General features: G+C 31.8%; 54 protein-coding genes and 1 pseudogene. 17 read left to right on the top strand and 38 right to left on the bottom strand.

What is annotated here, in order from left to right:
• Positions 1 to 764: pseudogene (locus ACI9TV_RS05505) on the bottom strand (hypothetical protein); the annotation flags it as partial.
• A 108-nt stretch (positions 765 to 872) separates the two neighbouring features.
• Between ACI9TV_RS05505 and ACI9TV_RS05500 the strand changes: the two are divergent.
• Positions 873 to 1,106 carry a hypothetical protein gene (locus tag ACI9TV_RS05500; RefSeq protein ID WP_415249763.1) on the top strand — a complete coding sequence of 78 codons (234 nt, stop codon included), beginning with the start codon at positions 873 to 875 and terminating at the stop codon, positions 1,104 to 1,106.
• Here ACI9TV_RS05500 and ACI9TV_RS05495 read toward each other — a convergent pair.
• From ACI9TV_RS05495 to ACI9TV_RS05485, 3 genes are all read right to left on the bottom strand, one after another.
• A complete protein-coding gene (locus ACI9TV_RS05495) occupies positions 1,099 to 1,518 on the bottom strand; it encodes a hypothetical protein (protein ID WP_415249762.1) in 420 nt (139 codons plus the stop codon). The genes ACI9TV_RS05500 and ACI9TV_RS05495 overlap by 8 nt on opposite strands.
• 255 nt (positions 1,519 to 1,773) lie before the next feature.
• On the bottom strand, positions 1,774 to 3,435 hold the full coding sequence (dnaG, locus tag ACI9TV_RS05490) for a DNA primase (RefSeq protein ID WP_415249761.1): 1,662 nt from the start codon (positions 3,433 to 3,435) through the stop codon (positions 1,774 to 1,776).
• A 31-nt stretch (positions 3,436 to 3,466) separates the two neighbouring features.
• Entirely contained in the window at positions 3,467 to 4,039 is a 573-nt protein-coding gene (locus ACI9TV_RS05485; RefSeq protein WP_415249760.1) for a cytochrome b/b6 domain-containing protein, read from the bottom strand.
• A gap of 109 nt (positions 4,040 to 4,148) precedes the next feature.
• On the opposite strand from ACI9TV_RS05485, the gene ACI9TV_RS05480 reads away from it, so the two are divergent.
• The 5 genes from ACI9TV_RS05480 (at position 4,149) to rpsU (ending at position 7,534) form a co-directional block, all read left to right on the top strand.
• Positions 4,149 to 4,340: a DUF2892 domain-containing protein gene (locus ACI9TV_RS05480; protein WP_415249759.1), complete on the top strand. Its 192-nt coding sequence runs from the start codon at positions 4,149 to 4,151 to the stop codon at positions 4,338 to 4,340.
• A 130-nt stretch (positions 4,341 to 4,470) separates the two neighbouring features.
• Entirely contained in the window at positions 4,471 to 5,952 is a 1,482-nt protein-coding gene (locus tag ACI9TV_RS05475; protein WP_415249758.1) for a diguanylate cyclase, read from the top strand.
• Positions 5,953 to 6,011: 59 nt separating this feature from the next.
• Positions 6,012 to 6,623 carry a Crp/Fnr family transcriptional regulator gene (locus ACI9TV_RS05470; protein ID WP_415249757.1) on the top strand — a complete coding sequence of 204 codons (612 nt, stop codon included), beginning with the start codon at positions 6,012 to 6,014 and terminating at the stop codon, positions 6,621 to 6,623.
• Positions 6,624 to 6,689: 66 nt separating this feature from the next.
• Positions 6,690 to 7,247, top strand: a complete 558-nt coding sequence (locus ACI9TV_RS05465) for a hypothetical protein (RefSeq protein ID WP_415249756.1) — start codon at positions 6,690 to 6,692, stop codon at positions 7,245 to 7,247.
• 74 nt (positions 7,248 to 7,321) lie between these two features.
• Positions 7,322 to 7,534, top strand: coding sequence for a 30S ribosomal protein S21 (rpsU, locus tag ACI9TV_RS05460; RefSeq protein WP_008340937.1), 213 nt, complete (start codon positions 7,322 to 7,324; stop codon positions 7,532 to 7,534).
• A gap of 112 nt (positions 7,535 to 7,646) precedes the next feature.
• Here rpsU and ACI9TV_RS05455 read toward each other — a convergent pair whose 3' ends face one another.
• The 7 genes from ACI9TV_RS05455 to ACI9TV_RS05425 all read right to left on the bottom strand — a co-directional run bounded on the left by ACI9TV_RS05455 (position 7,647) and on the right by ACI9TV_RS05425 (position 15,234).
• Positions 7,647 to 7,982, bottom strand: a complete 336-nt coding sequence (locus ACI9TV_RS05455) for a hypothetical protein (protein WP_415249755.1) — start codon at positions 7,980 to 7,982, stop codon at positions 7,647 to 7,649.
• Positions 7,983 to 8,242: 260 nt separating this feature from the next.
• Positions 8,243 to 9,259 carry a DUF4214 domain-containing protein gene (locus ACI9TV_RS05450; protein WP_415249754.1) on the bottom strand — a complete coding sequence of 339 codons (1,017 nt, stop codon included), beginning with the start codon at positions 9,257 to 9,259 and terminating at the stop codon, positions 8,243 to 8,245.
• A 218-nt stretch (positions 9,260 to 9,477) separates the two neighbouring features.
• Positions 9,478 to 10,575, bottom strand: coding sequence for a deoxyguanosinetriphosphate triphosphohydrolase family protein (locus ACI9TV_RS05445; protein WP_415249765.1), 1,098 nt, complete (start codon positions 10,573 to 10,575; stop codon positions 9,478 to 9,480).
• Between the two features lie 28 nt (positions 10,576 to 10,603).
• A complete protein-coding gene (locus ACI9TV_RS05440; protein WP_415249753.1) occupies positions 10,604 to 11,458 on the bottom strand; it encodes a GGDEF domain-containing protein in 855 nt (284 codons plus the stop codon).
• A gap of 319 nt (positions 11,459 to 11,777) precedes the next feature.
• Complete coding sequence (locus ACI9TV_RS05435; RefSeq protein WP_415249752.1) at positions 11,778 to 12,305, bottom strand: PhnA domain-containing protein; 528 nt, start codon at positions 12,303 to 12,305, stop codon at positions 11,778 to 11,780.
• Between the two features lie 64 nt (positions 12,306 to 12,369).
• Complete coding sequence (locus tag ACI9TV_RS05430) at positions 12,370 to 14,358, bottom strand: putative bifunctional diguanylate cyclase/phosphodiesterase (RefSeq protein ID WP_415249751.1); 1,989 nt, start codon at positions 14,356 to 14,358, stop codon at positions 12,370 to 12,372.
• The gene (locus ACI9TV_RS05425; protein ID WP_415249750.1) at positions 14,359 to 15,234 is read right to left on the bottom strand and encodes an ABC transporter substrate-binding protein; all 876 of its coding nucleotides are present in this window, start codon (positions 15,232 to 15,234) and stop codon (positions 14,359 to 14,361) included.
• Between the two features lie 166 nt (positions 15,235 to 15,400).
• On the opposite strand from ACI9TV_RS05425, the gene ACI9TV_RS05420 reads away from it, so the two are divergent.
• Positions 15,401 to 16,273: a delta-class carbonic anhydrase gene (locus ACI9TV_RS05420; protein WP_415249749.1), complete on the top strand. Its 873-nt coding sequence runs from the start codon at positions 15,401 to 15,403 to the stop codon at positions 16,271 to 16,273.
• A 40-nt stretch (positions 16,274 to 16,313) separates the two neighbouring features.
• Here ACI9TV_RS05420 and ACI9TV_RS05415 read toward each other — a convergent pair whose 3' ends face one another.
• Positions 16,314 to 17,600, bottom strand: coding sequence for a DEAD/DEAH box helicase (locus ACI9TV_RS05415; RefSeq protein WP_415249748.1), 1,287 nt, complete (start codon positions 17,598 to 17,600; stop codon positions 16,314 to 16,316).
• A 108-nt stretch (positions 17,601 to 17,708) separates the two neighbouring features.
• Here ACI9TV_RS05415 and ACI9TV_RS05410 point away from each other — a divergent pair, with 108 nt between their 5' ends.
• Positions 17,709 to 18,533, top strand: a complete 825-nt coding sequence (locus tag ACI9TV_RS05410) for a hypothetical protein (RefSeq protein ID WP_415249747.1) — start codon at positions 17,709 to 17,711, stop codon at positions 18,531 to 18,533.
• Positions 18,534 to 18,560: 27 nt separating this feature from the next.
• Here the strand turns inward: ACI9TV_RS05410 and ACI9TV_RS05405 are convergent, their stop codons facing one another.
• The 6 genes from ACI9TV_RS05405 to ACI9TV_RS05380 form a co-directional block, all read right to left on the bottom strand.
• Positions 18,561 to 18,782, bottom strand: a complete 222-nt coding sequence (locus ACI9TV_RS05405; RefSeq protein WP_415249746.1) for a lipoprotein — start codon at positions 18,780 to 18,782, stop codon at positions 18,561 to 18,563.
• Between the two features lie 11 nt (positions 18,783 to 18,793).
• Positions 18,794 to 19,630: an FAD-dependent thymidylate synthase gene (locus tag ACI9TV_RS05400; RefSeq protein WP_415249745.1), complete on the bottom strand. Its 837-nt coding sequence runs from the start codon at positions 19,628 to 19,630 to the stop codon at positions 18,794 to 18,796.
• A 94-nt stretch (positions 19,631 to 19,724) separates the two neighbouring features.
• Positions 19,725 to 20,363, bottom strand: a complete 639-nt coding sequence (locus tag ACI9TV_RS05395) for a protein-L-isoaspartate(D-aspartate) O-methyltransferase (protein ID WP_415249744.1) — start codon at positions 20,361 to 20,363, stop codon at positions 19,725 to 19,727.
• Positions 20,356 to 21,090 carry a carbon-nitrogen hydrolase family protein gene (locus tag ACI9TV_RS05390; RefSeq protein WP_415249743.1) on the bottom strand — a complete coding sequence of 245 codons (735 nt, stop codon included), beginning with the start codon at positions 21,088 to 21,090 and terminating at the stop codon, positions 20,356 to 20,358. Before ACI9TV_RS05390 ends, ACI9TV_RS05395 begins: the two co-directional genes overlap by 8 nt.
• 9 nt (positions 21,091 to 21,099) lie before the next feature.
• Positions 21,100 to 21,678 (bottom strand): thiol peroxidase, encoded by a 579-nt coding sequence (gene tpx, locus ACI9TV_RS05385; protein WP_415249742.1) that lies wholly within the window; start codon positions 21,676 to 21,678, stop codon positions 21,100 to 21,102.
• A 20-nt stretch (positions 21,679 to 21,698) separates the two neighbouring features.
• Positions 21,699 to 22,718, bottom strand: coding sequence for a ribonucleotide-diphosphate reductase subunit beta (locus ACI9TV_RS05380; protein WP_415249741.1), 1,020 nt, complete (start codon positions 22,716 to 22,718; stop codon positions 21,699 to 21,701).
• A 103-nt stretch (positions 22,719 to 22,821) separates the two neighbouring features.
• Here ACI9TV_RS05380 and ACI9TV_RS05375 point away from each other — a divergent pair, with 103 nt between their 5' ends.
• Positions 22,822 to 23,808, top strand: a complete 987-nt coding sequence (locus ACI9TV_RS05375) for a hydrolase (protein WP_415249740.1) — start codon at positions 22,822 to 22,824, stop codon at positions 23,806 to 23,808.
• A 29-nt stretch (positions 23,809 to 23,837) separates the two neighbouring features.
• Here ACI9TV_RS05375 and typA read toward each other — a convergent pair whose 3' ends face one another.
• A complete protein-coding gene (typA, locus tag ACI9TV_RS05370; protein WP_415249739.1) occupies positions 23,838 to 25,640 on the bottom strand; it encodes a translational GTPase TypA in 1,803 nt (600 codons plus the stop codon).
• A 201-nt stretch (positions 25,641 to 25,841) separates the two neighbouring features.
• Here typA and ACI9TV_RS05365 point away from each other — a divergent pair, with 201 nt between their 5' ends.
• Positions 25,842 to 27,101, top strand: a complete 1,260-nt coding sequence (locus ACI9TV_RS05365) for a CCA tRNA nucleotidyltransferase (protein ID WP_415249738.1) — start codon at positions 25,842 to 25,844, stop codon at positions 27,099 to 27,101.
• On the opposite strand, the gene ACI9TV_RS05360 is transcribed toward ACI9TV_RS05365, so the two are convergent.
• The 7 genes from ACI9TV_RS05360 to ACI9TV_RS05330 all read right to left on the bottom strand — a co-directional run bounded on the left by ACI9TV_RS05360 (position 27,088) and on the right by ACI9TV_RS05330 (position 35,463).
• A complete protein-coding gene (locus ACI9TV_RS05360) occupies positions 27,088 to 27,555 on the bottom strand; it encodes a hypothetical protein (protein ID WP_415249737.1) in 468 nt (155 codons plus the stop codon). The two genes, ACI9TV_RS05365 and ACI9TV_RS05360, sit on opposite strands and share 14 nt — an antisense overlap.
• A 37-nt stretch (positions 27,556 to 27,592) precedes the next feature.
• The gene (queF, locus tag ACI9TV_RS05355; RefSeq protein ID WP_415249736.1) at positions 27,593 to 27,970 is read right to left on the bottom strand and encodes a preQ(1) synthase; all 378 of its coding nucleotides are present in this window, start codon (positions 27,968 to 27,970) and stop codon (positions 27,593 to 27,595) included.
• A gap of 2 nt (positions 27,971 to 27,972) precedes the next feature.
• Positions 27,973 to 29,379, bottom strand: coding sequence for an EAL domain-containing protein (locus ACI9TV_RS05350; RefSeq protein ID WP_415249735.1), 1,407 nt, complete (start codon positions 29,377 to 29,379; stop codon positions 27,973 to 27,975).
• 6 nt (positions 29,380 to 29,385) lie between these two features.
• Positions 29,386 to 31,701 (bottom strand): DNA topoisomerase (ATP-hydrolyzing) subunit B, encoded by a 2,316-nt coding sequence (gene gyrB / locus ACI9TV_RS05345; RefSeq protein ID WP_415249734.1) that lies wholly within the window; start codon positions 31,699 to 31,701, stop codon positions 29,386 to 29,388.
• A 10-nt stretch (positions 31,702 to 31,711) separates the two neighbouring features.
• Positions 31,712 to 32,779, bottom strand: a complete 1,068-nt coding sequence (gene dnaN / locus ACI9TV_RS05340) for a DNA polymerase III subunit beta (RefSeq protein WP_415249733.1) — start codon at positions 32,777 to 32,779, stop codon at positions 31,712 to 31,714.
• 166 nt (positions 32,780 to 32,945) lie between these two features.
• Positions 32,946 to 34,253: a chromosomal replication initiator protein DnaA gene (gene dnaA / locus ACI9TV_RS05335; protein WP_415249732.1), complete on the bottom strand. Its 1,308-nt coding sequence runs from the start codon at positions 34,251 to 34,253 to the stop codon at positions 32,946 to 32,948.
• 211 nt (positions 34,254 to 34,464) lie between these two features.
• Positions 34,465 to 35,463, bottom strand: coding sequence for a lipid A deacylase LpxR family protein (locus ACI9TV_RS05330; protein ID WP_415249731.1), 999 nt, complete (start codon positions 35,461 to 35,463; stop codon positions 34,465 to 34,467).
• Between the two features lie 82 nt (positions 35,464 to 35,545).
• Here ACI9TV_RS05330 and ruvC point away from each other — a divergent pair, with 82 nt between their 5' ends.
• The 3 genes from ruvC (at position 35,546) to ACI9TV_RS05315 (ending at position 37,815) form a co-directional block, all read left to right on the top strand.
• Positions 35,546 to 36,022, top strand: coding sequence for a crossover junction endodeoxyribonuclease RuvC (gene ruvC, locus ACI9TV_RS05325; RefSeq protein WP_415249730.1), 477 nt, complete (start codon positions 35,546 to 35,548; stop codon positions 36,020 to 36,022).
• Positions 36,023 to 36,049: 27 nt separating this feature from the next.
• Entirely contained in the window at positions 36,050 to 36,367 is a 318-nt protein-coding gene (locus ACI9TV_RS05320; RefSeq protein ID WP_415249729.1) for a pyrimidine/purine nucleoside phosphorylase, read from the top strand.
• 377 nt (positions 36,368 to 36,744) lie between these two features.
• Positions 36,745 to 37,815, top strand: coding sequence for a hypothetical protein (locus tag ACI9TV_RS05315; protein ID WP_415249728.1), 1,071 nt, complete (start codon positions 36,745 to 36,747; stop codon positions 37,813 to 37,815).
• A 12-nt stretch (positions 37,816 to 37,827) separates the two neighbouring features.
• On the opposite strand, the gene trxC is transcribed toward ACI9TV_RS05315, so the two are convergent.
• The 8 genes from trxC to purB all read right to left on the bottom strand — a co-directional run bounded on the left by trxC (position 37,828) and on the right by purB (position 45,694).
• Positions 37,828 to 38,250 carry a thioredoxin TrxC gene (gene trxC / locus ACI9TV_RS05310; RefSeq protein WP_415249727.1) on the bottom strand — a complete coding sequence of 141 codons (423 nt, stop codon included), beginning with the start codon at positions 38,248 to 38,250 and terminating at the stop codon, positions 37,828 to 37,830.
• Positions 38,250 to 39,803 (bottom strand): ATP-binding protein, encoded by a 1,554-nt coding sequence (locus tag ACI9TV_RS05305; protein WP_415249726.1) that lies wholly within the window; start codon positions 39,801 to 39,803, stop codon positions 38,250 to 38,252. Before ACI9TV_RS05305 ends, trxC begins: the two co-directional genes overlap by 1 nt.
• Entirely contained in the window at positions 39,758 to 40,357 is a 600-nt protein-coding gene (locus ACI9TV_RS05300; protein ID WP_415249725.1) for a chemotaxis protein CheX, read from the bottom strand. Before ACI9TV_RS05300 ends, ACI9TV_RS05305 begins: the two co-directional genes overlap by 46 nt.
• A complete protein-coding gene (locus ACI9TV_RS05295) occupies positions 40,357 to 40,710 on the bottom strand; it encodes a response regulator (RefSeq protein ID WP_415249724.1) in 354 nt (117 codons plus the stop codon). The genes ACI9TV_RS05300 and ACI9TV_RS05295 overlap by 1 nt, the downstream gene beginning before the upstream one ends.
• Before the next feature lie 2 nt (positions 40,711 to 40,712).
• Entirely contained in the window at positions 40,713 to 41,099 is a 387-nt protein-coding gene (fliW, locus tag ACI9TV_RS05290) for a flagellar assembly protein FliW (protein ID WP_415249723.1), read from the bottom strand.
• Between the two features lie 10 nt (positions 41,100 to 41,109).
• Positions 41,110 to 41,469 (bottom strand): hypothetical protein, encoded by a 360-nt coding sequence (locus ACI9TV_RS05285; protein ID WP_415249722.1) that lies wholly within the window; start codon positions 41,467 to 41,469, stop codon positions 41,110 to 41,112.
• A 1-nt stretch (position 41,470) separates the two neighbouring features.
• Positions 41,471 to 43,837 carry a ribonucleoside-diphosphate reductase subunit alpha gene (locus ACI9TV_RS05280; protein ID WP_415249721.1) on the bottom strand — a complete coding sequence of 789 codons (2,367 nt, stop codon included), beginning with the start codon at positions 43,835 to 43,837 and terminating at the stop codon, positions 41,471 to 41,473.
• 528 nt (positions 43,838 to 44,365) lie between these two features.
• Positions 44,366 to 45,694, bottom strand: a complete 1,329-nt coding sequence (gene purB, locus ACI9TV_RS05275) for an adenylosuccinate lyase (RefSeq protein ID WP_415249720.1) — start codon at positions 45,692 to 45,694, stop codon at positions 44,366 to 44,368.
• 136 nt (positions 45,695 to 45,830) lie between these two features.
• On the opposite strand from purB, the gene ACI9TV_RS05270 reads away from it, so the two are divergent.
• A complete protein-coding gene (locus tag ACI9TV_RS05270) occupies positions 45,831 to 46,751 on the top strand; it encodes an RluA family pseudouridine synthase (RefSeq protein WP_415249719.1) in 921 nt (306 codons plus the stop codon).
• A gap of 453 nt (positions 46,752 to 47,204) precedes the next feature.
• On the opposite strand, the gene ACI9TV_RS05265 is transcribed toward ACI9TV_RS05270, so the two are convergent.
• The 4 genes from ACI9TV_RS05265 to hisF form a co-directional block, all read right to left on the bottom strand.
• Entirely contained in the window at positions 47,205 to 47,444 is a 240-nt protein-coding gene (locus tag ACI9TV_RS05265) for a hypothetical protein (protein WP_415249718.1), read from the bottom strand.
• Between the two features lie 175 nt (positions 47,445 to 47,619).
• A complete protein-coding gene (gene rlmN / locus ACI9TV_RS05260) occupies positions 47,620 to 48,696 on the bottom strand; it encodes a 23S rRNA (adenine(2503)-C(2))-methyltransferase RlmN (RefSeq protein WP_415249764.1) in 1,077 nt (358 codons plus the stop codon).
• Positions 48,693 to 49,235, bottom strand: coding sequence for a purine-nucleoside phosphorylase (locus ACI9TV_RS05255; RefSeq protein WP_415249717.1), 543 nt, complete (start codon positions 49,233 to 49,235; stop codon positions 48,693 to 48,695). The genes rlmN and ACI9TV_RS05255 overlap by 4 nt, the downstream gene beginning before the upstream one ends.
• Before the next feature lie 91 nt (positions 49,236 to 49,326).
• Complete coding sequence (gene hisF / locus ACI9TV_RS05250) at positions 49,327 to 50,085, bottom strand: imidazole glycerol phosphate synthase subunit HisF (protein WP_415249716.1); 759 nt, start codon at positions 50,083 to 50,085, stop codon at positions 49,327 to 49,329.
• A 305-nt stretch (positions 50,086 to 50,390) separates the two neighbouring features.
• On the opposite strand from hisF, the gene ACI9TV_RS05245 reads away from it, so the two are divergent.
• The 3 genes from ACI9TV_RS05245 to ACI9TV_RS05235 form a co-directional block, all read left to right on the top strand.
• Complete coding sequence (locus ACI9TV_RS05245; protein ID WP_415249715.1) at positions 50,391 to 50,639, top strand: hypothetical protein; 249 nt, start codon at positions 50,391 to 50,393, stop codon at positions 50,637 to 50,639.
• Between the two features lie 318 nt (positions 50,640 to 50,957).
• The gene (rsmA, locus tag ACI9TV_RS05240) at positions 50,958 to 51,734 is read left to right on the top strand and encodes a 16S rRNA (adenine(1518)-N(6)/adenine(1519)-N(6))-dimethyltransferase RsmA (protein WP_415249714.1); all 777 of its coding nucleotides are present in this window, start codon (positions 50,958 to 50,960) and stop codon (positions 51,732 to 51,734) included.
• 15 nt (positions 51,735 to 51,749) lie between these two features.
• Positions 51,750 to 52,443, top strand: a 694-nt coding sequence (locus ACI9TV_RS05235) for an MBL fold metallo-hydrolase (RefSeq protein WP_415249713.1), incomplete at its 3' end; no start/stop codon positions are given.

The raw sequence follows: 52,443 nt of genomic DNA, 5'->3' as shown, positions 1-52,443 counted from the left end.
GCAGGAACAGCTTTCACATCTGTTTTCTCAGCAGAAACTGCTTTCACATCTGTTTTCTCAGCAGAAACTGCTTTCACATCTGTTTTCTCAGCAGGAACAGCTTTCACATCTGTTTTCTCAGCAGGAACTGCTTTCACATCTGTTTTCTCAGCATGCATTGGTTTTATATCTGTTTTCTCAGCATGTACTGGTTTCACATCTGTTTTTAGAATACTTTTATTCTCTTGCTTAACTGCTACTTCTAAGCCCTTAGTACTTCCTCTTACCTCTTCAAGTGTTATTTTACTCATATCTATCCCAAACGTTTTAGCCATTTGAGTTAAACCTTTAAGTGTTTTAGGTAAGTCTTTAACTTCAGATTTTTTATATTCTACACTTTGAAGAATTTTATCTTTTAAAAATTGTTTTGCATCAGCTATTAAAGTTTTTAATTCTACCACACTCAGATTCTGTGTTATTTTAGGGTTAAGTTCTAAGGGCTTTATATCTTCAGTAAGAACTGTCTTCTCATCAGAATTTTTTAGTAAAGAAGACAGAGTATCTTTTGAAGATATCAACTTCACATCTTTGAGAGTTTTTACATCTTTTTCTCCCCCTCCCAAAGCTACAACAAAGGATCCATTTTGAACACCCTGTTCATCCTTAGTAGTCTTTGCCCCACGTAATAGTTCAGAAAAAGAAAGAGTTGGTTTTTCATCTTTTAGATTAGCAGAACCTAGAAGCGATGGTGCTACTGATTCAGCTTTTATGTCTACTAAAATCATCTTGATCTCCTATATAATATCTCATATTTTAAATAATTAAAGCATTATGTATTCCAATAAAAAAATATTATATTTTGCATTTAGATATTTTATGCCATACTACGTTTCATGAAAAAGCTCTTTATTTTACTTACTCCTATCCTTGTCATTGCTATAAGCCCTTTTGAGACACCAAAAGAATACCATTTAGATTTATCAAAATTTGATACAAAAAGGACAGAAGAAAATATAAAAGCGATGGAAAATAAAACAGTTATATGTAGATATGTGTGTGATAAGAAGATATACAAAGAACAAAAGATAGCTGATGCTATCTTCTTTTATAAAAATACTGCTAAATAACTTTAGCAAACCTATCAAGACAAGGTAGGTCATACTTCCAGAAGACACTTACGCTATCTTGCATTGCGCCAAGTAAGTCTTCTGGTTTCTCGCCATCCGCTGGATAAGAAAGTAAAAAAGAATTTAGAAATTTAGCAAAAGCTTCATCAAACATTTTCTTGACTATTTCCGCTCCATACTTATCAGTATAAGGAAGAACAAAAAAGTAATTTTTCTCATGATTCACAATAGAGTCAGACGTTCTTAAAATATTTTCTAAGGCATAATCTATAACATCTTGATCTATCCCTTCTAAGTTGCAATACAAAATAGTAAAGCTCTCAGCACGATTTTCATCAAGTCTATCTGCTATGCCAATATTTAAAGCGAGGAGTTGTTTAAAATCTATAAATGAAAAATGTATACCAGCCATAATTGTCATTCCTTGATAAGTTGAAATTATATAAGCATAGTATAACAAAAAATATTTAGATAATTGTGAAAGGATGAATTGCATCATGTGATTGAAGTGCTAAAGCACGGACTTCATCATCATGATACAAAATAGTGTAACTATTCTCTACACTTGTATTACAATATGGAGTGCTACTTTAGTTAGCAGCCCTTCATCTTCATCACGTTCATGGAACTTCCTTCTTGTAACACAAGAATCTCATCTTAGGAAAAATCAATCCCCAAATGACACCAGTTCACCTCGTTTTAGTTTCGCAATTTTACCGCGAAATTTGCGAATATAGAAACTTTTCTCTTCGAAAGATATATCTGTTCTTAACTGTACTCTTTTATACTCACCACTATAGTAGTTCATCAAAAAAGTAAGGAGTTCAGCTTTAAGAGCATCTTCATCTTGAAGCACATGAATGCTTTCATCAACTAAAATCGCCATAAGTTCTGGTAAATCAGTCTGATTAGTAAGTGCTAAATTAAATTCATGTGAATGAAACATTAAAAGGGATGGATCTAAAACATCTAAAACCATGTCTACAAAATGTGGTTTTTCTATTACCGTTTTTATAAGTGAAAGTTCCCACATATCCTTATGTGTATTTTTCTGCATACGTGGTGTATTTTGCTGCGTATTAGTTGTGTTAGTAACTTTTAAAAGTGATGGATTCACACCTAAACCACCCAAACGCGAAGCGAGATATATTTTATATTCTTCTTGAAGAAGCGGAGAAAGTGTCTTAAGGTATGCTAAGCCTTCATTCATACACGATTCTTTTGCCTTAGGATCTCGTAAATCATACAAAGATAAAATTTCATCCAAAACAAACTCAATAAAAGGCTTAGGTAAACGGAACATATTTGCCAGTGCTTCCACTTCACCGTTATACACCATATCAGCAGGATCAAGTCCCGCGCCAAAAATAATCACACCACCAGTAAATCCACCAACACTTAATAGTCTTGATGCTTTAAGCGCCGCCGCACGACCAGCCTTATCTCCATCATAAGCCATAATAACTTTAGGTTCACCCTTTCTTAAAAGTGGAAGGTGTTCAGGTGTGAGTGCAGTACCTAAAGTTGCAACTGCATTTGTAAAACCAGCTTGATGAAGCATAATAACATCAAGGTAACCCTCTGTTATAATAATCTCTTTTTGTTTGTATAAGGTTTGTTTTGCATGATGGTACGCATATAAAAGACGAGATTTATTAAAAAATGGCGTTTCTGGTGAATTTACATACTTAGCTTGGTGTCCTGTTATGGTTCGCCCACCAAAACCAACTATAGAACCGTTAGCTGAATGAATAGGAAAAGTTACCCGCTCAACAAATCGTGCAAAATTACGTCCATCTGCAAATCCAACTACACCCATATCTACGGATTCAGGCATTGTAAAACCATTTGATTTTATAAAATTAATTGTACCGTTAGAATCAGGGGCATAACCAATACCAAACTTTTCAACACTGCCCTCATAAATCCCACGTTCTCTTACATAATCGTTTGCTGTTTGTTTTGAAGATAAAAGAGAACTATACCATTCTTGGAGTTTGTCCATAACTTGAGAGCGGGGTTTGTTATGTTTGTTATCTGTATAAGAAAGAGTAAAGTTATATGTATCAGCAAGTTTTTCTAAGGCTTCTGGGTAACTAAGTTTTTCGTACTCCATAACAAACTTTAGAGAATCACCACCAGCACCACATCCAAAACAATGATAAATCTGCTTTTGAGGGCTTACTACAAACGAAGGTGATTTTTCATCATGAAAAGGACAAGGAGACTTATAGTTCACCCCTGCCTTTTTTAACTCCACATAAGAGCCTACAACATCAACAACATCAAGTCGTGCCTTTAGGGCTTCTATAGAGTCTTGGGTAATCATAAAAGGATTATATCTTTGCTCCCATTAAAAACTACTTCTTACTACCACTAATTATACGAGAGATGATTCCTTCCTCCTCTCCTAGTTCAGCGATAATCACGCCAGCAATATGTACTACTGTAAAAAATAAAATAAAGTTAAATACAAGTTCATGTATCTCTTTAATATCATGAGTTAACTCTTTTGAAATTGCAATCTCCTCATGAAATGTAAGTACTAATCCACTTACAGCCATAAAAAATAGTGTAAAATAAAATAACCAATATAATACTTCAACAGCTTTTTTATGTAAGCTCAGCGATGCAAATTTTTCTTTAGTCATAGCCTTTGTGAAAAATAAGTAGATTCTATATACAAGTAACAATGTAAGTGCGTAGCCTAAAATAATATGCCACTCCCACATACCTGCACGTATAGCCTTAGCTAGAATTTTTGCTTGTTCTGCGCTAATCTCTATATCAAACTCTAAAAGTTTATTCATTAAAATCTCAGAATTGCTTCTCCAGCTTAAAAATGTTTTTCTTAAAAAAACAGTCCCAAGCAGTCCTAAAACAACAATCGCATTTAACCAATGCCATAATCTAAAAGATACAGAATACTTCATAATAATTTCCTTCTAGCTAAGTATATCAACCTTATGTAACTTAAGTAGCATACAAAAATATTTGAATACGTAATAATTACACTATCAATAACAAAACAAAGGATTTACAATGTGTTTTAACGCAGGACCACTCGACAGAGCATTAAGAATTTCAATAGGTATAGGTTTAATAGTGTATGGTTTAGGTACCAGTAACATACTTTTAGCAGTAGTTGGGTTAGTTCCATTACTTACGGGGGCTATAGGATTTTGTCCTTTTTATCCTCTTTTAAAGATTAATACTGGTTGTAAAAAAGATTAATTAAAGTTAAACTTATTCTAGTGTGCTACATTTTTCCTACACTAATTTTATTATATTTTTCAAGTACAATTCGAATATGAGTAATATATATAATAAATATCCCTGGGTGGTAGTCTTAATAATATTGTTAATGTCATCGGTAAGTATTGGGGTTATTCTCTATAGTTTTAACCTTGGTAATAAAATGACAGCAAAACATTCTGTCTTAGTAGATGCGACAATGGAAGCAAAACTTGAATTAACTAGAGCATATCTTTGGCATGAGAAACTAATGCGTGGAGATAAAAGTGTAAAAAAGTCTCAAATCAATGGTAATGTTATGCAAGCTAAGTGGTATTTAAATGCTATGATTAAAGGTGGAGCGAACAAAGAAGGAATCTTCCTGCCAATTGACGAGGATTTTCCTTCGATAAGAACACATATCAAAGAAGCTTTACTACTCACTAATCATTTCGAAAAACTAACTTACAAAAAAATTACAAATAAAAAAATTTTATCTGTAGGTTCTACTTCAAATATAGAGTACGATGAAGTTTTTAATAAGGCTATAGTTAAAATTGACACTGTAGAGGGTGAATTACAAAATATAATTGCTAAAGATTTGGTGTATTATCTTTTTATTAGAGATATCCTTATACTAGTAATCATAGCTATAAATATTTTTGTTCTTATTTCTTACCGGACAATTTTAAAATTTCAAAAGGATTGGTTCTTAAAATACTTCCGAGTTGAAGATGAAAAAAACACTTTAAAAAAACTATATAAAGAACTTCAAGAAGCTCAAGTAATCATCGATAAATATGTTCCCCTTTCCCGTACAGATATTGATGGTAATATTACCCATGTAAATACGGCCATGTGTGAGTTAACAGGATATAAAAAAGATAAACTCATCGGAAAAAACCATAGGATTCTTCGTTTTCCAACTGAAAAAAAAGAACTTTATCAAGATATGTGGAAGAAAATTACATCTGGTGACATATGGGAAAAAGAAATTAAAAATATAAACAAGCATGGAGAAGTATTCTGGACTAATCTTCATATTCATCCTCTGTCTAATTCTGATAATAATATTATAGGTTACCAATCACTCCGTGAGAATATTACAGAGAGAAAAGAGTTGGAATATTTATCGTCTCATGATAAGTTGACTTCTCTTTTTAATCGATATCACTTCGACGAAGTACTAAAATATGAGATTGAACAATATAAACGTTATTGCAATACTTTTTCTCTCTCTATGCTAGATCTAGATTATTTTAAAAAAGTAAATGACACTTATGGTCATCAAATTGGAGATGATGTTTTAGTCCAAAGTGTTAACATAATGAAAAATGCAATTCGAGAAAGTGATGTACTTGCAAGATGGGGTGGCGAAGAATTTGTTTTACTCCTTCCACATACAAATAAAGATGAAGCAAAAATAGTGCTTGAAAAAATACGCACATCACTTGAAAACTATACATTTGAAACTGTTGGTCACATTACTATAAGCGGTGGATTATCAGAAATAAGTAAGAATGACAATTCTATTTCATTATTGAAAAGAATTGATGATGCCCTTTATGAAGCTAAAGATAGTGGTAGAAACCAAATAATTGTATATTCATAATTTATAAAATATCTTAATTCTGATTCTTTCATGATATACTCCATATTGCGGAGAAACATATGAACTTAGAGAGCTATTCTTTTTATAATAAACTTGATTCTAATACTTTAGAATTTTTAAAAAAACACCTCACACCAATCAAAGTACCAAAGAACAATATTTTATTTTTTCAAGGTGATGTATGCGATAATATTCTTTTTTTGACTTCGGGAAAAGTACGTCTTTATATACAATCAGCTGATGCAGATGAGATCACATTGTATCAGCTAAAGGAAGGTGAGCAGTGCATCATAAATACAGCTTCAAGTATTTCTCAAACTGAGGCTATAGGCTCTGCTGTTACAGTTACTGATATTGAAGGGTATCTTTTAGATACTTCTAGTGTCAAAGCACTAGCATCAATGAGCGATGTATACCAAAGCTTTCTTTTTTCCATCTACACACTGCGAATAAGTGCCTTAGCGAAACTTGTAAATGACATAAAATTTAAAAAACTTGATGAACGTATACTAGATTGGTTAAAGAGTCAAAAGAGTAAGACTATTGAAACAACACATGAAACTATTGCCAATGAGCTTGGAAGTACTCGAGTCGTTGTAAGTAGAGTTTTAAAAGAACTAGAAAACACTCAAAAAGTTACATTAACACGAGGATGTATTACTTTATACTAATAAGATTATATAATTAATCTCATAATTGTGATATACTAGACAACTTAAAAAAAACAAGGAAAATCAATGAAAAAAATTCTACTTAGCTCTCTTTTAGTGTTAAGCACATCTCTATTTGCTGCTCCTAAAGAAACAAAAATGCTACCTATCTTTACACAAGGATATTGCGCAGCTCCAACTGTTGCTCTTATGGGTGGTTATGGAAAATACTCAGGTGCCAACAATGGTACTGCTATGTACGGTATCGAGCTTGGTTTTGCTTGTCCAGTATTTCAAATTAAAGATTTAGAAATCAATCAAGTTTTAAGTCTTGTACATTCAGACAAAGATGGTCTAGAAACAAATACTTTAGAGATGAATCCTAGAATCATGTTTGACTTAAACAATAAAACAAAGTTTGGTTTTGGACCAGGTCTTGGTGTTATATTTGCTGAAAGTAACGGAAAGAAAGATGAAGTATTTGGTCTAAACTTTGGTGCATCACTTAACTACCAAATCTCTTCTGATATGTTTATAGGTATAGAAAGTAGATACCAATGGGCTGGAGATGCACAATTTGCAGCTGGCACAAAAACAAATATGAATAACTCAAGAACAATGATTAAAGTTGGTACAAGTTTCTAAGTCTCTTTGTAAACTAAGAAGATTTAGCTATAATTTCAACTCGACAAAATTTAAAAGAAAGTGGGTGATGTGATATGCCAGGTATCGTACTACGTAGTGATGATAATTTTGATGCATCTTACCGCCGTTTCAAGAAGCAGACTGACCGTAACTTAATAGTTACCGAAGCTCGTGCTCGCCGTTTCCATGAAACGGAAACTGAAAAGCGTAAGAAATTCAAAATAGCTTCTCGTAAGAAAATGCTAAAGCGTCTTTATATGATGAGACGTTACGAATCACGCCTATAAGATAAGCCTTCGGGCTTAACTTACCTAAACAAGGGACTTAAAAGACTCTCTAAAAATTACTTTTCACGCCTATCCTCTACCTCATTTATACCCATTAAAAAATAAACACCTATTATGAAAGTTGCTTACGAAATCCATCTTTAAATGCCTTCATCCTCGGAAGAGTTATCATACCCATAGCAGATGAACTCAATTTTTTAGTCTCTACATATACTTTTTCGCTTGGAGTATCTAAAGCTAGAGAGATCAGTTCGCAAACGCTATCCTCAAAAAAATCAGTTTTTTTATCTATAATGGCATCATAAAGAGCCATAAAAACACTTTTTTCATAATCATTCATTTTACAAGAACCATCAACAATTCTTAAAGAGATAGTAATCGCGCAAACTTTTTCAAAATCATCTAAACTATTAGCGATTATATCAATACTTTTATCTTGATTATTCATTTAAATATGTAACCTTCTTGATAGTTGTTATTATTTTATCATAAGCAATTTTACAATGCCATTTAGTTTACAGCACTTTGGGTAATACATCATTAATAATTGATATTTTACACTCACTTTTTATTCATTCTCAGGCTCGTCTTTAATCTATTTTTATAGGTTAAAAAATATTGAAGAAAGACTTACTACATATAATATGATTTGTATATGACTAATCAAAAAATGAGATACTGTCATAAATAATTCAATTATTTATACTATTAATTCCAATAAGCAATAATATTACTAGAACCACCTAGAGCAGAACCAGAATACACTATTTCAAAACACGATCTAGAAGAACCTACTCCATAAGCTTTTGATACAACTCCTGGACTAGGAGTACTTTGTATCGGGTTAGTAAATCCATAATCAGTACAACTAGTTGCACTCGATGTTGTAGTCGATGTAAATCCAGAAAAATTTTGATATGCACTTGTAACTATTGGTACTGCAAATTCTCCTATACCTTTGAAAATATATATCCCAGAATATTCACTTAAATTCAAACCTGTTAGAACAGGTAAATTTGCCCAATTTGAAACAATAGAACTTATAGCACTTGGATCATTAAGAATCCCTTGTAACCTACCTAGAGCAGCTGTCACAGTTTCTCTACTAATCCCTATTCCACTTAAAATATTGATAGAAGCTCTATAAGCATCATCATTCTCGGGATTCTGTGAATTTAGTACATTTGTTAAGATCCCTAAATTTTCAGTAAAATATGTAGCTACTTCTACCTTATTTGAAATAAGAGCTTGTCTTTCAACTGCTGCTGCTAATTCTGCATCTGATAATTCTGGAAAGTTCTCAGATGTTAAGTCTAGCGTTAAAGATAACTCCATAAATTCAGCTACCATATCACTTCTTGATTTCGCATTGTCTAGTAGATCTCTCCAATATGCTACACCAACTGCATCCCCTTCTTGTCCTAAAGAGTTTTGATAAATTGCTTGAACGAATGCTTCATTACCCATACTATCATATGTACTAGTAAAAGTTGGATGCGTCGCAAATCCTGCAGAAAGTTGCTTAAGCACATCTAATGTATTTTCGCCTCTTTGTGCTGCTGTATTTCCTAAACCATTCCAGTAACTCAATCCTTCTTCATCTGCTGCACGGTTGAAAAACGATACATATAAACTTATTATTTTATCTTCCAGGGTTACATCTCTTGCCTGAAGTTGTCCAAAAGATAAAGTGATTCCTAAAAAAACTAATAGAAAACTTTTCATTATGTCTCCTTTTTAAAATTGTAGCATATAAGAATTAATAAAATAAAATATTAATTCTTATATACTATTCAACACAAACTCTTTAGTATCAATACGCTTAAACATATATGGATGTTTCCATTTTTGAAAGAGGAGTAAAAACTATATACTCCTTTTCTTAATTATGTCAAAAAATCTACTCAAAGATACTATCACAATATAGTGATATAACGATTATTTTACAGTTTTCCATACATCTCTTTATAAAGTGTAATTGCGTGTCTGTCGCTCATATGAGCAATATAGTCAGCTATAACTCTATGCTTTTTTCTAGTACTTAACTGCTTATAAAAATACTTTGGAAGCATTTTTTCCTCTTCCATTAGTCCCTTATATAAACCTCTAACAGCCTGTTTGCCTGCGTACATTTTTGTAACAATATTTTGATGTTGGTAAAGTTTCGTAAAAAGTAATTTTTTAAGTTTTTTAAGTTTTGTCTCAAGTTCTTTGTTTAAACCTATAGGGATTTCATCTTTTGCATCAAAAGTAGCACTTTGCACTTCACTTCCATTGACTCTCTCTCGTGAATATTCTAACAATGAATATACAAGATGATTTATAAAGTGTGAACTAAATCTATAACGGAACATCTCATCGTCTTCATGAGAGATTCCCTCAGCTTCAACTTTTTCTAAGATTTCACAAACAAGTTCACTTTCTTTAAGATCATCAAAACTAATCAATCCAGAATTTACTCCATCATCAATGTCATGACTGGTATACGCTATCTCATCTGCGCGATCGACAATCATTGCCTCAATAGAAGGATGTGTATTGAGATTAAACTGCTCATGAATTTTAGCTGGTAAAAAGCTTTTTTGGTAAGGATACGAATGTTTAAGTATACCTTCTAATGTTGCAAAAGTAAGATTAAGTCCATCAAAATTTTTATATCGTTTTTCTAAAAAGGAGACAACTCTAAAACTTTGAAAATTGTGCTCAAATCCATGACTAAAACCATCTGCTTTTAAACACTCATCTAAAGTATCTCCACCAACATGACCAAAAGGTGTATGTCCTAAGTCATGTGCGAGGGCTATAGACTCTGCTAAAGCTTCATTAAGCCCAAGAGTAGTGGTGATTGAACGAGCAATCTGTGAGACTTCTATGGAGTGCGTTAAACGCGTACGAAAGAAGTCTCCCTCTTGGTTGAGAAAAACTTGCGTTTTATATTCTAACTTTCGAAAAGATGCAGAGTGAATAATTCGATCTCTATCTCGTGCATACGGTGAACGAAAATCTTTATCAATCTTATGGAATCTGTCACTTGCTTTCATCATTCTTTTCCTATATCATTCATTAAGTTTATGCTTTTACTACTTGATTTCTTCCAGCTTTTTTAGCCTTATAAAGTGCATTGTCAGCTCTTTTCATTGTAGCAAAAGGATCTTTATCTTCAGGTTTATTTTGTACTATACCCGCTGAAATCTTCACATAAATTTTCTTGTTAGAGTGTTTCTTTCTAACATCAAAAGCACTTGTAGCAACAATCTCTCTCAAAAGATTAGTATATACATATGCCTGCTCCACCTCTAGTGATGGAAAAAGTATAACAAACTCTTCTCCACCATATCTATACGCTTTACCACCACCTGAGACTTCAGATAATTTTGTAGCTACCATCTTTAAAACATCATCACCTGTATCATGTCCATAGGTATCATTAAATTTTTTGAAGTGATCTATGTCTATCATTGCTAGACTATATTTCATACCAAGTTTTGCCATATCTTCTACGAGTGCACGTCTACCAGGTAAAGAAGTAAGTTCATCATAAAATGCGAGTCTATACGATTCTCTAATAAGAAGTGCAAAAATTATTATAGATATTGCTAAAAGTGATATATCCGTAGCATGCGCCGTCTTTAAAAAATATAAGCCTCCATAAAAGCTAATTACCATTACGAAAAATGATGTATTATAAATGAGATACCTATTAAACAACACAAGCGCTATCAAAATAAAAAGAACCAATAAACCAATAGCAAAAGCCACATCTTTAAGTGGGTAAAAAGATATTGCAAATAGTTTTATATTTATAAAGCTTTGAAGATTTTCACTAGGGTTAAAAATGAAATAGCTAACAATAGCTATTTCAAATACAAAGAATGCTATCTTCGAAGCACCCCAAATAGAAAAAATTCCTCTCTCTTTTAACAATAAAAATATCAATAAATGTAAAGGATATAAAATAGAACTATACATAAAAAGACTTGTAGCATTTTTTGCGCTTAAATACTCAAATCCTATATGCATAAGGATTAAAGGAATAATGATAAAAATAAATTTTGTTCTATTAAAATGCCAAGAAACCCATAAAATAAGTACACTAACAAAATAAAAAATATAGGGAACTAGACTAAATATAATACTAGGAACCTTAGCTTCATTAAATATGATTAACATAAATACGAGGGATATAAATACGGGTGTTATTGTATTTAATGCTATAGATTTTAAAGAATTCATTACTGTCTTATTATGATTTTTTCAAAAACTTTGTAAGAATATGAATTTTCACACCATTAACACGACCTTCAATATGCTCAGCGTCTCCATGAACAAGACCAATATTTCTCACAGCAGTACCACGTTTTGCAGTAAAACCAGTTCCCTTTACATCTAAATCTTTTGTAATAACAACAGTATCTCCAGCTTGCAATATTACACCATTTGCATCTTTATAGACTAATTTTTCCTCCATTTCAAGTCCAGCATCTGCCCAAGCTTTGACATCTTCTTCCATATACATCATATCAACCAAATCTTGACGTCCGAGCTGACTTAAAAGTCTGTAGCTCATCACAGCAACTGCAGGAACTTCGCTCCACATAGAATCGTTTAAACAATTAAAATGATTCTCATCTAGTTCACCATTCTCAATTTGAGAACTACAATTAGAACAAAGATATATAGACTGCTCTTCACTAGTATCTGATGGTGAAACCTCTAAGATATTCACATTCTCATCACTTGCACATAATTCGCATACATTACTTCTATTCATAGATATATTCCTTCTATCAGTTATGCGTGCAATTATAGCTAATTTTATATCTAATGTATGAGGACTAAGAAATCACTTTCGTGTGGAGTTTTTCAAAGTCATTAATAGCTAATGGCTTAGAAAAATAGTACCCTTGGTATTGATTACATCCAATCTTGCTTAAGTATTCTAACTGCTTTTGTGATTCTATACCTTCTGCAATAATAGTCATATTCAGATTTTGTCCCATTTTTACAATTGTATCAAGAAATATGGCACCTTGATGTGTATCAAAGTCATCCATAAAAGCTTTATCTATCTTTAAATTATTTATAGGAAATAGCTTGAGATAAGAGAGTGAGGAATAACCGGTTCCAAAGTCATCAAGTGAAATCGATACACCATAATCATGTAAAGCATTAAGAATTATAGAATTATTTTTACTTTGCTCTAAAAACATGTATTCTGTGATTTCTATATCAATATCTTTCGGGTTAGCACCGTATTCCTGCATTATTGTAGTAAAGCCGTGAAAAAAATCTTTTTCTAAAATCTGCTTTGCTGATATATTAATAGACATCACAATATCAATACCTTTTGCCTTTAGCCTTGTTTGTTCCCCTATAGCTTCAGCCATTATCCATCTTCCAAGCTCAATAATAAAATTATTTTCTTCAGCCAATGGTATAAAAACATCCGGAGGAATCATTCCTTTTGTAGGATGGTTCCATCTAATTAACGCTTCTGCTCCAATAATTTGAGAAGTACTAACATCTATTTTAGGTTGATAATACAATTCATATTCATTATTAACTAAAGCTTGTTTTATCTCATTATTTAACTCTATTATGTGTTGTACATTCGTATTTAGTTCTTCTGTAAAAAAACTGTATCTTGCACGACCTTTTTTCTTTGCTTCATACATAGCAATATCTGAATTTTTCATCAATGAAACCATATCTTCACCATTTTTTGGATAGAGTGAAATACCAATACTTCCACTAATCGAGATAGGGTTTGTTTGAATTATCCATGGTTTTGTAAGCTGCTCTAATATTCTGTCTATGATTGTTGTTAAATCAAGAAGTGAATGATAATCTTGTACTAGTATTATAAATTCATCCCCACCAATCCTAGCTACAAAATCGGCTGGACGTATAACCTTCCTTATCATAGTAGCAATGTGTTTTAACAGTTCATCTCCAATATTGTGACCAAGTGAATCATTGATACTTTTAAAATGATCAAGATCTAAGAACAAAAATGCAAACTCTTGCTTTTTTCGTTTTGCATTGAGAAGTAGACGGTCAAAGTATTCATTAAGTGCATTTCTATTAGCTAGTCCACTGAGAGAATCCGTTGTAGACATTAAGTAAAGATCTTCTTTTTCTTTTTCCAATCTTGTAAATGTCTGAATCATTGAATAACGAATAATTTCAAGTTCTTTGAGAAGAAATGCTTTGGGAACTTCATTTTGATAATAAGAAAATTGACGAAGAGATTCCAAAGGTTGTAAGATAAAGTGCCTCATTAAATATAAAATTAATACAATACAAATTATTGGAATGATTATAAAATAGATAATAAACATTGTTTGTTTTTCAGAAAAATATGATGATATTGAGTCTTTTTCAAGTACGAACAATAATTGAAGCGTGTATTGTTGATTCCCATCATAAAATTTTATATCACTCTCAATCCCTTCTTCATTGATTATCTGACTATATGCTGTTGTTTGCATATTATGTAGTAAATGATAACTCGGTATTTTTTTTATAAAAGGATCAGTAGAAATTAAAATTTTGTTTTCATCATGGATCAATATAACATCCACAAATTCATTATTTGCAGCTACTCTGTCTAGTAATGGTCTAATGGAAGATATTTCATTTTTATTAGAAATATTTTTTGAGACTAAATAACTAGTTTCAGATAAATTTGACTGGATACTTTTTAAAATAACTGATGCAGTATATTCTCGTTGAGATAAATAGTAATAAGAAAACAGTGATAACAAGCTTGCAAGTAAAACACTAAAAGATAAAAGAGTGAATCTCTGAACAGTCAATTGCATCTAGATTAAATCTCTTGTTTGCAAGCCAGCTTGATTCATACGTTCTTTCATGCCTGGTGTTATATCTTTATTTATCCAAATAATATCATGTAATGAGGCTTCAAATTCATTATAGTCCATGTTAAGCATATAAGGCTTAATAGTTTCATAAAATTCTTTTGGATCATTCTTTAACGCTTCTATACTTATATCAACTATTTTTTTAAGTTCTATGAATTGATTTTTATGTTTAGAAAAAATTTCTGCTGTTGTAAACATTGCATCAACTACGAATATATCAAGGCCATCTTTAGTTGAAGCAATTTCTTTAAATCCACTTTTTTGAAGAGTTATATTATATGGTACATATGTAACAATAATTGTTGGTTTTTTACTCACCTTTAAAAGGTCAATTTGACTTTGATCTTTATTAATATAGTTGATATTTTCTTCTTTAATGGAGTATATTTTAATAAAGTCTTTAAGTATAGTACTATTTATTGAATCTACTTCTAGGTAAGTATCTATTTCTTGTGCCGTATTTTGTAAAGTCTCAATAGAAACATTACTCAAGATCATATCCCCACCATAGGAGCGATCAAACATCATAATGGGTCTTAGTGATCTATTCTCTTGATGAAGTAGGTTATATTCATATTGTGTTCCAACATATGCATCAGAATTTTTAGCCTTATAAATATACATATTTTCAGCTAAGGATGAAACATTGAGCAGTTTTATATTGTGTTGTCTAAGCCATCCTTTTGCATTTGCATAAAATAATGGTGTATATCCTACCCATGTCGTAGCCGAGATTCTTAGTTTCTTTTCAGGTAAAGAAGAACATGAAGTTAATGAAAAAAGTAAAAACATTGTAAAAATAATCTTGTATGACATAAATATTCCTTATTATCACATTATTATAACAACTTCAATCTTCATCTAATCTTTATTTAATAATAACAATATTTAATGCTTTTGTATATGTAGCTATACGTATATTTTGTTTATTTAAGTATTTTAGCTTATAATATTTAGACATACTATCAATTGGAGAATTCATATGAATATTAGTCAAAAGGTTTTAGTTATATCTGCTATGGCTACAATAATTCCACTTAGCATTAGTGCAAAAGAGCACTCTCACAGTTCACATTCTGCGGTTACAGATGCAATAATAATTGAGCAAAAAAGTGCTTTAGCAAAAAACACAAAAAATATGGGTTTTGGCCCTCAATCACCGCGTGATATTGATATAAAAACTGGAAAAAATGCAAGAGTATTTAATGCTGCTCCTGCATATACCAAAATGAATTTATGCAACATTCACTTTCACAAAAATGCAGAACATAAAGGCGGTGAATTTACTCTCAATGCCGGTAATGGAGATGGTCATGGTTTTGAGAGTGGTTTTAAATACTCAGGTAAATTAACACATGCAGAATCGACTCCAATAGCGAATGAAGAATGCCCAAGTAAGCATGGTGGACTAAGTGCAGGGGATACAATTGAGGTTCATTACGTATACTCAACTGCAAAAATTAAACCAGGTCCGACTCTTGGTTCGTGTTTAAGTAAAGCAATCAACAACCCTCAATTAAGAGTTGAGACCCAGGTTTATGTTCTTGTAAATGACACAAATGCACTTGATTTTAACACACTAACAAAACACTCTGTAAAAAATACGCTTCATCAAGCTACAAACATTCCTAACAACACTGGAATACCTATCGAATATGATGGTTCAACTACAGGTCCTGGATATAACGAGAAAGGTTCACCCTTTCAAGTAACGTGGAGTGTTCGTCCTAAAGTTGCAAAAGTAAATATTGCAACAGTAGGAGAATGGTGTAAAGGGAATACTTTTAATGAAGATCATGCCCATGGTGTAAGAAACCTTGTGACAAATCCTGATTTACTCTCTACTATTCATTAAAATGAGCAAAAGCTCATTTTAAATGATAAAGATTAAATTACTATCTTCTTCCTCTCGAAGAATTTCCACCACGTGCACCACCGCCACCATTTCTAGGTTTATTGTTACCGCTTCTGTTACCGCCACCACGGTTACCACCTCGGCCTCTTCCACCACCGCCACCAAGTGAAATTGGTTCTGCTTTTATAGATGGGTCTGGTTCGAAGCCCTTCACAGTAAACTTGTGAATATCTTTTTTAATTAATTTTTCAATACTCTCTAAAAATTCATGCTCATCTACACACACCAAACTCATTGCTTCACCCTTGTTTCCCGCACGACCAGTTCTACCAATACGGTGAACATAATCTTCAGGAACATTTGGAAGCTCGTAGTTTACAACGTGAGGAAGTTGGTCAATGTCAATTCCACGTGCAGCGATATCTGTTGCGACAAGAACTTTCACTTTACCAGCTTTAAAATCTGCAAGTGCTTTTGTTCTAGCATTTTGACTTTTGTTTCCGTGAATAGCTGCAGAACTTATTCCATCACTTTCAAGCTGTCCACTTAAGCGATTCGCCCCATGTTTTGTTCTCATAAAAACTAAAACTTGTTGCCAATCCTCTTTTTTAATTAAATGTGTTAACAGGTCACGCTTTCTTGTCTTATCAACTGGGTGAATAACTTGATTAATCTGTTCTGCTGATTGATTTGTTCTTGCAACTTCTATAAGAATTGGTGAATTAAGTAATGTATCTGCTAATTTTTTGATATCTTTAGAGTACGTTGCTGAAAAAAGTAGTGTTTGTCTCTGCTTAGGCAATACAGCAATTACCTTACGAATATCATTCACAAAACCCATATCAAGCATTCTATCTGCTTCATCAAGGATAAGAAAATCTACCTTCGATAAATCTATAGTCTTTTGCGATACATGATCAAGTAAGCGTCCAGGAGTTGCAACAACAATATCCATTCCCTTACGAAGTGCTGTAATCTGAGGGTTAATCTTTACCCCACCAAAAATTACACATGACTTAAAAGGTAAAAACTTTCCATAAAGTGCGACGCTCTCTTGAACTTGAGAAGCTAACTCTCTTGTTGGAGTAAGAATGAGTGCTCTAATATGTTGCTTCCCTGTCTTTTGCTTGTGTCGCTGTAAAAGCTCTAGCATAGGAAGTGTAAAACCTGCTGTTTTACCAGTTCCAGTTTGTGCTCCAGCTAAAATATCTCTTTTGTCTAGTATTACTGGGATTGATTCTGCTTGAATAGGTGTTGGTTCATCATAGCCCTGCTCTTTTACAGCGCGTAGTAGTTGGTCGCAAAGACCTAAATTTTTAAATGACATTATTTATATATTCCTTAAATTAATACTTCATATTAGCATATCTTTACCTCTATATGGATTAAAGCCAAGAGTGGGTATACTTTCACAATACAAACTTCAAGGACTTTCATGTCAACTCCTACTCTTAAAAGACATAATCATCGTGTTCATCCATGTGAAATAGCAAAAAAAGAAGAACTTCTTCAACAGCTTCTCTCTCAAAATACTGGTAAGAAAATCATCGTTGTGACTTCAGAAAAGTCAGAACTAACTACCGAACAAGAAAATGTTAGTATTGTTAGCGATAAAGAGTTATACAATACTCCTGAGCTTCGATGTGAACTTCTTATAAGTTATAACCTACCAAGCAAAGCTATTGTCTATATGTCTAGAATTACAAAAAGTGATTCTCATGCAATTATACTCCTAGACCCTAGTGAAGAAAAACTACTTCATCCTATTGAAACACTCAATGGTAGAACAATTATGCTAGAGCATATTGAAGGTTTCTCAGAAGAAAGAATTGAAAAAACTGCGCAACCTGTAGCAAAAGATTTTGATCCGAGAGAAGAGAGAAAACGTGCATTTTTAGGTCAAGACGAGAAGCCTAAAAAACCATGGGAAGATAAAGAGAAAAAGTCTTACGACGATAAACCTAGAGGTGATAAAAAACCGTATGAAAAGAAATCTTACGATGACAAACCAAGAGGTGACAAAAAGCCTTGGGATAAGAAACCCTATGACGATAAAGCTAAAGGCGACAAAAAACCTTGGGAAAAGAAAGAAAGAGGTGAAAACAAATACTTAGGAAATGATGACAGTGGAAAAGCTAGATTTTCTGGTAAATCTGGTGAAAGAAATCATCACTTCGATGGAACTCCCAAAAATAAAGCCCCTAGACTAACAGGTAAAACGATTAGCATTAAAGGTAAAACTAAAAAAGAAGCAGAGTAAAAGTACTCTTCTTCTTTGTAAGTATTTTTATTTCTTCTCAAATATAAGTAAATCATCAGACGATAAAATATCTGATGGAGCTCGTGATGCTTTTGTAGCCGCTGCATCTACATAATTTCTACATTCACTTGGAATTGTGGAAAATGGATCAGCTGCTATTTGATCACACATCATCCCATTGATTGCAAAATGTGTAGAGCATCCACTCAGTAGAACTGCCAAACTAAGTCCGCTTATATATTTATTCATTTCAAACTCCTTTATACTTTTTTCTTGATAATTAAATCTAAATATTTTGATGGAGTGACACGCATCATTTCTTGTGCTAACCAACGAATTTGAAAAAATGCTGCCCCACTATCTCGAAGTGTAAGATAATTTTTCAAGCTTCTAAGATTAAATGTAACTACCATATCTACTTTTACATTATCTGAGATGATATGTTTAAAAGCATCACCAACATTGCGTTTTTTCTTTCCAGCTTGAAGTGCATCAAAAAGTGCTTCAGCATTTTCTTTATATTCGTCTAGAAAAGGCAGTGAGCTTTTAGCAACAGAGATAGCATGGAAATCTTCAACAACTGTTGTTTGGTACATCAGTTTATCATAAATAGTTCCAATTTCAATTCTGTTATACAATTCATTAGACGTAACAAACATATCAAAATTTAAAACCTTTGTTATAAAAAATTCTTTATCTCCACCGTTCATAGAGGCGACAAAAGCATTAATAACAGAACTCATTGTATAACGCGTACTTCTAACACTAATAGCTTGTATACGATGACGTGCGTGTTCTTGTAAAACACCACGAGATGTTCCACGAATCAAAAAGCTAAGGTTAGCGTGTTCTAAGATAGAATGGTGAAAATATGTCCAAGCAAGATCATCAAGAAGATTAGAATCTTCAATATCATTAATTGCATCTCGCATTAAATTATCTGGCATAACGTTTTCAATATCTTTAATAACATCGTTTTCACTATTTTCAAATGAGTCATAACATGTACGAGCTGCTGCTTCTGCTACACCTATGCCTGTATCTTGGAGTAAGACTACTTTTGGTTTAGTATATTCAATACCATGTACATTTTCCATAACTGATAAATCCTTGCTAAATTCTCTTCTTAAATTGTATATATATTACAATAATCAAACTTAGACAATCGACTTAGACAAGTGACTTAACTAATTACTTTTGTACCCCATCTAAAACAGGTACGAAGTCACAATCTTCTAATTCCTCTTTATCAATTCTAGAACCAATTTTTTTAAATCTAGTAATAATTTGCTTAGAACCTTTTTGCATAGGAGCTACCAAAATTCCACCGTCACTTAACTGTTCAAAGAGCTTGCTAGGTATTTCTTTTGCAGTTGCTGAAAAAAGAATTCTGTCATAGGGAGCATACTGACTCCAACCATTTTGTCCATCATCAGTTCTAGTATGTATGTTATTAATAGAAAGCTTTTTAAAGCGAGATTTAGCTTCTATCATAAGTGATTCTATTCTCTCTATTGTAAAAACGCCACGAAACATATGTGAAAGAACAGCTGCTTGGTAACCACTTCCACAACCAACTTCTAAAACTCTATCAGCACCCTTGGGTTGAAGGTATTCACTCATTTTTGCTACCGTTAGTGGTGAAGATATCCATTGTGCAGCACCCATAGGTAGTGCGTCCATCTTATATGCACTATGTTTAAATCCACTTGGAACAAACATTTCTCTATTCGTGTTAGCTATAGCTTTTTTAACATCTTCGCTCAAAGAAAATTTCTGATGACACTCTTGCGCCAAACGAGCTGTTTTTGTCGCTGTTATTCTATCCATCTGCACCTATCCCTACATCCATATATCTTCTCATCTTTTGTATCTCTTTTGTATCATATACTACTTCTAAGCAAGCAATATTCCCATTACGCCGTTCTTTACCCATAGGACTTATAACTCCACTCATCTTTGAGCATTCTTCATTCAAAGAATCACTTGCGACTACATAGCATTGATTCATAATTGCTAAAGTTTTTGTAATAGCTTTAAAATGCTCTGTGCGTAAAACACCCCACCAAGATGGTGTAGCTATAACATCTGCACCTTCACATTTTTTCCATAAGTCTTTAAATCGAAGCTCAAAACAGATAAGAATAGCAATTTTTATCCCCGCAACTTCTACTATCTCTATATCCTTATCATTGCCTTCACTAAAGTACTTTTCTTCACCAGCAAAATGGAATAGACGCGCTTTTGCTCTTTCATGCACTACTTCACCGTTATAAAAAAGTTTTGCGATATTATAGACTCTTGAGTCTATCGTTTGTATAATACTTAAAATAATTATTTTATTATGAGAGGCTTTTTTAATTTTTTCAATGGCAAGTTGTGCAAAGTTATTCACATCATCAAAATTATCGTAATCAAAACCTGTTAAACAAACTTCTGGAGCGACAATAAGAGAATTTTGAGATGTTGTTTCTATAAGGTCTAAAAGCCTTTGTAAATTGCTCTCATAATCATTCGTAGTTTCAAAGAGTAAAGAACAAAGCTTCCAGTCATTCATACCAAGTATTTACTCAGGTTTTACGTGTCTATCTATGCTTCTAATAGCTCGCATTATTGCTGCATAATCTGGTTCGTCAGCTATTTCTTGAACAACTTGAACATACGCTATTTTTCCTTTTGTATCGATGATATAAACAACTCTTCCAAAGAAACCTTCTAAAAAAACTGGTGCAGAAATTGTCGTACCGTATCTTTTAGCGTTGTTAGTATTTTTATAATCAGATACTGTTTGTACATTTTTTATTCCGTGGTTACCACAAAAATTCTTTTGTGCAAATGGTAAATCTTTTGAAATAATACTAAAGTGAATATTATCCATATTTTCAATTTTTTTATTAAATGCAATTGTTTCTAATTCACATGTATTTGTGTCCAAAGATGGAACAAATGCTAAAACTTGAATCTTATCTTTTTTCCCACCAATAACTGTTTCTTCAAAGTTAATCGTAGTAGCTGTAAATGCAGGTGCATTATCCCCAACCTTTAAACCATCACTATTTAAAGTAACTTTCAGCCCATTAAATGCAACTGTAGTTGCAAATGTAACTGAAACAAGTAATGTAAGTGCTATAAATATCTTTTTCATTTTTTTTCCTTTTTAGTTATTTAGAAATCATCAAACGAAAGACTACCTTTTGAGTAGTTCGTAACTGTAGCTTCAAAGAAATTCGTTTTTTGATCATTAAATTTTGCAAAATCATCAACCCACTTAATTGGATTAGAAACATTATAGATTTTATCAAATCCTACAGAAGTTAATCTGTCATCTGCTAGATATTGAATATATTGCTCTACAATTTCATCAGTTAGACCTAATATTTGCCCCTGTGTAATGTATTGTCCCCACTCTGTTTCAAGTTTTACAGCTTCTTTAAACATCTCTATGACTTCAGCTTTAAGAGTCTCTGTAAAAAGATCTGGTCTCTCTTTTCTCAGTGTATTAATAAGATTTTGGAAAAGTACTAAGTGCGTCACTTCATCTCTTTGAATAAATCTTATCATTTGTGCACTTCCAAGCATCTTCCCTGAACGAGCAAGCGTATAAATATATGTAAAGCCACTATAAAAATAAATACCTTCTAGAATTTGATTCGCAAAACACGCTTTTACAAAGTTATACTCTGATGGATTTTTTGCAAGCTCTAAATAAACACTAGCAATAGCATCATTTTTCGTCTTTAACATCATATCGCTACGCCAAAGCTCATATATTTCAGCGGAATTTGTTGAAATACTATCAACCATAACTGCATAAGATTGTGAGTGAAGCGCTTCTTCAAAACTCTGTCTAACTAAGATAAGGTTAATCTCTGGTGAAGTGACATAAGGGTTTACATTATCTATAATATTGTTCGTTTGAAGCGAGTCCATGAAAATTAACTGTGAAAGAGCCTTATCATAGGCAGTTTTCTCTGCTTGAGTTAGGTTCTTGTAATCATTAACATCCCGGGTCATATCTACTTCTTTTGGAAACCATGTGTTGTTTAACATCATCTCCCAAAGATTATATGCCCATTGGTATTTAATATTGTTAAGTTCAAAAATACCCGTAGGGTTACCACCAAAAATTTTTCTATCATTTACACTTTCTGTTGAGTCAGGATTATATATTTTTTTTCTATCCAATTTAGTGGCTCCATATTGTTATTTGTATAAGATTATAGCCATCTATACATAAATATTTGATAAGATTTATCCAACAACTTAATCATATAATAAAGGATTACATTTGAGTGAAAAATTTTCACCCTCTTTTGGTATGAAAAATAAACATATACAAACACTTTATCAAACCTTTTTTAGAAAAATAAAAGAACCAAATTTTGAGATAGAAAAGTTCATATTAGAAGATGGTGATTTTTTAGAAAACTATTGGCATAAAATAAAAAACTCTCAAAACAATACACCCATTGCTATTATCTTTCATGGTCTAGCAGGCTCTTATGAATCTCCATACATAAAAGGGATTATGAACTCACTTGCTACTGCCGGGTATAACAGTGTTTTAATGCACTTTAGGGGCTGTTCTGGGAAAGTAAACAATCTGCCTAGATCATATCATAGCGGGGAAACAGGTGACGCACTTTATTTTATAGATTCACTCAAAAAAATATTTCCAAATGCTAAACTATTTGCAGTTGGGTTTTCACTTGGTGGAAATATGCTTTTAAAACTACTCGGTGAAGTACGAGAAAATTCTCTACTTAGTGGCGCTGTATCAATTTCACCACCCATGGAATTAGATATTTGTGCAAATGCAATTAATCAAGGATTTTCACGCATCTATGAAAGACATTTAGTGAATGATTTAAATAAAGGACTCATAAAAAAATATGCTGTAAATGATATAGAATCATATATTGGTATAAATGTAAAAGAAGTAAAAAAATTAAAAACATTTTGGGAGTTTGATAGTGCATATACAGCACCTATTCATGGATTCAAATCTGCACAAGATTATTACACAAAATGTAGTTCAAGGCAATTTTTAAAGGATATTCACACTCCTACACTCATAATACACTCTAAAGATGATCCATTTATGAATACTAAAATGATTCCCCAAAAGCATGAAATGTCTAAAAATGTTAGCTTAGAGTTATCTGAATATGGTGGTCATGTTGGTTTTATAGAGGGAGGTTTTTTTACACCAAAATATTGGCTTGAAAGTCGAATTGTAGATTTCTTTAATGAGGAACTAGATTCTAAAAATTAATTTAGAATCTAGCATAAAAATTATTAAGATTATTTTCTAGAATATCTTTTTCTCTCAGCTTCAGTTAAATATTTTTTACGAATTCTGATAGACTTAGGAGTTACTTCAAGTAATTCATCATCTTCAATCCACTCTAAAGCACGTTCTAGTGACATATCACGAGGTGGAATAAGTTTAATAGCTTCATCAGCTCCAGATGAACGAACATTTGATTGTGCCTTACCTTTAATAGGGTTAACAACTAAATCATTTGAACGTGAATGTTCACCAATAATCATACCTTCGTAAACCTCAGTCTGAACACCGATAAAAAGAACACCACGGTCTTGAATACCAAAGAGTGAGAATGCAAGAGTTGAACCAGGAGTCATAGAAACAAGAGCACCATAAGAACGTGACTCAACACTTCCACTAAATGCACGGAATTCGATGAAAGAGTGATTCATAACACCTTCACCTTTTGTATCTGTTAAAAACTGTCCACGGAAACCAATAAGTGCACGAGCTGGAATTTCAAACTCAATTCTTTGGAAACCTGAGCCCATTGGAAGCATTGATTTCATTTCAGCTTTACGTTTACCAAGACGCTCAATAACACCACCGGAAAGATCTTCAGGAACATCAATAACTAAATGCTCAAATGGCTCACATTTAACACCTTCAATTTCTTTAACAATAACTTCTGGACGAGAGATCGAAAATTCAAAATTTTCACGACGCATATTTTCAGCGAGTACAGTAATTTGAAGCTCACCACGACCTGAAACTTTAAATTTACCTTCACCAACAACATCAAGTTTCATTGCAACGTTAGTGTTCATTTCAAACTCTAAACGCTCACGAAGTTTGTTACTTGTTACGTGCTTACCTTCTTTACCAGCTAAAGGAGAATCATTTACTGCAAATACAACTGTAAGAGTTGGTTCTTCAACATGCATTGGATCAAGTGCAACAGGATTGACAGGATCACAAACAGTATCTCCAACATCAACAGTTTCCATACCAGCAAATGCAACAATATCGCCAGCTTCAGCTTGTTCTATTTCCATACGGTTAAGGCCATGGAAACCAATTAGTTTAGAAATCTTACCCTTAACCATTTCACCATCTGCTTTTGCAAGTAGAATATTGTCACCTTTATTTACAGTACCGTTAAAGATACGTGAAATACCGATTTTACCAACATAGTTGTCATAATCAAGTGTAAATACTTGAGATTGAAGTGGATTAGCAGCATCACCTTCTGGCTCAGGAATTTGATTAATGATTGCTTCAAAAATACATCCGAAATCTCCATCAGGATCAGCCATATCTAATTTAGCAACACCATCACGTGCAGCTGCATAGATAATTGGGAAATCTTGTTGATCATCAGTTGCATCCATATCTGCAAAAAGATCAAACATCTCATCAGCAACTCGATCACAATCAGCAGAAGGTTTGTCAATTTTATTGATTACAACAATTGGTTTTTTACCAAGTGCAAGCATTTTTTTACAAACAAATTTAGTTTGAGGCATAACACCTTCATAAGCATCAACAAGAACTAAAACACCATCAACCATTTTAAGAACACGTTCAACTTCACCACCAAAATCCGCGTGACCCGGAGTATCGATAATGTTAATCTTGTAATCTTTATAGCGAATTGCTGTATTTTTAGATAGAATCGTGATTCCACGTTCCTTTTCTAAATCATTGCTATCCATAGCTCTTTCTTCATGTGCTTCATGATCGCCGAATGTACCAGACTGCTCTAAAAGACCGTCAACAAGTGTTGTTTTACCGTGGTCAACGTGAGCGATTACGGCTATATTTCTAATTTTTTGCATAGATTGGGTTTCCTTATTTGTGGGAAAATTTTTCGAATTATACCCAAATAAATATTAGATTCATGTTATACTTATGCTATTTATAAGTTAATCAATAAATTATTGAAATAAATACATGTTTTACTCAAAGGAAATGTGTAAATAATTTTAATAACCAAAGATTTTTATATTAAATATCTATATTATTAAAGGTAAAATACAATGAATGCTCATAGTTTATTTGATTATCCAAATAACTTACAAATAATATTTGATAAACTAGCTAAAAATGGAATAAATTCCATACTAATCGGTGGCTATGTAAGGGATAAATTTCTTAATTTAGATTCAAAAGATATTGATATTGAACTTTATGGTGTACATTCTTTTAATCAGTTAGAAAATATTTTAGAAGAATTTGGTGAAGTAAACAGTGTAGGAAAAAGTTTTGGTGTTTGTAAATTAACTTTAGAGAACCTGGATCTAGACTTTACACTTCCAAGATCTGACAATAAAGTTGCTTCTGGACATTGTGGATTTGAAGTTACGATTGATAAAGATTTAGATTTTATTACTGCAACAAGCCGAAGAGATTTCACAATCAATGCCATTGGTTTTGATGTATTAAATAAAAAGATACTAGATCCATATAATGGTCAAGAAGATATCAAAAATAAAATACTACGAGCCGTAAATATTGATACGTTTTCTGAGGACCCACTGAGGGTTTTAAGAGCAGTAGGATTTGCTACACGTTTTAACTTTACACTCGAACCAAAGCTTTTCACTCTTTGTAAAAAAATGTGTGACTCAAATACCTTAAAAGAATTGCCACAAGAAAGAATTTATACTGAAATCCAAAAAATACTTCTTAAATCCAAAAAACCTTCTCTTGCTTTTTTACTTTTAAAAGAACTAAATGGACTTCAATATTTTTATCCATTAGATACCCTTTCTAACAATTCTTTTAATGAAATATTAGATTCACTTAATACATTTGTAAACTATAAAACACTTAGTAATAAGATTAATATTTTAATCATGTTATCTCTTATGAGTAGTAAATTTAAGACTGAGGACACTATTCTTTTCATAACTAAGCTTACAAATAACAAAAGTATTTTAAAAGAAATTCTCACATTGTTAGTAAATGACTTTAAAATATTTTACACAGACTCTGAGTTGTTAAGACTCTCTTGCCAAGTAAGTATAGAGTATTTTTTACTTTTTTCACAAGCAAAAAACAAAAACATTAATGGCGATATCTTTAAGACCCTAAAACACAGAGCAAAAGAATTAGGGGTTTTATATACAAAGGCTAAACCTTTTTTACAAGGAAGGGATATTATAGCACTTGGGTTTGAGCCATCAAAAAAATTTTCGACTATATTAGAGCTTGCTTATGAAGCACAAATAAATTTAGAAATTAACTCTCACATAGAAGCTAAAAAGTGGTTGCAAGTATATTTTAAGAGCCAATAACCTTCATTTTTCTATTCATATCTGCCATTGTACTAATTGTACCTATAGATTTAGCTAGTGCTATTTTTAACTTTCTACCATAAATATCTTTATTTTCAGTATCATATTTCATAATAATATCCTTATAAAACTCAATGAACTCTTGGATAAGCTCCGCAACAAATATGCTTAGTTTAGTACTATTTGATACCATGATAACTATCTCAAAAGCTTTTTTCTTCTTAGAATCCATCGCGTCTGTTTCAATAAATCTTTTTCCATTAATATCTTTAGAGTTAATCTTTCTCATAACTTCACTGAGTCCATCAGTACATATCTCAAAGTCATTTAACTTGTTATTCACATAAACTCTCATATCAACTAGATTCATTTTTGCAACTTTATCTACAATTATTTGATGTTCTTTATCTTCATTAGCTTCTTCTTTACTTTTACCTAATATATTTGCAAACATCTTAAATCCCTTATTTATTTATTGTTCTGTATATAAACTATAATTTTGAGCTATCTATTTCTATAACTGTGTGTACATTCCCTCTAGGATTATAATCAGCTATTACTTTCATATATTTTGGTTTTAATTTTCTCTCAAGTAATTCATAAATCTCATTTGCAGAGTTTTCATGTGATACATGCTTATCACGAAATGAGTTTATATAAAGCTTTATTGCTTTAAGTTCTACCACCCACTCATCTGGAGTATATTCTAGATATATAGTAGCATAATCCGGATAGCCACTTCTTGGACAAAGACAAGAAAACTCTGGGAGCGTCATCTTAATAATATAATTTCTTTTATGCTCATTTGGCCATATTTCTAAATCTTTATCTACATCAAATTCATTTACTATTTTTTCACCGTACTTCATTTTTAATCCTCATATATTTTTTCTAATTCTGATAGAGCTTTACCTTGTATATAATCAACTTTTATCTCTTTAGCAAACTCTTGTATCTCTTTATTTTCAACTAATTTTAACCACGTTTTTACATTTGAGCTATGTGCTATTGTATTAAATCCTTCTAGCATATTCTTATGCTTTTTATTTTTAATATCTTTTATATAGAAAGAATCATATCTTACTATATCAATGTCAAGATCCCTAAGATATAAAAAACTTGTATGCAGTGAACCTAATCTATCTATCCCAATTTTAACACCTTCACGTCTTAAGGATTGGAGTGTTGTATTATATCTCTCAATATGTGAATAGTATTCTACTTCACTTGTCATAAATATCAATCTATTTTTAAGATGTATATTTTCTTGTAAAAGATTTTTTGTTTTTTCTAAAAAATTATGATTTCTTAATGATGTAGGACTGACAGTAATACTAAGTATATTATCACTTCTCTGCATACAATGTAAAAGTATTTTTTCTAATACTAAGTAATCATATTCTGCAGTTAACCCTAGCTTATGAATAACCTTCATATAAGACTTTGGATGTAATATTTTACCTTCGGTATTTTTCAACTTTACAAAACACTCTTCAATCACTTGATTATCATTTTCATATACGCATTGGGACATAATAGAAACTGATTTAGCATCAATAGCTCCAATTACAAAAGACTCTAAGTCATTTGGATCCATCTCATTCTTATTTCTCATACTTTTTTTATGTCTATTTTCTGATTGTAATTCAAATAAATTTTCTATCATATAATCTAAATCACGTGAATAAAGTGTATCAGTTATAGCACCTGAAATACTAACTTCAATTTCATCAACTTTAAATTCATTACTTTTAAGACATAAAAGTTCTATTATTGTGTTAAAGTTTTCTTTTTTTCCTTGTAAGCCAATAACAAAGTCTCCACCTTTAATGTGTCCCATTGGAAAATTTGTTATATTTTTACCTTTGAGATAGTTTCCTAAATATTGTGCTACTTCGAAAATAACTTTATCACCATTTCCAATTCCATACTTAGTGTTAATAGCATCAAGATTATCAACACTTAAAAGAACTAAACTATAAGGTTCATTCTTATCTATCTCTTTGTTTATATAGGTATATAAATATTCTCTGCTAAATGTTTTAGAAACACTTTCTGTAATTTTTACATCAAAACCACTGTAAATAAGAAAAAAAATAAAATAAATACTGAATGCTAAAAGTATAATAGAAATAAAATAAAATGATGTATCTATATTTTCATAGGAAGTAAAAAGTCTGTTTGAAATAAAAGCTAAGAAAAGAAAAAAAATAGGAAGTCCCATTCTAAGTGCTAACTTAAAGCGGTACTCTCTCTCTTTAGTCTGTGGAAGTAGCATAATTTTTTATACGTCTAAATGTTTAACATCTTTTGCATGCGTCTCAATGTAGTTACGACGAGGCTCAACTTCATCGCCCATGAATAAAGTAAATGCATCAGATGCAACTTCTGCATCTTCAATGTTTACCTGCAAAAGTATACGGTTTTCAGGTGTCATTGTTGTTTCCCAAAGCTGATCAGGATTCATTTCACCTAAACCTTTGTAACGTTGGATGTATGCACCTTTTTTAGCGTAATCTTTAATACTCTCTAATTCTGCAACAGGATCCTCTGTAAAGTCTAAATTCCATTCTTGTATCTTTCTAAACACAAAATCTGCTTCAGTGAAATGAGGTGCTGAAAAGAGATCATCATTAATTAAAAGTTCTTCCATACCACCTTGTGTTTGTACAAAAATATGAATTTCATTTGTTTCTTCATTTATTGTTTTTGTTAAAATATTATTATCTACAGAAGTTAAAAACTCTTCAATTTTTGAATATAGATCCATTGTTTTTAAAGAAATTAAATCTGGATTTTCTATAAAGTGACGAATAAGTTTAATAAGTGAATAACGTCTCTCTAATGCAATTAAAGAACCAGTATAATGATCAACCATTTTAAAATAAGATACTAAATCATTATGTCCAATATCGTCAACTTCTAATGATTCAACACCATTATCAATTAAAAAAGTATTCATTTCACTGTCATCTTTAAAATAAATCTCTTTTTTTCCTTTTTTATAACGATACAGTGGCGGTTGTGCCAGATAAAGATAGCCTTTTTCAACTACATCACGAAAATGTCTAAAAAAGAATGTAAGAAGTAAAGTTTGAATATGAGAACCATCAACATCAGCATCCGTCATGATGATTAGTTTATGATAACGAAGTTTTTCTTCATTGTACTCTTCACCAATTCCACAACCCATTGCAGTAATCATATTTGTAATTTCATCTGATTTTAGAATCTTTTCTAATCTTGCTTTTTCAACATTTAAAATCTTACCTTTAAGTGGCAAAATTGCCTGAAAAACACGATCACGACCCATTTTAGCTGAACCACCTGCAGAATCCCCTTCCACTAAGTATAATTCAGAAATAGTTGCATCTTTAGATTGACAATCTGCTAACTTACCAGGAAGAGTTCCAACAGACATATTGTCTTTTCTACGTGTTAATTCTCTTGCTTTTTTAGCAGCCTCACGACCACGAGCAGCCATAAGAGCTTTAGAAACTATTGCTTTTGCTTGTAAAGGGTTTTCTTCAAAATATTTAGAAAGTTCTTCGCCAGTTGCTTTTTGTACTAAAGGTCTTACATATGTATTTCCAAGTTTTCCTTTTGTTTGACCCTCAAATTGAGGTTCAGGAACACGAGCAGATACAATTGCGATAAGTCCTTCTTTAACATCATCACCAGATATTTTTACATCTTTTTCTTTTGCTGCCCCATTTTTAGCATTATAGTTTGAAACAACACGAGTTAATGCGGCTCTAAAGCCAGCTTCGTGTGTACCACCATTTGGAGTACGTATATTGTTTACAAAAGATGCAAGTTTTTCATCATAAGCATCATTGTACATAAGTGCAATATCAAACTCTATATCTTCTATTTTTGCAGAAAATGAAATAACTTCAGACACTATTGTTTTTTTATTCATATCTGTTACATATTGAGCAATACCACCTTCAAAATGATATTCTTCTTTCGTTCCTGATCGCTCATCATGAAATTTTATAGTGATAAATGGATTTAGATATGCTAATTCTTTAAATCTTTTTGATAAGTATTCATATTCAAAAGTAACAGTATCTGTAAAAATAGATGGATCTGCTGCAAATTCAATAGTTGTACCAGTTTTACGTGTAGTTCCTGTAACAGCAAGAATTTCTTGTGGGATACCCATTTTAAAGTCTTGCTCAAAAATTTCACCCTCACGATAAATAGTCATATGAAGATCAGCTGAAAGTGCATTTACAACAGAAACACCAACACCATGAAGACCACCAGAGACTTTATATGTATCTTTATCAAATTTACCACCAGCATGAAGAACCGTTAAAACAACTGTTGCTGCTGACATTCCTTCAGTTGGGTGCATATCTGTTGGGATACCACGACCATTATCAGAAACTTTACATGTTCCATTTTTTGTTAGTACAACAGTGATAGTATCACAATGGCCAGCCATTGCTTCATCTATAGAGTTATCAATAACTTCATATACTAAATGGTGAAGTCCACGATGACCAGTATCACCAATATACATACCTGGTCTTTTTCTAACAGCTTCTAGTCCTTTAAGGACCTTAATATTACTTGCACCATAATTTTCCATTGACAACTCCCTATATAACTATCGGCATAACAACCGTTTTAAAATTTTCATCACTTAAAACAAAAGGTAAATTACCTTCATTAAGACCAATATTAAATTCAGAATTATTAATAGAGTTTAAAAAATCTAATAAATATCTACTATTAATTGCAATTGTAAAAGGCTCACTAAATCCTGTAGTAAAACCTATTTCTGTTTTTGCTTTATTATTATCATCACTTAAAGATTCAAATGTTATTGTTTCATTTAAAAATGTGATTTTTACATCTGTTGAAATTGTAGTAATTTGTTTTATAGAATCTATCATAATTGCTTTGGGTAAAAGTAAGGTATTTGATATTTCTTTTGGAATTATTCTAGAATATTCTGGAAATTTTCCGTTAATTAGTTTTGTAAAAAAAGTATATTGATCTGAATGAATTATTAAATTTGTTTCATCATAATAAAGTTCTATTTCATTAAAGAAAAGCTTTTGAATTTCAACAATTGCTTTTTTAGGAAGAATAATTGAAAGTTCATTTGATGTATTATTTGGGATATCTACAACTGCTAATCTTCTAGTATCTGTAGAAGCAAAATTAATTTTATCTGGTTTTATATCTATAAGTGCACCATTAAGTTCAAACTTAGGATTGTTTGTATCAATTGCTGGTGTTATTTTTTTTAATGATTCTATAAGAGAATAAGAATCTATTGTTATACGATTTTTACCTTCATAAGATGGAAATTCTGGAAAATCTTGATATGAAAAAGTTGGAAGTTTAAAATTAGAATGTGCTTGTGAAATATGTAAAACATCACCTTTAACTTCTAAGTTTATATTCCCATCTTTTAATATTCGAATAATATCAAGAAGTTTTTTACCATTTGCAGTTGTACTACCATCTTCAACAATTTGAACATTATTTGTATTTACAAAATATCCTATTTCATAATCAGTAGCTTTTATCGTAAGGACTGAATTTGAAACATTTATAAATACATGAGATGTAATTTGAGATGTATCTTTTTTTTCTAAAAAAGGTCCTGCTTGAATTAAGATATTTTCAATGATTGATTTTGAAATTGTAATCTTCATATAAATCCTATTATTATATATAATTTTTAGTAGTTAGTAGTAGTACCAAGTGAATATGTGAATAACACTTAGAAACCTTTACTGGAGCTACTTTTGAGACGTGATGAATCTCTTTATTTTAATTCACGTCTATTCACTTATATAATTATATCTTTTTTTATAACAATTATGAAGAGGAAGTTATTTTATTTGTTAATTCGGCAATTTTAGTTTTAAAATCTTCATCTGTTTCAATGAGAGAATTTATTTTTTTAATGGTGTGAGAGATGGCTGTATGGTCTTTCATGCCAAAATATTGTGCAAGTTGAGGCATAGTATTTTGTGTAAGTTCTCTACAAATATAAATAGCAATTCTTCTTGCATAGACAAGATTTTTACTACGTCCTTTAGAGCGCATTTCACTTGGTTTTATATTTAAATCTTTTGATACACAAGAAGTAATAGAATCGAGACTTAGATTCATTGTTTTTTCTTTAAGTTGGTCTTTTAAAGCATTCTTTGTAAAGGCAAGGTCAATATCTACATGCATGAGTTGCGAATAGGCATGCAAACGAGATAAAATTCCTTCTATTTCACGTACATTATTATCTATTACAGTAGCTATATAGTTAATGATATCCGGAGTTAAACTTACTTTATTGATTTCACACTTACTTTTTATAATAGCAATCTTTGTTTCAAGCTCTGGAGGTTGTATATCAGCAACTAAACCCCATTCAAATCGACTTTGTAACCTTTCTTCTAAACCACCTATTTTTTTAGGATGTTTATCAGCAGTAAGTATAATTTGTTTTCCATCACCACGTAGTGCTTCAAAGGTGTGAAAGAATTCTTCTTGAATTCCTTCTTTGTTACTTAAAAATTGAATATCATCTATAAGTAAGACATCACACTTACGGTATTTTTCTTGAAATTTTTCCATAGTTTTATTTCGGATATGTCGTACAAAATCATTTAAAAGTTGCTCACTTGTAGTATAGATAACAACTTTTCCTTGGTTTTCAAACACATTACCAGCGGATTGCATGAGGTGTGTTTTACCAAGCCCAACACCTCCATAAATAAAAAGAGGATTATATTTTGTACCAGCATTTTCACTTACACTTTTGACTGCGGCATAGGCAAATTGGTTTGATCCACCAACCATAAAATTATCAAAAATTTGAGAAGGATTTAAAAGTGAATGAGAAGTTTTTATAGAGGTTCTTTTGACTGATTTTACTTTTTCAATAGAATTTTTTAAAGCAATTCTTACAGATACTTTTGATCCATTATTAACTTCAAATAAATGTGCAATTTTTTGAGAGTATTTACTTTGAATCCAACTTGAGACAAGGGCATTGGAGGCATAAAATATAGCTAAATCACTTGTTGATTTTTTTATATCGTAAATGAGTTGTTTTATATATCTATTATATTCAGATTCTGTTATTTCTTCTTTTAATTGTTGGAGTACTTCTTGACCTATATTCACATGGAACCTTTATATCTTTATTATATGTGAATAATACTAGACTTTTACATAAAAATTTATTAAATAGATGTGAATAACTAAAAAATAATGTATGTGAATATAATTTATATAAGTATTTAAAAAAATATTTTTTTGTAACTATAGAGGCTTATAGGGACTATGAATAGCTATTTTTATATTGGAGCTTATTTATTTGAAAGTGAATAAATACTTAGTACAGCCAAGAAATGATAGCAGTTCCTACACCATGAGATTCTTTTTGTTCTTTAAATTGTTTTGAATGTTCAATCGCCATAATGTCAAGTACTAAATTTTTATATCTAATTGTAAAACCAGCACCATAATAACCAATGAAAGTTTCTTTATCCATTGAGTGAGAATCTGAAAATGTATTTCCATCTAAAAATATATCTCTCACTACCACAGTTCCTGCAGCGGTAAAGTTAATACTAAAACTCCAGGGATGAGTTCGCATATTATTGTATTCACCATAAACAGGTATACCAGGGTCATTGCCAATATTTATAGAAGAAAGGCCATAGTCTTTTGGTATGTTGTAACCAATTCTGGCACTAAATCCTGCAGAAGTATTAATAGCAATGTTTCCAAGTTCAGCCGAGGTAAAAGGAATAAATGAAGCTTCTAAATCATCTAAATTTTTTTGATGGTATTTCCATTTTTGTGTATATTTTAAATTAATACCTAGTTCATTATTTAATTGATGTTCCCATCCATTTACAGGATCCATTCCAAATATTTTATGAAAATTAGTTTGTATCTCTTCAGAATAAGATGCAGGCCCTATCGTTCCTACTTTGAGTGAAAGAGAGCGTAATTGAGTTTTAGTTGTTTTATGAAAACCACTCTCAAGATATGTCCACCCAGCATAAGGACGGTCGTTTGGTTGTAGATCAGTTGTAAAAGTATTTGTTGGAGTATAAATTTGATTTGCAATTGAAAAGGTTATATAAGAGTATGACTTTTTAGTGTTGTAGCCAAGCATATCATATACAAAATTATCTGCTTGGGGGACAAAATAAAGAAAGGTAAACATTTCCCCAGTTGAATATCCATCATCTGTTCCAAAGTAGACATCATTTTCAATATAAAAATTTGCTCTATCAAAAACCCAGCTTTTATTTTCATTTTCAGATGCTAATAAAATTTGGGTTGATAAAAATATAAACACTAAGCTTTTTAAATATTTCATTGTCAAAATTATATCAAAAATATTTTATTATATGTTACTTTGAGAGATGATTTTGTATATAATACATTTATTAAGGAATATAATGATTATACTTGGAATAGACCCAGGAACAAGAAATATGGGCTACGCTCTCATTAAATTAGAAGCTTCAAAGATCTCTTTAGTAGAAGCAGGTCTTATAAAAATGAAAGCAGAAGACTTACAGTTTCAAATACCTCAAATGGTTGAAGGACTTAGTACAATTTTTTCTAGTCATACCATTGATGAAGTCGCAATGGAAGATATCTTTTATGCACATAATCCAAAGACAACGATTAAGTTAGCACAATTTCGTGGAGCTATTATGTTAAAGCTTCTTCAAGAATTTGGTCAGTTTAGTGAATATACAGCCTTGCAAGTTAAAAAAGCACTTACTGGCAAGGGAAAAGCTTCTAAGGAACAAGTTAACTTTATGGTAAAGAGGTTGCTTAATATAAAAAAAGAAATTAAACCTTTAGATATTTCAGATGCAATGGCTGTTGCGATTACACACTCTCAAAGAGTTAGATTAAAAAAATAAAGTTATAATTTCTTAAAAGGATTTTACATGGAAAAAATACAAAATGCGAGCATAGTTAAAGCTGCAAATATTTATTATGATGGAAAGGTTACGAGTCGTACAGTTGAACTTAATGATGGTTCTATACAATCTTTAGGGATTATGTTGCCAGGTGATTATACTTTTGGTACTAACGAAGCTGAGATTATGGAAATGCTAAGTGGTGAACTTGATGTTAAACTACCAGGTGAAGAGTGGAAAACACTTACTACACCAGAGACTTTTAATGTTGGAGCTAACACTTCATTTGATGTAAATGTTAAAACTGTAACTGACTATTGTTGTTCGTATGTCAAAGGTCAATAAACGATAATTTTTAACATAAATTTTTGACTATCTCAAAAATTCAATTTGTTGAGATTTTATCAATCTTTCTTTCATTAAATTGGAAGGAATATTTTTAATATCTGAGAGTTTCGATGGTAATAATTTAGTGGTTTGTTTATTCTTTTGAAGCAATACTTCTTTAATTTCTGAGAGACTCAAGAGTTGCTGTGGAGATAATTCAACATTTAGTTGACTACCTACTAGTAATTTCTATTTATGCTTTTTCCCTAATTGAGCTAAAAATAAATTTACAAAATCATCATATAAACCTTCATTATTAACCTAATATAATATTTAATTACATATCTTTTTGTAAATACCGATTTAATGTTTAATATTATTATTAAGGCATAAAAATGCAAATTGCATCATCAACACAAAACACTCATACAGTTACACCAACAACAGCCTTATCAAAAACTAATCCCACAGTTCCAATAGATACGATTACACAAGAAACAGAATCTATCAATAAAAATTCTTACAAATATATTGATTTGGGTGAAAATTTAAGCCAGTATCAAGAGATAGATTCAGTTCAAGAACAAACAAATAAGGATATTGTAAATTATCTTACAGGTTTTATGAACAGTACAAGTGCCGAAGGTAAGAAAAATCTACATGCGTTAGATACACTTTCTTATGGTGGTGCTCTTTTTAATATGACCGAAGAAGAGTATCAAAAACTTGAAACTCATTTTATGTCACAAACCTATGAGCCTTATAAACTTCATGAACCAGTCTCTCGATTAGATGCAGAGAGAAGATATATGGTAACGGGAATTGATGGAGAGTATATAGATGGTATGAATCTAGCTGAAATGAAAGAGTTTTTAGGGGAAGATTACGCGAAAAATGCTGTTCTTGACCTTGAATCAATCATTGAAGAAACTGGTATATTTATGATTCGTTTCAATGAAAGACAAAAAAAGTACCCACATGAAATGAGAGAGCCATATAGACTTCCGACGCTAGAAAGCACAGGTGTAACTAAGGTAATTGATGCACATCGTTTAGTAAGCCTAGATGAAGCAAATAAATTAAGCTTAGAAAGATTTCAAAACCTTTATTCATTTAGTGATGAATTTACTAAAACTGATAAGTTTAAAGAACTCTACGATATATATAATGTGAAATTAGGCGAAAAAATGGATGAGATACGTAACCCTTATAAGCGTATTTATGAGACAGTAGATTCAAAAGAGTATATAAGCTCAGAAGTAGTAAAACATGCTTTTTCAAAATCTGAAGCTATTAATTATTACGCAACTGTAAGCAATGAGTTAACAGATATGTTATCTTGGAGAGGATTAGATGACGCTACAAATGTAGTGAGCGAGATAAAAGATAGTATAAAACTATATGACAAGATTGCAGAGGGTTTAAAAGATATGTGGGGATTTGGGGACTTAGATATTAGTGCTTGAAAAGTCCCCATTTTAATTAAACTGCAAAACAAGCCGTGTTAAGCTTGTTTCATCAAGCGCTCCAGAAACACGGTGAACTTCCTTCCCATCTTTAAATATCATAAGGGTAGGAATACTTCGAATTGAAAACCTAGCGCCTAAATTTTGTTCATTTTCAGTATTTACTTTTACAAACAAAGTTTTGAGAGGAAATTTACTAGCTGACTTTTCAAAGTTAGGTCCCATCATTTTACATGGTCCACACCAAGGAGCCCAAAAATCAACTATTACAGGGATGTCTGAGTTTACTACTACTTCATCAAAATTTGTTTGGGATAACTCTATGGGTTTTGTTTCAAGAAGTGATTTTTTACATTTTCCACAATTTGCTTTTTTGTATGAATCTTTTTTTGGCACATTATTTACGCTTAAACAGTTTGGACAGATTACTCTCATTAATATTCCTTTTTAATTTGTAAGTTTTTTGGTAGTTCTATAGTTGTTTTAGTAATATGGTCACGTGAGCTCATTGTTAGTTTACCATCTAGATGCTCTTCTATAATCGTTTTACATACATACAAGCCAAGACCAGTTCCATTTTTAGATTTTGTAGAAAAGTAAGGTTCGAAAACTTTTGACAATATATCTTTAGGAATTCCACCTGCATTATCTTGTATCTCTATTATTACATTTGTATGTATTAGATATGCTTTTATATGTAAAATTTGATTTTCTTGAGGATTCTCTTTAAAGGCATCTATAGAATTTTTTAGTATATTCATGATAGTTTGTACTAACTCATTTTGGTAGGTACTCAGTAGAATATCTGTATCAATGTTTTCTTCGTACATGATTTCGTTGATTAACATATCAGATTTAAGAAGATTTGTAGATTTATCAAATACTATTTGTATTGTTGTTTCTGTTAGCTCTTTATTTTTCTTAAAAAAGTTTCTAAAATCGTTAATAGTATCTGAGAGAAAGCCTACAGTCTTTTCTATTTTGGTAAAGGACTCATCAACAACTTTATCATCAAGCATATCAAGTTCTTTTTTTATTCGTAAAGTTGCTATAAGTGTATTGATAACCGAAAGAGGCTGTCTCCATTGGTGTGCAATCATGGAAATCATTTCACCCATAGCAGCAGTTCTGGAATTTTCAAGTAATCTTGATTGGTGTTCTTGAACTAGTTTCGCACTTGTTATATTTTCTGCAAAGATTATAAAGCCTAAGTGAGAGCCATTTTTATCATACTCTGGTACCAAAGTATTGAGTAACCAAACTTCCCTTCCTTCTCGTGTTAGGGTTATCTTTTCGTACTTTAAAACTTTCATCTGAGCGATACTATCTTTGATTTCTTCTCTTAACTCTGTATTTAAACTTAATTTTTCATAGTCAAAAAAGTTTTGTTTATATATATCAATTTTCTCAAATCCCAAGAGGTCTAGATATGCTCGCGAACAATCTGTTATATTGTTAGTGGTATCAATTTTTAAATAGAGTACTCTTTCATCTACAATACCTCTTTCTGTGAGTAGCTCTTTGTTGAGTTCTTCTACTTTTTGTATGTTTGATTTTAAAAGTATGTTAGTATTTATCATAACGGTTTGATCCGTTATGATTAAGGCGACTAGTTTTTTCTCTACGTCAAAAGGGATTATACTTACATCCTGACGCATATGATTAAAATCCGATGCTTCGATTTGATTGATTTTAATAGGGATGAGATATTTTGATGTACTTGCAATATAAAAAGATGGGGTTCCCATTAGTAGAGCTATCTTTATTTTTCTTCGTAAAGTTTTAATATTTATATTTTCAAAAATTGTATAAATTTCTTTCCCAAGAACATCTTTTTCTTTGATGGATGTATGAATCTCTAACCACTTGTTGTAGTAGCTAATTTTGAGCTCATCATCGAGTATAATAATTCCATTATCAATACTCGAGATAAGCTTTTTATCTACATCAATGCTTCTAAGATACTGTTGAGTTGATTCTTCAGCCACTCTATTGATCCATCCTTAGTTAGTATAAATATTTCACCGTTAATTTTTTGATCTTGAAAGTTTAGTTGTGTATCTATAACAATAACTTGTGAATAATCTTTAAATGTTTTATTTTCCTGTATTTGCTTATTAGGTAATTTACTAATACTTGGAAGAGAAAATTTTACTTCAGTTCCCATTTCCTTTGCTAGTCTTGTTGTTAGGGTTGACGTAAGAACATTTGTTAGCTCTAAGATAGCATCATCTAAATCTTCTTCACTCTTAAGCTCTAAGTGTGAAGCTAGATTTTGAGCACTTACATTATCGATAAAAAAGGCACTTTCACCAGAAAACTGGCCATTAAAAGCTTGCGTTGAAAAAAAGTAACTTTCACCTTTTAAGGTTTGAAGTTCATCTAACAAAGTGGAAGTTTTCATGAGTTTAATATTTGGAATACTCAAAGTTGCAAAGGCATCAAGCATTTCAGCAACTATAGCAGTCGCATCTCCATACGCTACATTCATTAATTCTTGCAGTACATCCTGTTCATCTTCTGTTAGTGTTAGATCTTGCATTAGAGCATAGCAAGTAAATCTTGCATCTTTTGGGAGTTAATAGGTTTTTGAACATGAAGCTGTGCCCCAAGTTTTATAACTTTAGATTTAGCTTGTGCTTGTATATCAGCAGAAACCACCACAACTTTTAGTTTTGGGTTATCTTCCATCATTAATGGTAACGCGGTATATCCATCCATAACTGGCATTGTTAAGTCTAAAAATACAATATCAATTTTTTCTTTTTTAACTAGAGAGACTGCTTCTTCACCATTGTGTGCTTGGAAAATTTCAGCATCACCAACTTGAGCTTTAAGTGATTTTATCAAACTGAGTCTTGCTAGTTTTGAATCGTCTGTTACTAAATATTTCATTCTTACTCTTTAAATGATTTTATTGTTTCTGCCATTCCAAATTCTGGATGCTTTTCTTTGTTTAAGATTGCTTGGGCAATTTTGTTGTTGTCGTTATTTACAATGATAGGTGCTAAGAAGTTTATAAGAGAGTTTTCCAAAGGCTCTTGTATAACAACAATGTTGTACACACTGACATTTGAGTCTTCTGTTATACCTAACAGTATTTTAACATCTGATGGCAAGTCAAATGAGTACTCTCTTAGTATATAAGGATTAATTATAGTAAATGATATATTTTTATCATTGGTATCTTGCATTGTTGCAAACAAATCATCTATATTATGAATTTCTATTTTAGTTATGTTTTCAAAACCTAATATAGCACTTTTTACTTCGTACTCTTGCATTGTAATATCCTTAAAATAATCCCTCTTCATATTTCATATTTGAGCACTCTATGAAACATGAGGAGCTTTTTATACTTGATCTATTATAGCATTCACCAACAGCAAATGCAAGTGAATGGTTTGTATTGAGGATTGATATTCCCTCATTCATATCTAGGTGTACTAATTTAGAATTATCAAGTATTTGCGCATCACTTATACCACTACATTCTAACTGCACACTTATCCAGTCAAATGCTCTAGCTTCATCTTGTCCCACTAAAGTAATAGTCATCAAGCTCGGTGAAGTAATCTCAATGGAGCGAACTTCACCACCTTTAAAATTATCGAACCTTTTTAAAAATTCATCTATATTTGTTAGTGGCTTCAATCTATTGACAACCTACACATTCCATACTTCTATCTTCTACATCACTTGCAACTTCTGGTGATTGTGAACGAAGGTAGTACGTTGATTTTAGACCTAACTTCCAAGCTAACATATAAATCTCATTTAAGTATTTTCCACTTGCTTTATCGAGTGTTATAAATATATTGAGTGATTGCCCTTGGTCTATCCACTTTTGTCTAATCGCTGCTGCTTTAATTAAAAGTGTTTGGTTTAAGTCATAGGCTGGTGTGTAATATGCCCAGGTATCTGGTGAAAGTTTAGGTGCAACAACTGGGATGAGGCCTGAGAGATTTTCTTCAAACCACTTTCTTTTAAATATAGGCTCGATCGCTTGCGTTGTTCCTGTTAAAATTGAGATAGATGAAGTTGGAGCTACTGCCATTAAGTAACCGTTTCTCATCCCTTGTGATTTAACACGAGAGCGTAATTCATCCCATTCATATGTCGAAGCAAAAAGGCCACCACGATCAACAAGGTTTATAACTTCAGCATTTGCATGGTCTTGAGGCATAACACCTTTGCTCCACTCTGAACCTTCATAATCTGGATATCGACCTTTTTCTACTGCTAAATTTGATGAAGCTGAAATAGTGTTATAACAAACTGATTCCATAATTTCATCTATTTTATCAAAGTGTTCTTGCGTTCCCCAAGTGATAGAAGCTTCTGCTAACATTTGTGCTTCACCCATAACACCCAAACCAATTGAACGAGATTTCATGTTTGTACGTTTTACTTTTTCTATAGGGTAAAAGTTAAGATCAATAACATTATCTAAACATCTAACAGCCGTAGGAACAATTCTATTAATTTCTTCTTTAGTATTTATACGTGAAAGGTTAATTGATGCGAGATTACAAACAGCAGTATCACCATTTACTTTTTCTTTTTCAACGACATAGATTGGAAGTCCACCAAGTGAATCTAATGCTGTAACTTTTTTGGCTTGTTTTTCTATTCCGCTATCTACTGTTACTAACTCTTCTTCTTCATAAGAGACACTCTCTCCATTTTCAAAAATGAATTTTATTTTATAGTGGTTAGGATTAGTGTTTTGAAAAATCTCAGTACATAGGTTTGAACTTCTAATCACACCTTTATGTTTGTTAGGATTTGCTCGGTTTGCATTATCTTTAAAACAAAGAAATGGTGAACCAGTTTCAAAGTATGAAGTTAGTATCTTTTTCCAAAGATCTTTTGCTTTTATCTTTTCTTTAATGATACTATCATCTTCTTCTAATTCTTTATAACGTTTGTTAAAGTCTTCACCATAAAGTGTAGCTAACTCGCTTACATCATAGGGATCAAAAAGTGTCCAAATTGCATCTTGTTGTACCCGTTCCATAAACAAATCATTTAGCCACATTGCAGGAAATAAATCATGTGCACGGCGACGCTCTTCACCAGAATTTTTCTTTAAGTCTAAAAAGTCATTTATATCTATATGCCATGGTTCCATATAAACAGCGATAGCACCTTTTCTAGTTCCTAACTGATCAACGGCAATTGCAATATCGTTAGTAATTTTTAGAAATGGTACAGTTCCACCAGCTGCATTTTTATGTCCATCGATGAATGAACCCATAGAGCGAATTCCAGTCCAATCCCAACCGATACCACCACCAAACTTTGATAGCATTGCCATCTCTTGGTAAGAGTCAAAGATACCTTCGATGTTATCTGGAGTAGAACCTATATAACAAGACGAAAGTTGGTGTCTTGTTGTTCTTGCATTTGAAAGTGTTGGTGTAGCTAACATAACTTGAAATTGTGAAACCATGTTATAGAATTTTATTGCCCATTCATGTTTGTTTTCTTCGCGTTGTGCTAAGAACATTGAAATTGCCATAAACATATGTTGAGGAAGTTCTATAGGATTACTATCTCTATCTTTGATTAGGTATCTATCATAAAGAGTTTTTACGCCTAGGTAGTTAAATAACATATCACGTTCTGGTTTGATATGTTCTTCTAATCTTTTTAAATCATACATATCTCCAAGACCTAACATAAGACGACCAGCTTTTTCGCCACGTTTGAAATATTTTTCTAGTGTACAGTAACCAGTAAAACTATTCACTTGGTGGTAGAGGTTAAACATAAAAAGGCGTGATGCTACAAAAGTCCAGTTAGGAGCATCTATATCTATTTTATCTACAGCAGTCTTGATAAGTGTCTTTTGAATCTCTTGAGATGTTATACCATCACGAAATAAAATTTGTGCATCAACCTCTAATTCACTTTGAGATACGTTAATTAAACCTTTTACAGCAGCAGATGTATACTTCTGTATTTTACTAATATCAAGTGGCTCAGTTCTTCCATTACGTTTTATAATTGTTATCATTTATTCCCCTCGGCAGATTATATTTTTTAGACAAATATTGGAATTATTTTTCTCAAAAAAATATTTTTTGTTAGTCTGATTCTATCTAAGAGTAGTTGATTTATAGATTAAATTTTAGAGATAGTTCTGAAGAAATTAAATATATAATACAAGTAAAATATAGTATAAAGTGTATTCAATATTCAACATAACTAAAACAGTATATTTTAGAGTATTATTTTGAAATAGATTTTGTATTGTTCTTGTAGAAATATATAATAACTAGTAATGTAATGATTACTGCTATAGATACTATTACTTCTCCTGAGATATTTATAGTGTTAATGTTTATAGTCATTTATTCTCCTGGACAGATTATATTTTTTAGATAAATATTGGAATTATTTTTCTCAAAAAATATTTTTTTGTTAGTCTGATTCTATCTAAAGGTAGTTGATTTATAGATTACATTTTAGAGATAGTTCTGAAGAAATTAAATATACGATATATTCAATATTTAGCATAACCAAAAGGTTATGCTAAAGGTTATTATTTAAAAACTCTTTTGAAAATTGCATCTACATTCTTAGTGTAGTACTCATAGTTAAAACACTCACGAATCTGTTCTTCGCTTAACGATTGGCCTAACTCTTCATCTGCTAACAAGTGGTTAAGATAAAGTGATTCACCCTTCTCATTTGTAGAAGCTTTTCCTTGTTGAATCTCTTCCCAAACTTTCATTGCATTTCTTTGAACAATTCTATAAGCATCTTCACGACTAACACCTTGAAGTGGAAGTTCAAGTAAGACACGTTGTGAGAAAACTAATCCACCTGTTAAGTTAAGATTTTTCATCATATTTTCAGGATAGATAGTTAGTTTGGATATTACATTATTCATACGGTGAAGCATAAAGTCCATTGTTATAAAAGAATCTGGTAACCAGAATCTTTCAGTTGAAGAATGTGAGATGTCTCTTTCATGCCAAAGAGCAACGTTCTCCATTGCAGGCATACAATAACCTCTAATGATTCTTGCAAGTCCTGTTATGTTTTCAGTTAATACAGGGTTACGTTTATGAGGCATAGCAGAGCTGCCCTTTTGCCCTTTTGCAAAGAATTCTTCAGCTTCGTATACTTCTGTTCTTTGTAGGTGTCTCACTTGTACTGCAAACTTTTCTATAGAAGAAGCTACCATTGCTAATGCAGTTGCTAGTCTTGCATATCTATCACGGTGAACTACTTGGTTAGAACAAGGTTCGGGTTTTAGTCCAAGCTCTACCATTGCATATTCTTCAAGCTCTAATGGGGCATGAGCAAAGTTACCCATAGCACCAGAGATTTGACCAACAGATATAACTTCCATAGTTTGTTCAAGGTTAGTTAGGTGTCTAGACATTTCATCGTACCAAACTGCTAACGTTAAACCAAATGTAATAGGCTCACCATGAATACCATGACTTCTTCCAACCATTAAAGTCATCTTATGTTCTTGGGCTCTTACTTTAATAGACTCCATAAGCATTTTTACATCATCAATAATTATCTCTAATGAAGCTTTCATTTGAAGTGCTACACCAGTATCAACTGCATCTGAAGAAGTCATACCATAGTGAAACCATCGAGACTCTTCACCTAATGATTCAGATACACTTGTATTAAATGCAATAAGGTCGTGTTTAGTTACAGCTTCTATTTCTTCAATTCTCTCAACTGAAAAAGTTGCATTTTTAACAATCTTGTCTGCATCTTCTTGAGGAATTTTCCCAAGTTTTGCCCATGCTTTAACAGCTGCTTTTTCAACTTCAAGCCATGCCGCATATCTTGCATGTTGTGTCCACTTTTCTACCATTATTGGTCTTGAGTATCTTTCTACCATTAATATCTACCTTATAGTTTATATCATTTTTTATGCTAAAATTCGCATAAATAAAGTAGTTTATTTTACAGAATATTTGATAAATAACTGATTAAATTTTTAAGTGGAATTAGGCTTTCATAGTAAGGAATTATATTTGCCATTTGTAAAGAAAAAAATGTTCGTTAAAGAAAAGCAAAAAGCTTTTATGTATTTGATCAATGTACTTGGATATACCCAAAGAGAAGCACAACGGTTTATATCAAAAGGTAGAGTACTTGTTGATGGTGAAGAAATGATGAAGACTGCAGGTGAGATAGAAGGCGAATTTGATTTCATTTTTTTTGAGCCTATAACTAAAGGTTTAGTTCCTGCTCATGTTAAAGAAGAGTTTGTTTTGTTTGATAAGCCAAGTGGAGTACTTGTTCATCCTCAAACCAAAGCAACACCCTATTCACTCATAGATGAGTTAAAGTATCAGTTTGGTCGTGATGCCAACATAGCGCATAGGATTGATCAAGAAACTAGTGGGCTCGTCTTATGTTCTAGAAATAAAGTAAGCGAACGTGAGTTAAAGATTATGTTTCAAGAAAGAGATATGAAAAAAAAGTATCTTGCATTAGTGCACGGTCATTTAAAAGAAGAGATATGTGTAGAAGCTCCACTTTTAAGATCTAAAGCCGATACTGCAATTGTAAGAATGGTAGTGCATGTCCATGAAACTGGAAAAGCTTCTAAGACTGATTTTAAACCTTTAGAGTATTTTCCTGGGGTTGATATGACTTTAGTAGAGTGTGCACCACTTACAGGAAGACAGCATCAGATTAGAGTGCATTTGTTTCACGTGAAACATCCAATAGTTGGTGATCCAGTGTATGGCCAATCCGAAATTGATATGGTGAAGTTCCTAGACAAAGTTTTAACTCCCCAAGATAGAATAAATAAAAGTGGAGCTACGAGACTTTTACTGCATGCTAATGAATTAGAGTTTAATTTATATAATGAAGATTATCATTTTCATTCTAAGGTAGATTTTCTTAAAGAAGTTCGAAAAAGTTTAGGTGTAGAACTAGCTTAGAAATATCTTTTTCACTCTATTTAGAGCAAAGCCCAAGAAATAGGACTTTGAGATATTCACAGTGTGAATAACTTTTATTTACAATGCTAGCAAACATAAGGAACAAGGGTCTTGAAGCGTATAGATGGTTCTAGAAGCCCTAAAAATAGGGGTTTAAGCTACTTCGAAGAATTTGAAGTTAAGTAAATTTTTATATAAATTAAATCTTAAAAGAAGAAAGAATTTACTAATTTATCTTCATTAAAGTTTAGCTTATTCACTAGTTATCACAATGTGTGAATATCACACACTTTAAAAGAATTTCATAAATTTATATTTGATTTTGATTTATTTAAGTGTAAGTTGAATTTTTTAAATATTTTTATGTTTGAGGATTTTATAAGATTACTAAGGTATTATTACATTTATAAACGACCTCCCTGGTGTGTTGGTCGTTTTACTACAATAGAATTTTTAAACTCCGTTGTATCTTTTGATAATTTTCTTGATACGACTTCTTAAATTTCTAAGAGCATCACTACTTGTTTTTCCATCAGCTGTTAAGTTTCCAACTTCTGCATCATTAAATTGAGCTTTAGAAACCCAACCTATTTTACTATGGTATTTAATACCAACAAATCTAACATCACCAAAATGTCCTTTACAAAGTTTGTAAATTTCTTTTATTCTATCACTATCTAATTTTTCAGCCATATTGAATTATTCCTTTATTTTTATTCTAAAAGTATTTTATCACAGAATAATTACTAATTAGCTTTAGTCAATTATTTTTTATCATCATCACTTGTAGCTGCTCTATAGAAACCTATAAGACCAACTGCAAAGACAGTGAAGATAAATATTATTTGAGCTATATCTAAATACGTCATTATTCTTCACCTTCTATTTTTTCTTTTAGTTGACCACACGCTGCAGATATATCTATACCCTTTGAATCACGTATTGTACATAGTAACCCATGCTTAATGAGATAATCAGCGAAAGCTACCATATCAGCCTTTGAAGGTCTATCATATGGAGTTCCCGGATAGGGGTTAAAGTATATAAGGTTTACTTTGGCTTTGATATCTGTAAGGAGTTTGATAAGTTTCTTTGCAGATCCTAAGTCATCATTTTTATTTTTAATTACAAGGTATTCAAACATAACCCGTTTACGTGTATCTATTGGGAATCTTTTTACTGCTTCTATGATAGAGTTAATGTTATGCGCTTTATTCATAGGTATAAGCTCTGTTCTAAGCTCATCATCAACAGCGTGAAGAGATATGGCTATGTGAACACCTAAGTCCATTTCACCTAGTTTGTCTATTTTATTACTCAATCCACTTGTCGAAACAGTTTGGCGCTTAGCACCAATGCATAGGCCTTCATCTTCTTTAAATATCTCAATCGCTTGTGCTAGGTTGTCAAGGTTATCTAATGGTTCACCCATACCCATATATACAATATTTATTTTACGGTTATGTTTATGATCATTATCATTTTTGAGTGTAACGACTTGTGCAACTATTTCACCAGCTGTTAAGTTTCTAGTAAATCCACCTTTTGCTGTAAGACAAAATGTACACCCTACTTTACATCCAACTTGTGTTGAAACACAGATTGTGTATTTAGCTTCTTGAATGACAACACCATTATTATCGTGCTGTGTATCTTTCATCTTTAACCAGACAGCTTCCATAGTTTTTCCATCTTGCATCCGTAAAAGATACTTAATAGTTCCATCTGAAGACTCTTCTTTGTTTGCAATTGTTAAAGGGTTAACTACATATTTTTGTGCAAGTTCTTCTTTGAGTACTTTTGGAATATTTTTCATTGCATCAAAATCTTGTGCATACTGATGATAGAGCCAACCAAAAATTTGTTTAACACGAAAAGATGGTTTAATCTGATCCATTAATTCTTTTTGGGTGAAGTCGTAGAGTGAAGGTTTAGTAACAGCTATTTCGATGTGAGTTCCTTGATCCTTTGTTTCACGTGAAACCCTAAAAGCTCTTTTGCTTTTTCATGGTTTTTGAGAAAATCTTCATGCGCATTTTCATCGGTGAAGTTCGTTATACAAAAAACACCACCAGCAGGAATATTGAATTCTTGGGCAATTTTAAGTACAGCAAAAAACTCCATACTTTCTATCCCTACTCCAAGTTTTAAAAATTTAGAGGTAAGCTCTTTATTTGTTGAAATATAATTTGATGAGTTTACTACTATATCTTTTGCATCTGTTGTATTTGTAGTTACTACATTATCCAGTGGTGTATACCCATCATTTGAAAGAAAAGCCAGTTCAATATTTGAAGCAGTTTTAGATTCGATGATATCAAATATTTTATGATTACCATAGCTCCCTGCACTTCCAACAAAAAGTAAAAACTCAGGTTTATCAAATAAACATAGTCTTGTTAAGTTCATTGCAGTTTCAATGAGTCCAACACCCATTGGTTGAGCAAAGTCAAAAGTTTCGTTATTTCCAGCACAAATTATCATTATTGTGGTTCTCTCTTTTTATTTTATTTCTTTATTACTTAGTATTTTAACTTTAGTACTTTAAATATTTCAGATGAAATATTTTGCTCTTTTAAATTCGAACTGCTACACCATTATCTTGTAAGTAATGTTTTAAATCCATAATATCAATCTCTTTATAATGAAAGATACTAGCAGCAAGTGCAGCATCAGCTCCACAGTCAAAAGCATCTTTGATATGATCCATAGTCCCTGCTCCACCAGAAGCAATAACAGGAACATTTACAGCACGCGAAATTTGCTCTGTAATGTTAAGCTCAAATCCAGCTTTCGTTCCATCGGCATCCATTGATGTAAGTAGTATTTCACCACATCCACGATCTACAACTTCTTTTGCCCATTCTACTGCATCAAGTCCAGTGTCTACTCTACCACCATTTAAAAATACATGGTATTTGTCCCCTGCTCTTTTTACATCGATGGCAGTCACAATACATTGAGAACCAAATCTCTTTGCACTCTCATTTATAAGGGAGGGTCTTTTTATTGCGGCAGAATTTACACTTACTTTATCGCAACCAACGTTTAATAGTTTGTAGATATCTTCAAGTTTTCTAATTCCACCACCAACAGTAAGTGGTATGAAAATTTCACGAGCAACCTCGGCTACAATATCTACGATTGTATCGCGGTTGTCAGATGAAGCAGTGATATCTAAAAATGTTAATTCATCAGCGCCCTCTTCGTTGTAACGACGAGCAACTTCGACTGGGTCACCTGCATCTTTTAGGCCAACAAAGTTTACGCCTTTTACCACACGTCCATCTTTAACATCAAGACATGGAATGATTCTTTTTGCAAAATAATTCATGAGTGTAAGCATACCTTATATTATATATTTGAAATTATACAGTTTTTAGCTTTGGTGAAGTTTTGCTATTTCAAAATGAAATAAAGCTAATAATATAAAAACATTATAGTCTTTCTTCAGCTATTGTAAAAAAAAGCTGGATTTATTAAAATAGCTTATTTTATTACTAAGACCTCTCAGTAATGATGAAATCCTTACTTAAAACTAAATAATCACAAAAATTTGATACTTATTTTATAGATGTAATCGATATGTAAGTAAATATGGCTATAATCGCGAAAATTAAATATAATGGAAACTAATATATGAAACTATCGGCGTTATTTCTTACTCTATCTCTCGTTGCAGCACTTAATGCAAACCAAACAGTATTTCAAAAATACACTCAATTAAAAAATAATTCGGAGTTAGCTAAAATAGAAGCGAAGAGAAATTTAATTCTACAAAAAAGAGATCATCACGAAGAAATACGTGACTATAGAGATGTTAAACGTGACATGAGACAAAAAGCATTGTACGTTAGAATGGAGAACTCTTTTACCCCATATAGATAAGATATTCTTATTCTAAGAAAGATGCTTCTGAGAAGTAAAACCTTGAAATTTATTAATTCCTGAGTCCTCAAAAATATCAAAAACTTCTTTGGAATGTACAAACTCTGCAACAACTTTAATATTTAAACTATTATTTTTAAATAATCAGGTTGTAAATCCATAAGAAAAGTTTGAGTACCCTATTCCAAAGTACTTTTTTCATTGAATGTGATTTTAGAATATTATAACATAGCCACTATAATTTAAGATATAACAATAATAATAAAGTAAGTTTACATCCATTAACTATATATAAGCAAAATTACTATACACTCTTTCATGAAAAAAGAAAATATTGTTGCAAAGAAAAAATTTGGTCAAAATTTTCTAAAAGATCAGACTGTTTTACAAAAGATCGTCGAAGCGATGCCCAAAAACGATAATAAAATCGTAGAAATTGGCCCTGGCTTAGGTGATTTAACTAAATATTTAGTAGATGTCAAAAGTGTAGAAGCTTTTGAGGTCGATACCGATTTGTGTAAACTATTACAAAGTGAATTTAAAGAAGAGATTGCTACCAAGCGACTTCACATTAATTGTGGGGATGTACTCGAAGCTTGGAAGAGTAGTTTAGTGGATGAACCGTATGATTTAGTGGCAAACTTGCCTTACTACATCGCGACAAACATAATCCTAAAAGCACTCGCAGATCCAATGTGTAAAAATATACTTGTAATGGTACAACTTGAGGTTGCAGAAAAATTCTGTGCTGGGGTTGGTCAAAAGGTTTTTGGCTCTTTGGGAATAATAACTCAAAGTGTAGGATCTTCACATATAGTTGTGAAGGTTCCTCCAAGTGCTTTTGAGCCCCCTCCAAAGATTGATTCTGCTGTTTTTTTAATACAGAAGAAAAAAGATAGAAGCGACAAAGATTTCGAAGATATGCTGAGAGTTGCTTTTACGCAACCTCGAAAAACTTTGATGAAAAATCTCTCTTTTAAGTATGAAAAAACGCAACTCCAAGAAGCTTATGAAGAGCTGGGCCTTATACAAACGATTCGTCCTCATCAAGTCTCCACAAGCGACTATCACCAACTCTATAAAAAAATAATATAATATACAGGAGTTTGGATGGAAGAAGAAAACAAAGAGGTTAGCGTAAGCAAACCTGAACGGGGAAATAGCCAACCACTAGAAAAGAATGTAAATGGCAATAAAAAACCACAGCATAATAATGGGAATAGAAAACCTAATCAAAATAAATCAAATAGCGATAAAGTAACAGGTACAAAACCAAACAATAATAACAACAATAAAAATAAAAATCGTAATCGTCATCGTAGACAACCTACCCCAGTTGATGAAAATTTAAAATCTTTTGTTGTAAAAAATCAAGAAGCACACAAGCAAAGACTAAACCCTCACTATAAACTAGATTTAAATTCTAACGCAAAAATTCGTGTTACGCCACTTGGTGGATTAGGCGAAATTGGTGGAAATATCATGGTTGTGGAGACAGAAAAAGAAGCAATTCTTATTGATGTTGGTATGAGTTTTCCAGATGCTGATATGCATGGTGTTGATATTTTAATACCTGATTTTGCTTATCTGCGTGAGATTAAAAACAAAATTGTGGGTGTAGTAATTACACATGCTCACGAAGATCATATTGGTGCAATGCCATACCTTTATAAAGAGATGCAATTTCCAATCTTTGGTACACCCTTACCACTTGCTATGATTGGAACAAAATTTGATGAGCACCACATTAAAGAGCATAGAAAATATTTCAACCCGATTGAAAAAAGACAAATTATTAAAATTG

It is taken from the genome of Sulfurimonas sp. (assembly GCF_047622445.1).
Lineage (GTDB): Bacteria > Campylobacterota > Campylobacteria > Campylobacterales > Sulfurimonadaceae > Sulfurimonas.
This window is presented reverse-complemented; position numbering and strand designations above follow the sequence as displayed.

What these genes read in the sequence shown, in the direction of transcription:
- ACI9TV_RS05500 (WP_415249763.1), top strand. Translation starts at nt 873, where the DNA reads ATGAAAAAGCTCTTTATTTTACTTACTCCTATCCTTGTCATTGCTATA.
- ACI9TV_RS05495 (WP_415249762.1), bottom strand. Translation starts at nt 1,518, where the DNA reads ATGGCTGGTATACATTTTTCATTTATAGATTTTAAACAACTCCTCGCT.
- dnaG (WP_415249761.1), bottom strand. Translation starts at nt 3,435, where the DNA reads ATGATTACCCAAGACTCTATAGAAGCCCTAAAGGCACGACTTGATGTT.
- ACI9TV_RS05485 (WP_415249760.1), bottom strand. Translation starts at nt 4,039, where the DNA reads ATGAAGTATTCTGTATCTTTTAGATTATGGCATTGGTTAAATGCGATT.
- ACI9TV_RS05480 (WP_415249759.1), top strand. Translation starts at nt 4,149, where the DNA reads ATGTGTTTTAACGCAGGACCACTCGACAGAGCATTAAGAATTTCAATA.
- ACI9TV_RS05475 (WP_415249758.1), top strand. Translation starts at nt 4,471, where the DNA reads ATGTCATCGGTAAGTATTGGGGTTATTCTCTATAGTTTTAACCTTGGT.
- ACI9TV_RS05470 (WP_415249757.1), top strand. Translation starts at nt 6,012, where the DNA reads ATGAACTTAGAGAGCTATTCTTTTTATAATAAACTTGATTCTAATACT.
- ACI9TV_RS05465 (WP_415249756.1), top strand. Translation starts at nt 6,690, where the DNA reads ATGAAAAAAATTCTACTTAGCTCTCTTTTAGTGTTAAGCACATCTCTA.
- rpsU (WP_008340937.1), top strand. Translation starts at nt 7,322, where the DNA reads ATGCCAGGTATCGTACTACGTAGTGATGATAATTTTGATGCATCTTAC.
- ACI9TV_RS05455 (WP_415249755.1), bottom strand. Translation starts at nt 7,982, where the DNA reads ATGAATAATCAAGATAAAAGTATTGATATAATCGCTAATAGTTTAGAT.
- ACI9TV_RS05450 (WP_415249754.1), bottom strand. Translation starts at nt 9,259, where the DNA reads ATGAAAAGTTTTCTATTAGTTTTTTTAGGAATCACTTTATCTTTTGGA.
- ACI9TV_RS05445 (WP_415249765.1), bottom strand. Translation starts at nt 10,575, where the DNA reads ATGAAAGCAAGTGACAGATTCCATAAGATTGATAAAGATTTTCGTTCA.
- ACI9TV_RS05435 (WP_415249752.1), bottom strand. Translation starts at nt 12,305, where the DNA reads ATGAATAGAAGTAATGTATGCGAATTATGTGCAAGTGATGAGAATGTG.
- ACI9TV_RS05430 (WP_415249751.1), bottom strand. Translation starts at nt 14,358, where the DNA reads ATGCAATTGACTGTTCAGAGATTCACTCTTTTATCTTTTAGTGTTTTA.
- ACI9TV_RS05425 (WP_415249750.1), bottom strand. Translation starts at nt 15,234, where the DNA reads ATGTCATACAAGATTATTTTTACAATGTTTTTACTTTTTTCATTAACT.
- ACI9TV_RS05420 (WP_415249749.1), top strand. Translation starts at nt 15,401, where the DNA reads ATGAATATTAGTCAAAAGGTTTTAGTTATATCTGCTATGGCTACAATA.
- ACI9TV_RS05415 (WP_415249748.1), bottom strand. Translation starts at nt 17,600, where the DNA reads ATGTCATTTAAAAATTTAGGTCTTTGCGACCAACTACTACGCGCTGTA.
- ACI9TV_RS05410 (WP_415249747.1), top strand. Translation starts at nt 17,709, where the DNA reads ATGTCAACTCCTACTCTTAAAAGACATAATCATCGTGTTCATCCATGT.
- ACI9TV_RS05405 (WP_415249746.1), bottom strand. Translation starts at nt 18,782, where the DNA reads ATGAATAAATATATAAGCGGACTTAGTTTGGCAGTTCTACTGAGTGGA.
- ACI9TV_RS05400 (WP_415249745.1), bottom strand. Translation starts at nt 19,630, where the DNA reads ATGGAAAATGTACATGGTATTGAATATACTAAACCAAAAGTAGTCTTA.
- ACI9TV_RS05395 (WP_415249744.1), bottom strand. Translation starts at nt 20,363, where the DNA reads ATGGATAGAATAACAGCGACAAAAACAGCTCGTTTGGCGCAAGAGTGT.
- ACI9TV_RS05390 (WP_415249743.1), bottom strand. Translation starts at nt 21,090, where the DNA reads ATGAATGACTGGAAGCTTTGTTCTTTACTCTTTGAAACTACGAATGAT.
- tpx (WP_415249742.1), bottom strand. Translation starts at nt 21,678, where the DNA reads ATGAAAAAGATATTTATAGCACTTACATTACTTGTTTCAGTTACATTT.
- typA (WP_415249739.1), bottom strand. Translation starts at nt 25,640, where the DNA reads ATGCAAAAAATTAGAAATATAGCCGTAATCGCTCACGTTGACCACGGT.
- ACI9TV_RS05365 (WP_415249738.1), top strand. Translation starts at nt 25,842, where the DNA reads ATGAATGCTCATAGTTTATTTGATTATCCAAATAACTTACAAATAATA.
- ACI9TV_RS05360 (WP_415249737.1), bottom strand. Translation starts at nt 27,555, where the DNA reads ATGTTTGCAAATATATTAGGTAAAAGTAAAGAAGAAGCTAATGAAGAT.
- queF (WP_415249736.1), bottom strand. Translation starts at nt 27,970, where the DNA reads ATGAAGTACGGTGAAAAAATAGTAAATGAATTTGATGTAGATAAAGAT.
- ACI9TV_RS05350 (WP_415249735.1), bottom strand. Translation starts at nt 29,379, where the DNA reads ATGCTACTTCCACAGACTAAAGAGAGAGAGTACCGCTTTAAGTTAGCA.
- gyrB (WP_415249734.1), bottom strand. Translation starts at nt 31,701, where the DNA reads ATGGAAAATTATGGTGCAAGTAATATTAAGGTCCTTAAAGGACTAGAA.
- dnaN (WP_415249733.1), bottom strand. Translation starts at nt 32,779, where the DNA reads ATGAAGATTACAATTTCAAAATCAATCATTGAAAATATCTTAATTCAA.
- ACI9TV_RS05330 (WP_415249731.1), bottom strand. Translation starts at nt 35,463, where the DNA reads ATGAAATATTTAAAAAGCTTAGTGTTTATATTTTTATCAACCCAAATT.
- ruvC (WP_415249730.1), top strand. Translation starts at nt 35,546, where the DNA reads ATGATTATACTTGGAATAGACCCAGGAACAAGAAATATGGGCTACGCT.
- ACI9TV_RS05320 (WP_415249729.1), top strand. Translation starts at nt 36,050, where the DNA reads ATGGAAAAAATACAAAATGCGAGCATAGTTAAAGCTGCAAATATTTAT.
- ACI9TV_RS05315 (WP_415249728.1), top strand. Translation starts at nt 36,745, where the DNA reads ATGCAAATTGCATCATCAACACAAAACACTCATACAGTTACACCAACA.
- trxC (WP_415249727.1), bottom strand. Translation starts at nt 38,250, where the DNA reads ATGAGAGTAATCTGTCCAAACTGTTTAAGCGTAAATAATGTGCCAAAA.
- ACI9TV_RS05300 (WP_415249725.1), bottom strand. Translation starts at nt 40,357, where the DNA reads ATGCAAGATCTAACACTAACAGAAGATGAACAGGATGTACTGCAAGAA.
- ACI9TV_RS05295 (WP_415249724.1), bottom strand. Translation starts at nt 40,710, where the DNA reads ATGAAATATTTAGTAACAGACGATTCAAAACTAGCAAGACTCAGTTTG.
- fliW (WP_415249723.1), bottom strand. Translation starts at nt 41,099, where the DNA reads ATGCAAGAGTACGAAGTAAAAAGTGCTATATTAGGTTTTGAAAACATA.
- ACI9TV_RS05280 (WP_415249721.1), bottom strand. Translation starts at nt 43,837, where the DNA reads ATGATAACAATTATAAAACGTAATGGAAGAACTGAGCCACTTGATATT.
- purB (WP_415249720.1), bottom strand. Translation starts at nt 45,694, where the DNA reads ATGGTAGAAAGATACTCAAGACCAATAATGGTAGAAAAGTGGACACAA.
- ACI9TV_RS05265 (WP_415249718.1), bottom strand. Translation starts at nt 47,444, where the DNA reads ATGGCTGAAAAATTAGATAGTGATAGAATAAAAGAAATTTACAAACTT.
- ACI9TV_RS05255 (WP_415249717.1), bottom strand. Translation starts at nt 49,235, where the DNA reads ATGATAATTTGTGCTGGAAATAACGAAACTTTTGACTTTGCTCAACCA.
- hisF (WP_415249716.1), bottom strand. Translation starts at nt 50,085, where the DNA reads ATGAATTATTTTGCAAAAAGAATCATTCCATGTCTTGATGTTAAAGAT.
- ACI9TV_RS05245 (WP_415249715.1), top strand. Translation starts at nt 50,391, where the DNA reads ATGAAACTATCGGCGTTATTTCTTACTCTATCTCTCGTTGCAGCACTT.
- rsmA (WP_415249714.1), top strand. Translation starts at nt 50,958, where the DNA reads ATGAAAAAAGAAAATATTGTTGCAAAGAAAAAATTTGGTCAAAATTTT.